52 protein-coding genes and 1 pseudogene (1 of these 53 running past the window's edge) are annotated in these 57,671 nt (G+C 49.5%); 36 read left to right on the top strand and 17 right to left on the bottom strand.

Annotated features, from left to right (window positions below):
- Positions 1-148 (top strand): annotated as a pseudogene (msrB, locus tag C7A19_RS13515) (peptide-methionine (R)-S-oxide reductase MsrB); its annotated part reaches 884 nt to the left of the window's first position; the annotation flags it as partial.
- Between the two features lie 74 nt (positions 149-222).
- Positions 223-867, top strand: a complete 645-nt coding sequence (pcp, locus tag C7A19_RS13510) for a pyroglutamyl-peptidase I (protein WP_116645115.1) — start codon at positions 223-225, stop codon at positions 865-867.
- A gap of 93 nt (positions 868-960) precedes the next feature.
- Here the strand turns inward: pcp and C7A19_RS13505 are convergent, their stop codons facing one another.
- The 3 genes from C7A19_RS13505 to C7A19_RS13495 form a co-directional block, all read right to left on the bottom strand.
- Positions 961-1,692: a gamma-glutamyl-gamma-aminobutyrate hydrolase family protein gene (locus tag C7A19_RS13505; protein WP_116645114.1), complete on the bottom strand. Its 732-nt coding sequence runs from the start codon at positions 1,690-1,692 to the stop codon at positions 961-963.
- 65 nt (positions 1,693-1,757) lie between these two features.
- On the bottom strand, positions 1,758-2,498 hold the full coding sequence (locus tag C7A19_RS13500) for a lipoate--protein ligase (RefSeq protein WP_077521772.1): 741 nt from the start codon (positions 2,496-2,498) through the stop codon (positions 1,758-1,760).
- Between the two features lie 34 nt (positions 2,499-2,532).
- A complete protein-coding gene (locus tag C7A19_RS13495) occupies positions 2,533-2,916 on the bottom strand; it encodes a cytochrome b562 (protein ID WP_077521770.1) in 384 nt (127 codons plus the stop codon).
- Positions 2,917-3,082: 166 nt separating this feature from the next.
- Between C7A19_RS13495 and C7A19_RS13490 the strand changes: the two genes are divergently transcribed.
- Positions 3,083-3,850: a siderophore-interacting protein gene (locus tag C7A19_RS13490; RefSeq protein WP_077521768.1), complete on the top strand. Its 768-nt coding sequence runs from the start codon at positions 3,083-3,085 to the stop codon at positions 3,848-3,850.
- A 52-nt stretch (positions 3,851-3,902) separates the two neighbouring features.
- Here C7A19_RS13490 and C7A19_RS13485 read toward each other — a convergent pair whose 3' ends face one another.
- Positions 3,903-4,715: a helix-turn-helix transcriptional regulator gene (locus C7A19_RS13485; RefSeq protein ID WP_158020541.1), complete on the bottom strand. Its 813-nt coding sequence runs from the start codon at positions 4,713-4,715 to the stop codon at positions 3,903-3,905.
- A 272-nt stretch (positions 4,716-4,987) separates the two neighbouring features.
- Between C7A19_RS13485 and C7A19_RS13480 the strand changes: the two genes are divergently transcribed.
- On the top strand, positions 4,988-6,427 hold the full coding sequence (locus C7A19_RS13480) for an MFS transporter (protein ID WP_116645113.1): 1,440 nt from the start codon (positions 4,988-4,990) through the stop codon (positions 6,425-6,427).
- A gap of 69 nt (positions 6,428-6,496) precedes the next feature.
- Here C7A19_RS13480 and C7A19_RS13475 read toward each other — a convergent pair whose 3' ends face one another.
- The 4 genes from C7A19_RS13475 to ppiC all read right to left on the bottom strand — a co-directional run bounded on the left by C7A19_RS13475 (position 6,497) and on the right by ppiC (position 12,077).
- Entirely contained in the window at positions 6,497-8,659 is a 2,163-nt protein-coding gene (locus tag C7A19_RS13475) for a S9 family peptidase (RefSeq protein ID WP_116645112.1), read from the bottom strand.
- 254 nt (positions 8,660-8,913) lie between these two features.
- Positions 8,914-10,263 (bottom strand): alpha-amylase family protein, encoded by a 1,350-nt coding sequence (locus C7A19_RS13470; RefSeq protein ID WP_116645121.1) that lies wholly within the window; start codon positions 10,261-10,263, stop codon positions 8,914-8,916.
- Between the two features lie 244 nt (positions 10,264-10,507).
- Positions 10,508-11,644: a GGDEF domain-containing protein gene (locus tag C7A19_RS13465; protein ID WP_116645111.1), complete on the bottom strand. Its 1,137-nt coding sequence runs from the start codon at positions 11,642-11,644 to the stop codon at positions 10,508-10,510.
- 151 nt (positions 11,645-11,795) lie between these two features.
- Positions 11,796-12,077, bottom strand: coding sequence for a peptidylprolyl isomerase PpiC (gene ppiC / locus C7A19_RS13460; protein ID WP_116645110.1), 282 nt, complete (start codon positions 12,075-12,077; stop codon positions 11,796-11,798).
- 576 nt (positions 12,078-12,653) lie between these two features.
- Here ppiC and dctP point away from each other — a divergent pair.
- From dctP to C7A19_RS13440, 4 genes are read left to right on the top strand one after another with little or no spacing between them, the layout of a single operon-like run.
- Positions 12,654-13,679, top strand: coding sequence for a TRAP transporter substrate-binding protein DctP (dctP, locus tag C7A19_RS13455; RefSeq protein WP_198533047.1), 1,026 nt, complete (start codon positions 12,654-12,656; stop codon positions 13,677-13,679).
- A gap of 57 nt (positions 13,680-13,736) precedes the next feature.
- A complete protein-coding gene (locus tag C7A19_RS13450; protein ID WP_069362868.1) occupies positions 13,737-14,312 on the top strand; it encodes a TRAP transporter small permease in 576 nt (191 codons plus the stop codon).
- 16 nt (positions 14,313-14,328) lie between these two features.
- Positions 14,329-15,612 carry a TRAP transporter large permease gene (locus C7A19_RS13445; RefSeq protein WP_069362867.1) on the top strand — a complete coding sequence of 428 codons (1,284 nt, stop codon included), beginning with the start codon at positions 14,329-14,331 and terminating at the stop codon, positions 15,610-15,612.
- A gap of 21 nt (positions 15,613-15,633) precedes the next feature.
- Positions 15,634-16,074, top strand: coding sequence for a universal stress protein (locus tag C7A19_RS13440; protein WP_069362866.1), 441 nt, complete (start codon positions 15,634-15,636; stop codon positions 16,072-16,074).
- 110 nt (positions 16,075-16,184) lie between these two features.
- Here the strand turns inward: C7A19_RS13440 and nhaD are convergent, their stop codons facing one another.
- Entirely contained in the window at positions 16,185-17,615 is a 1,431-nt protein-coding gene (gene nhaD / locus C7A19_RS13435) for a sodium:proton antiporter NhaD (protein ID WP_069362865.1), read from the bottom strand.
- Between the two features lie 506 nt (positions 17,616-18,121).
- On the opposite strand from nhaD, the gene C7A19_RS13430 reads away from it, so the two are divergent.
- The 4 genes from C7A19_RS13430 to C7A19_RS13415 all read left to right on the top strand — a co-directional run bounded on the left by C7A19_RS13430 (position 18,122) and on the right by C7A19_RS13415 (position 21,856).
- A complete protein-coding gene (locus C7A19_RS13430) occupies positions 18,122-19,090 on the top strand; it encodes an ABC transporter substrate-binding protein (protein ID WP_077651574.1) in 969 nt (322 codons plus the stop codon).
- A gap of 24 nt (positions 19,091-19,114) precedes the next feature.
- On the top strand, positions 19,115-20,026 hold the full coding sequence (locus C7A19_RS13425; protein WP_116645109.1) for an ABC transporter permease: 912 nt from the start codon (positions 19,115-19,117) through the stop codon (positions 20,024-20,026).
- Positions 20,023-20,817, top strand: coding sequence for an ABC transporter ATP-binding protein (locus C7A19_RS13420; protein WP_069362862.1), 795 nt, complete (start codon positions 20,023-20,025; stop codon positions 20,815-20,817). Before C7A19_RS13425 ends, C7A19_RS13420 begins: the two co-directional genes overlap by 4 nt.
- A gap of 136 nt (positions 20,818-20,953) precedes the next feature.
- The gene (locus tag C7A19_RS13415; RefSeq protein WP_116645108.1) at positions 20,954-21,856 is read left to right on the top strand and encodes an EamA family transporter; all 903 of its coding nucleotides are present in this window, start codon (positions 20,954-20,956) and stop codon (positions 21,854-21,856) included.
- Here the strand turns inward: C7A19_RS13415 and viaA are convergent.
- The 3 genes from viaA to C7A19_RS13400 all read right to left on the bottom strand — a co-directional run bounded on the left by viaA (position 21,840) and on the right by C7A19_RS13400 (position 26,053).
- Positions 21,840-23,318, bottom strand: a complete 1,479-nt coding sequence (viaA, locus tag C7A19_RS13410) for an ATPase RavA stimulator ViaA (protein WP_116645107.1) — start codon at positions 23,316-23,318, stop codon at positions 21,840-21,842. The two genes, C7A19_RS13415 and viaA, sit on opposite strands and share 17 nt — an antisense overlap.
- Positions 23,305-24,972: an AAA family ATPase gene (locus C7A19_RS13405; protein ID WP_235614314.1), complete on the bottom strand. Its 1,668-nt coding sequence runs from the start codon at positions 24,970-24,972 to the stop codon at positions 23,305-23,307. The genes viaA and C7A19_RS13405 overlap by 14 nt, the downstream gene beginning before the upstream one ends.
- Before the next feature lie 250 nt (positions 24,973-25,222).
- Positions 25,223-26,053 carry a rhodanese-like domain-containing protein gene (locus C7A19_RS13400; protein ID WP_116645106.1) on the bottom strand — a complete coding sequence of 277 codons (831 nt, stop codon included), beginning with the start codon at positions 26,051-26,053 and terminating at the stop codon, positions 25,223-25,225.
- A gap of 138 nt (positions 26,054-26,191) precedes the next feature.
- Between C7A19_RS13400 and C7A19_RS13395 the strand changes: the two genes are divergently transcribed.
- Positions 26,192-27,175: a lipid A deacylase LpxR family protein gene (locus C7A19_RS13395; protein ID WP_077484919.1), complete on the top strand. Its 984-nt coding sequence runs from the start codon at positions 26,192-26,194 to the stop codon at positions 27,173-27,175.
- Positions 27,176-27,198: 23 nt separating this feature from the next.
- On the opposite strand, the gene C7A19_RS13390 is transcribed toward C7A19_RS13395, so the two are convergent.
- Positions 27,199-28,068, bottom strand: a complete 870-nt coding sequence (locus C7A19_RS13390) for an EamA family transporter (RefSeq protein WP_235614313.1) — start codon at positions 28,066-28,068, stop codon at positions 27,199-27,201.
- Between the two features lie 159 nt (positions 28,069-28,227).
- Here C7A19_RS13390 and C7A19_RS13385 point away from each other — a divergent pair, with 159 nt between their 5' ends.
- The 5 genes from C7A19_RS13385 (at position 28,228) to C7A19_RS13365 (ending at position 33,962) form a co-directional block, all read left to right on the top strand.
- Positions 28,228-28,767 carry an isochorismatase family protein gene (locus tag C7A19_RS13385; RefSeq protein WP_077521740.1) on the top strand — a complete coding sequence of 180 codons (540 nt, stop codon included), beginning with the start codon at positions 28,228-28,230 and terminating at the stop codon, positions 28,765-28,767.
- 166 nt (positions 28,768-28,933) lie between these two features.
- Positions 28,934-29,929 carry an ABC transporter substrate-binding protein gene (locus C7A19_RS13380; protein ID WP_069362855.1) on the top strand — a complete coding sequence of 332 codons (996 nt, stop codon included), beginning with the start codon at positions 28,934-28,936 and terminating at the stop codon, positions 29,927-29,929.
- Between the two features lie 67 nt (positions 29,930-29,996).
- The gene (locus C7A19_RS13375) at positions 29,997-30,893 is read left to right on the top strand and encodes a proline/glycine betaine ABC transporter permease (protein WP_069362854.1); all 897 of its coding nucleotides are present in this window, start codon (positions 29,997-29,999) and stop codon (positions 30,891-30,893) included.
- Positions 30,886-32,124, top strand: a complete 1,239-nt coding sequence (locus C7A19_RS13370) for a glycine betaine/L-proline ABC transporter ATP-binding protein (RefSeq protein WP_077521738.1) — start codon at positions 30,886-30,888, stop codon at positions 32,122-32,124. Before C7A19_RS13375 ends, C7A19_RS13370 begins: the two co-directional genes overlap by 8 nt.
- Positions 32,125-32,363: 239 nt before the next feature.
- Positions 32,364-33,962 (top strand): methyl-accepting chemotaxis protein, encoded by a 1,599-nt coding sequence (locus C7A19_RS13365; protein WP_116645105.1) that lies wholly within the window; start codon positions 32,364-32,366, stop codon positions 33,960-33,962.
- A gap of 66 nt (positions 33,963-34,028) precedes the next feature.
- Here the strand turns inward: C7A19_RS13365 and metC are convergent, their stop codons facing one another.
- The gene (metC, locus tag C7A19_RS13360) at positions 34,029-35,222 is read right to left on the bottom strand and encodes a cystathionine beta-lyase (protein WP_116645104.1); all 1,194 of its coding nucleotides are present in this window, start codon (positions 35,220-35,222) and stop codon (positions 34,029-34,031) included.
- 259 nt (positions 35,223-35,481) lie between these two features.
- On the opposite strand from metC, the gene C7A19_RS15695 reads away from it, so the two are divergent.
- Positions 35,482-35,655, top strand: a complete 174-nt coding sequence (locus tag C7A19_RS15695) for a hypothetical protein (RefSeq protein ID WP_198534577.1) — start codon at positions 35,482-35,484, stop codon at positions 35,653-35,655.
- Positions 35,652-35,864: a hypothetical protein gene (locus C7A19_RS15550; protein ID WP_131825419.1), complete on the top strand. Its 213-nt coding sequence runs from the start codon at positions 35,652-35,654 to the stop codon at positions 35,862-35,864. The genes C7A19_RS15695 and C7A19_RS15550 overlap by 4 nt, the downstream gene beginning before the upstream one ends.
- 97 nt (positions 35,865-35,961) lie before the next feature.
- Here the strand turns inward: C7A19_RS15550 and C7A19_RS13355 are convergent, their stop codons facing one another.
- Both C7A19_RS13355 and C7A19_RS13350 read right to left on the bottom strand, forming a co-directional pair.
- The gene (locus tag C7A19_RS13355; RefSeq protein ID WP_069362850.1) at positions 35,962-36,441 is read right to left on the bottom strand and encodes an NfeD family protein; all 480 of its coding nucleotides are present in this window, start codon (positions 36,439-36,441) and stop codon (positions 35,962-35,964) included.
- A gap of 6 nt (positions 36,442-36,447) precedes the next feature.
- The gene (locus tag C7A19_RS13350) at positions 36,448-37,398 is read right to left on the bottom strand and encodes a slipin family protein (protein ID WP_046075979.1); all 951 of its coding nucleotides are present in this window, start codon (positions 37,396-37,398) and stop codon (positions 36,448-36,450) included.
- A 581-nt stretch (positions 37,399-37,979) separates the two neighbouring features.
- On the opposite strand from C7A19_RS13350, the gene C7A19_RS13345 reads away from it, so the two are divergent.
- The 11 genes from C7A19_RS13345 (at position 37,980) to C7A19_RS13295 (ending at position 50,507) form a co-directional block, all read left to right on the top strand.
- Positions 37,980-38,186: a cold-shock protein gene (locus tag C7A19_RS13345; RefSeq protein ID WP_025744354.1), complete on the top strand. Its 207-nt coding sequence runs from the start codon at positions 37,980-37,982 to the stop codon at positions 38,184-38,186.
- A 184-nt stretch (positions 38,187-38,370) separates the two neighbouring features.
- Positions 38,371-39,369: a bacteriohemerythrin gene (locus tag C7A19_RS13340; RefSeq protein WP_077484934.1), complete on the top strand. Its 999-nt coding sequence runs from the start codon at positions 38,371-38,373 to the stop codon at positions 39,367-39,369.
- Between the two features lie 318 nt (positions 39,370-39,687).
- Positions 39,688-40,245 (top strand): diaminobutyrate acetyltransferase, encoded by a 558-nt coding sequence (gene ectA / locus C7A19_RS13335; RefSeq protein ID WP_077459636.1) that lies wholly within the window; start codon positions 39,688-39,690, stop codon positions 40,243-40,245.
- A gap of 11 nt (positions 40,246-40,256) precedes the next feature.
- Positions 40,257-41,534 carry a diaminobutyrate--2-oxoglutarate transaminase gene (gene ectB, locus C7A19_RS13330; RefSeq protein ID WP_069362848.1) on the top strand — a complete coding sequence of 426 codons (1,278 nt, stop codon included), beginning with the start codon at positions 40,257-40,259 and terminating at the stop codon, positions 41,532-41,534.
- 50 nt (positions 41,535-41,584) lie between these two features.
- The gene (locus C7A19_RS13325) at positions 41,585-41,974 is read left to right on the top strand and encodes an ectoine synthase (protein ID WP_046075984.1); all 390 of its coding nucleotides are present in this window, start codon (positions 41,585-41,587) and stop codon (positions 41,972-41,974) included.
- 77 nt (positions 41,975-42,051) lie between these two features.
- Positions 42,052-43,479 (top strand): aspartate kinase, encoded by a 1,428-nt coding sequence (locus C7A19_RS13320; RefSeq protein WP_069362847.1) that lies wholly within the window; start codon positions 42,052-42,054, stop codon positions 43,477-43,479.
- Between the two features lie 183 nt (positions 43,480-43,662).
- The gene (locus tag C7A19_RS13315) at positions 43,663-44,295 is read left to right on the top strand and encodes a LysE family translocator (protein WP_116645103.1); all 633 of its coding nucleotides are present in this window, start codon (positions 43,663-43,665) and stop codon (positions 44,293-44,295) included.
- A gap of 158 nt (positions 44,296-44,453) precedes the next feature.
- A complete protein-coding gene (locus C7A19_RS13310) occupies positions 44,454-45,716 on the top strand; it encodes a GGDEF domain-containing protein (protein ID WP_069362845.1) in 1,263 nt (420 codons plus the stop codon).
- Positions 45,717-45,748: 32 nt separating this feature from the next.
- A complete protein-coding gene (locus C7A19_RS13305) occupies positions 45,749-47,278 on the top strand; it encodes a bifunctional GNAT family N-acetyltransferase/carbon-nitrogen hydrolase family protein (RefSeq protein WP_077521730.1) in 1,530 nt (509 codons plus the stop codon).
- Positions 47,279-47,424: 146 nt separating this feature from the next.
- Entirely contained in the window at positions 47,425-49,653 is a 2,229-nt protein-coding gene (locus C7A19_RS13300; RefSeq protein ID WP_116645102.1) for a methyl-accepting chemotaxis protein, read from the top strand.
- Between the two features lie 134 nt (positions 49,654-49,787).
- Positions 49,788-50,507: a YebC/PmpR family DNA-binding transcriptional regulator gene (locus C7A19_RS13295; protein WP_116645101.1), complete on the top strand. Its 720-nt coding sequence runs from the start codon at positions 49,788-49,790 to the stop codon at positions 50,505-50,507.
- A 34-nt stretch (positions 50,508-50,541) separates the two neighbouring features.
- Here the strand turns inward: C7A19_RS13295 and C7A19_RS13290 are convergent, their stop codons facing one another.
- Entirely contained in the window at positions 50,542-51,132 is a 591-nt protein-coding gene (locus C7A19_RS13290; RefSeq protein WP_077521727.1) for a TetR/AcrR family transcriptional regulator, read from the bottom strand.
- A 235-nt stretch (positions 51,133-51,367) separates the two neighbouring features.
- Here C7A19_RS13290 and C7A19_RS13285 point away from each other — a divergent pair, with 235 nt between their 5' ends.
- From C7A19_RS13285 to C7A19_RS13265, 5 genes are all read left to right on the top strand, one after another.
- Positions 51,368-52,102, top strand: a complete 735-nt coding sequence (locus C7A19_RS13285) for a transporter substrate-binding domain-containing protein (protein WP_069362840.1) — start codon at positions 51,368-51,370, stop codon at positions 52,100-52,102.
- Between the two features lie 97 nt (positions 52,103-52,199).
- Complete coding sequence (locus C7A19_RS13280; protein ID WP_069362839.1) at positions 52,200-52,700, top strand: hypothetical protein; 501 nt, start codon at positions 52,200-52,202, stop codon at positions 52,698-52,700.
- A gap of 117 nt (positions 52,701-52,817) precedes the next feature.
- A complete protein-coding gene (locus C7A19_RS13275) occupies positions 52,818-53,669 on the top strand; it encodes a DUF2974 domain-containing protein (protein ID WP_116645100.1) in 852 nt (283 codons plus the stop codon).
- Positions 53,670-53,856: 187 nt separating this feature from the next.
- Positions 53,857-55,728, top strand: coding sequence for a PhoX family phosphatase (locus tag C7A19_RS13270; RefSeq protein WP_235614312.1), 1,872 nt, complete (start codon positions 53,857-53,859; stop codon positions 55,726-55,728).
- Between the two features lie 262 nt (positions 55,729-55,990).
- A partial coding sequence (locus tag C7A19_RS13265) for a VCBS domain-containing protein (RefSeq protein WP_201264095.1) occupies positions 55,991-57,671 on the top strand: 1,681 nt, incomplete at its 3' end.

The raw sequence follows: 57,671 nt of genomic DNA, 5'->3' as shown, positions 1-57,671 counted from the left end.
CGCCGATTCGCACCTTGGCCATGTGTTTGAGGATGGTCCCGCACCCACCGGCTTGCGCTATTGCATGAACTCAGCCGCGATGCGCTTTGTACCGGTCGATAAAATGGCCGAGGCGGGTTATGAGGATTATCTTTATCTGTTTGAATAACGCAACCAGTGCGTGATTGGCTTGTAAACCTGCGGTAGAGTAAAGCTCTACCGCTTTTTTACGCGAGGCATTGGATGCACACGATATTGATCACTGGATTTGAACCCTTCGGCGGCGAGAGTGACAACCCGTCTTGGCAAGTGGCAAAAGCATTAGAAGGCTGGCAGCCTAATGAGGAGTGCATCGTTAAAGCCGTGCGGCTGCCCTGCACTTTTGAAGACAGCTTATCGACGTTACACAGCGCGTTGGAATCGCTCAGTCCGGTGATGGTGATTGCCCTTGGCCAAGCCGGTGGCCGCGCCGAGATAAGTTTTGAGAAGGTGGCGATCAATTATCAGGACGCGCCCATTCCCGACAACGCCGGTAAGCAGCCGCATGGTACGCCGGTGGTGTCATCTGGGCCCAATGCCTATTTTTCTACCTTGCCTCTCAACCGTTTAGTGAACGCGTTAAACGAAGCCCATCATCCTGCCAGTATTTCTTATACCGCCGGCACCTTTGTGTGTAATCACGTGTTTTATGGCTTGATGCATGCGCTGGCTCATCATACTGAGGTACGCGCCGGCTTTATTCATATTCCCTACAGCCCAGCACAAGCGTGCAAACACCGCGCCCCGAGCATGCCGGTGGCTGATGTGGTGGCAGCAATGAAGATAGCCATCGAGTTGAGTTTATTGGATGATGATGTCACCGCCGTGTGTGAAGGAATGTTGCACTAACGCGCGGTAGATGGCGCTCAGACGATGACGCTCAAACAAGGGCGCTTAGTAGGTGGAGCACAGTGGCGGATACCGTGCTCCTAACCTAATCGCTTAAAACAGCCACTCAGTGACGAGAGCGTTGTCAGTCAGCACGCTATCGAGAAAGGCAAACAAGTGCGCATTCATCGGTGCCGTATCAAAGGCACGAATGGAGGCAGGGTCTTGAATAAAGCGCTTGTTAGCGGCCTCGCCCTCTGGATAGGCGGCTTGCAGTAAGCCTTCAACCGCCAGCGACGTCAACTCAAGGTGGCATTGAAAGCCATACACCCGTGGTCCGTACTTCACGATCTGGCGCGGACAGCCTTCGCTGCTAGCCAATACACGACTATTGGGTGTCAGCCCCGGCATATCATTGTGCCAATGACCCACAATTTCTTGCGGCGCGAAGTGCGGAATGTGCTCGTCGATGTGGCCATCTTCGCTTAATTGGATGGGGAAGTAGCCAATCTCGGGTTCAGGACTTGCCTGATACGGCGCGCCCAAGGCTTCACCAATCAGTTGCGCGCCGAGGCAAATCCCTAATACCGCACTCCCTTGCTCGATACACTGCTTAATCAACGCTTGCTCGCGCTGACTATCAAAATGCGGACACTCTGACTGTGGCGTATCTGGACTTTGCGGCCCACCGAGTACCACCAGCAGATCAATGCCTTCACCGCTTTCTGGCAATGGCTCGCCCCGATACAAATGACTGGTGGTTACATGATAGGCTCGCTCGTCACACCAATCTAAAATGGCACCTGGGCCTTCAAACGCCTCGTGAATAACAAGATGGACGCGCATTCCTCACTCCTTGGGATTTGTTTTACGCACGATTGCGGCTAAGCATACTATATTGAGCGTCGGCCTCAAGCCTTGCCCACCTCGAGTGGCGGGCGCGCCACAAACGCTTGAGTCAGCAACTGAAACAGCTGCTCAGTTCCCGGCAGTTCATCTAGGTGCGCGGCTAATGGAGTATGCACCTCGGCCTCAATGCGATCGGCGTAACCACAAAGCTGATTACACAGCGATACAGGGGCAACAATATGTTGGCAATCCGCATCAATCAGCAAACACGCTTGCGCCAGCATCACCGTTTGTTTGGCATCGCCTGTGCCCGCACCTAAACGCAGGATACGCTGGGCAGTTCCCACCACTTTTTTGCCGTAAATATTGAGGTTGTAGTCACCATCACAATACGAACCGGGCGTGTCGCCCACCGTCGTTGCAATGCCTAACTGATGGAAAAAAGACTGTAAAATGGTGCAAAAATACTGGTAAGCCGTCTGGATATGATACGGCGTGTTAGCCGGCCACACCGTCAGATAAGACACGTTAATCATGCCGGGCAGTTGCGGCACCGGCGCGCCGCCAGTCCGTCGGCTTTGCACTTGCCACCCTAACGACGATAATGCGCGGCGTAATTCAGGCGTTTGGGGCCATTTTTGGCCCGCTGGCAGTACCAAGGTTTGCGCATCTGGCTGCCAAAGCAGTAATGCCTCATTGAGTTCGCCCTGCTCTACTCGGTGGATCAGCGCCTGCTCTTTCTCAAATGCAGATGCTACCGACAGCGAGGGATAGCGCAGAATCGTTTTTTGAGTCACCGTCATGCCCTCGCTGTCGTCTCGTTCACTAATTGCGCGATTAACCGAATAAACGCTGCCAAATGCTTGGGTTGCGTTTGTCGTGGTACTCTTCACGCAAGGCATCGATTTGGCGCATGCCTTGTTTTGCTTGGTCGAGGTCACCTTGGCTCAGCGCCGTCTCAATCTCATCCAGGGTCACCGCCAGTTTATCGAACCCTTCCATAAAGGTATCCGCTTTTTCTGGTGGGTAGCTGCCGGCTTTGGCTTGCGCGACCAAGGTTTCTAATTTCGCGACCGGTGCTTGCATGGCTTCAATGCTTTGTGCACTGGCGGCTTCTTTGAAGGTCATTTTCATTTCTTTCATGATCGGCTTAAGCTCAGAGGCTGAAACGTTCAACGACAGCAGCACCGCCATCGCCCCCGTGAGTATGACTTTCTTCATTTTTGCTCCATGTGATTGTTTTTTAGTAATAATAATGCGCCAGTATCTTACTCACTTCTCGGGGTATTGCCTAGCATAGAAGCGTAAAACAATGTAAAGCACTTACACATTCCGCATCCAGATGGTATGATTAATTGTAAATGATAATGATTTTAAGTTAGATAATATGAAACAGCCAAACTATCACCTCGCTCACGTTATCGATACCCAAACCGTCACACCCAATATGCAACGCTTGACCTTACAAAGCGACGCATTCGCGAACTTCCCCGCTGACTGTGAAGGCGGCTATATCAAGTTACTGTTTGATAAAGCGGGACGCACTGATCTCAGTAGCGTAGCTGAGGGCGAGCGCCCCGTGATGCGCACCTACACCATTCGCCGCTTTACGCCTGATCAGCAGCAAATTGAAGTGGATATGGTTCGCCACCAAATCGAACGAACCGACTGTGGCTTTGCCGCGCGCTGGGCGCTAAATGCCCAAGTGGGTGATACCATTAACATTGCCGGCCCTGGAACGATTGCGCCGATTAATCGCGACGCGGATTGGTTCTTTATGGTTGCCGACATGACCGCGTTGCCGGCACTATCAGCCAAGATCAAAACCCTACCTCGCGATGCCAAAGGCTATGCGGTGATCCAGCTCGATACCGCGGAAGATGCCCAACCACTCGACGCCCCCGCAGGCATGGAGATTATTTGGCTAACCACCCCGACATTGGCCGAAACGGTAAAAGCACAGCCTTGGTTAGCCGGGCAAGTGTCCGTGTGGTGTGCCTGTGAATTTGAAAGCATGCGCGCAATGCGCCAATATTTCCGCAATGACCATGACGTTGAGCGTGAATTTATCTACATCAGCAGCTATTGGAAAAATGGCGTGACCGAAGAAGGCCACAAGGTGATCAAGCGTGAAGATGCGGAGAGACAATGTTAAATCGAGACCCTCACCTTTAACTAAGGTCTTTTAAAAAGACTGGTAAAACACGCTACTTGTTCATTTTAGGCGTACTATCGTCATTTTTATCTTGATATAAAAATGCTTTAGGTGGCTTACCAACCAAAGACGTTACCATATAAGAAAACGCACTATGAGTCGCATAGCCCAGCTCTTGGGCTATGATACCCGTTGGCACTCTCATCGCCGCCATATCGATAGCCTTCGACAAAAGAGCTTGATGTTTCCACTGCCTAAACGTCATTTGTAATTCCTGTCTAAATAGCCTCGCAACCGTGCTCTCACTTGCGCCTACTTGACCCGCGAGGGCAGAAAGTGTTGTCGTTTGTAACGGTGACTGAAGAAATAAGTCGCATAAATGTCGCAACCGTTTATCTTCTGGCATAGGTAGGCCAAGAGCGACTTTTTTAGCTTGCCTCACTTCTGAGCTTATGAGTGTGCACATTGCACTGTATGTCTGCTCGCCGATCTTTTCGGTCGTCTGAGTTGCAATACGCTTGACTAATTCACTGAGCAAAGTACTGACCTGAAAACAGCGACAGACTCCCCACTCTTTACGCCATGTTTCGCCGTGAAAGTAACAATTAGTTTGGAACATATAGACAGAGAATATTTCTGCCTTTTCAAGTAATGAAGAGTCATGGGCAACACCAGGAGGGATCCAGACTGCATGTTGCGGCGGCACCAAGTACGCAACCTGCGGGGTTTTGACCTGCACGACGCCGGTATCAGAGAACACTATCTGTCCCCAGGGATGGTGATGGAGCGCGACTTCCGCACGCTCAACGACCTGTTTGGCGATAGCCCGGATCGGCGTTTGTTCATTCAAATTCAGATGCGTCATGGGCTCCATGGACGGATCACGGTGGATTGACTGATTCTCGATAGTTTTTGCCATATATGCGAAATTCACTCAGCTCCATTCCTAGTATAAATAGTTAACTCGACAATGTTGATATGGCGAGTCATCGAGCTCCAACCATGAAAGCAAAACACACTTTTCTATTATAAACAATTATATGAGTGAGACATGAGTCAGTTATCTATTTCAACTTCAGAGAATAAGACGAGCCCAAGGCGATACAGCACAACGACTGTTAGCAATGGAGGCTTAACATGAAAAACGCAAACAATAGTGAAAACACTATGTTCAGCAAAGCGCAGCGTTGGGTCATCGTCAGCTTGATCTTCGGGGTTTGTTTACCACTGATAGATGCCACGATTCTGGGGGTGGCCCTGCCGGACCTGTCCACCCGCCTCTCAGCGTCCGTCACCCAAATACAGTGGGTTTCTGTGCTGTATACCCTGGCTGCTGCCGTGACGGTGACGGTGTGTGCCTGGGCAACCCGGCAGTGGGGAGCGAAAGCATTCTGGATCACCGGACTGGTGGTTTTCACTGTAGGCTCTGGATTGTGTTCAGTCTCGCCAACAATCAACTGGCTGCTGGTGAGCCGCGCTGTACAGGGAGTCGGGGCCGGGATCCTAATGACCGTGATGCAAACCGTTTTGGTCCAAACCGTGGGTAAACCATTGCTGAAAACAGCGATGGCGACGATGGCGATACCGACAGTCCTGGCCCCGATCGCCGGGCCGCTTCTGGCGGGGTACCTCCTTCATAGTGGCGACTGGAGAATGATTTTCTATATCAACCTGCCAATTGGATTGGTGGGCATTGTGCTGGGTTGGGTGATGATTACTAATGATGACGTTCAGCAAGTGCGGCAGCCTAGCGACGCGCCCTCACAGGCGAACAACCGGTTTGACGGACTTGGATTTATGTTACTCGCGCCGGCACTGGTCTTGTTGATGTACAGCCTGTCGTCTTTGTCTGATCTCGGCCACCAGGGAGGGGGGCATTGGCTTGAAACTGGAGGAGCATCTTTTATCGGTGCCAGTTTGTTGCTCCTGTTTGTGCGGCATACACGAAAACGAAGCCAGCAGCCGCTCATCCGGTTAAAAGTTTTTAGCGTGGGATCCTTTAGTGCCTCAATGGGTTTGCTATTTCTCTCGAGTATCAGTTTTTACGGTGGGCTATTTGCGCTGCCCCTGATGTTTATTCAGGGATTTGGACACAGTGAATGGCTGGCCAGTGTGTGGGTCGGCGCGCATGGCCTTGGGGCGTTGGTTTCCCGTCCCCACCTAAAAAACCTGTGTGAGCGACTTGGCGTCGGGAATACCACGTTGCTGGGCTGCAGCCTTGCTGTTATGGGAACCGTGCCGTTTCTATGGCCGGGCATTCAGGGAAGCGATCCCCTCATCGCGTTGACCATGGTTCTACGTGGTGCAGGCATTGGGTTGTTGACCTTATTGGGGATGTCGCATGCTTATCATGACTTGGAGCCAACACAAACCCCGGATGCCAGTGCGTTATCACGGCTCCTAACCTTGCTGGGTGCCTCTGTCGGACCGGCGATGGTCGCGATACTGTATGTGCAGGGCGCACACTCGGCATCATTTCAACCGGTACTGATGGGATTAACCCTAGTCACGTTATTATGTGCAATACCATCAGTACGGCTCATGAAAGAGGAACTAAAAACCAAAGCTACATCATAAACTGCCACACGCCAATCATTATGGTTGAGGCTCATACCTCAACCATAAGTCAGTACACTCTAAGGCAAGCTATTGTTCATCCTGCTTGTCGAGCAAGTCGAAGAAGAAGGCATATTCCAATGCATCTTCTTTAATCCGCTTAAAGCGCCCCGATGCGCCGCCGTGGCCGGCTTCCATGTCGGTTTTAAACACCAGCGTATGGTTGTCGGTTTTGAGCTCACGCAGTTTCGCGACCCATTTCATTGGCTCAAAGTACTGCACTTGTGAGTCATGCAAGCCTGTGGTGACCAACAAGTTGGGGTAGTCTTGCGCGCTGACATTGTCGTACGGTGAATAACTGAGCATGTACTCATAGTAGGTTTTGTCATTCGGGTTACCCCACTCGTCATACTCGTTGGTGGTCAGTGGAATCGACTCATCCAGCATGGTGGTAACGATATCCACAAACGGCACATGCGCCGCCACCCCTAAATACAACTCTGGCGCTTGGTTGATGATCGCCCCCATTAACAAGCCACCGGCTGAGCCGCCGACCGCAAACACCTTGTCTTTATCGCCGTAGCCTTGCGCAGTCAGCGCTTTGGTCACATCAATAAAGTCGTTAAAGGTATTCTTTTTGGTAAGCTTTTTACCATCGTCATACCAAGGACGACCTAGCATTTCAGAGCCGCGAATATGGGCAATCGCAAACACAAAACCGCGATCCAACAAGCTTAAACGCGTGGTAGAGAAAGTGGGCTCCATAGTGGCGCCGTAGGAGCCGTAACCGTATTGATAGAGCGGATTGGTACCATCTTTTTTGAAGCGGTCTTTACGATACACCAAAGACACAGGGACTTTCGCACCATCACGTGCGGTGATCATCACACGCTCTGACTGGTAGTTGTCCGGATTGAAATCGCCCAGCACTTGGTTTTGTTTGAGCATTTCACGCTCGCCCGACGCCAAGTCAAACTCGTAATAGGTGCCCGGTGTGGTCAAGCTGGTGTAATACACACGCACCGCAGAATTGTCCATTTCCGCATTGCCGGTCAGGTAGGACGCATAAGCTGAGTCGTTAAACGTAAGCTGATATTCCTCCCCAGTGGTGAGGTTACGCACCGTGGTACGCGGCAAGCCATTTTCGCGCTGCTCGTACACCAAGTGGTTGTCGAACAAGGTGAAATCAACCAACTGCACTTTATCATTGGGCGCGATCACATCTTGCCATTGGCTGCGATCGTCACGCTCGCTTTGATGAACCTTCATCAAGCGGAAGTTCACCGCTTGGTAGTTGGTATAGATGTAATACCACTCACCACGCTTCGCCACGTCATATTCTATGCCGGTTTCTCGCGGATAAAACGCTTGAGCGGTGGCATTCGGATCATTGGCATCCACGAGCGATACGCCGCTGGTTTCAGTGCTAGAGTGCCAAATAAAGATTTGCTCACCGTCTTTGCTTTTGCTCAAGCCGGTGTAGTAGCTGGTATCCGTTTCTTCGTAAATTAAATCATCAGCGGATTGCGGCGTGCCCAGACGGTGGCGATAAACCTGATACCCCAGCAAGGTTTGCGGATCTTTTTTGATGTAGTAGAAGGCTTGGTTGTCGTTCTGCCACACAATACTGCTCGAGGCGCCTTCAATTTTATCATCGAGATACTCACCGGTGGTGAGGTCTTTGACTTGAATGGTATAAACGCGGCGGCTGAGGGTATCTTCCCCATAGGCTAATAGGTTTTCGTTTGGGCTGACGCTCAGTTGGCCAATGCTGTAAAACTCATGCCCTTTCGCGAGCGCGTTAACATCCAAAATCACCGTTTTGTCGGTGCCGGCAAAGTCTTTCGCACGCACGTAAGTGCGGTATTCATTCTCGCCTTCCACTTCGCTGGAATAGAAATAACTGCCTTTTTTGACGGGAACCGAGGCATCGTCTTTGACGATACGCCCTTTTATTTCATCGAATAGTTTGGCCTGCATTGGCTCAGTGTGCGCGAGCACCTGATCGGCATAGGCGTTTTCTTGATTAAGATGAGCGATCACATCGGGATCTTGGCGTGCATCATCACGCATCCAATAGTAGTTATCCACGCGCGTGTCGCCGTGAATGGTCATTTCATGAGGGATTTTTTTCGCGACAGGCGCACTCAGTTCGCCTGGGCTGGAAGCTTTCACGTGTGACTCTCCTTGAAAACTGCACCCTGAGAGCAAAGACACCGCCAGTGCTCCGGTGAGTAAAATGTGTCGGGACATACTTTTCCTTCAGGTTTATTTAGCCATAACAGTAATTTAACAAACAAGCATCTCTTTACTGACCTGAGGGCATCAAGCAAGTTCCAATAAACAATCTTCTTTTTATCGTTCGTAAAATGACTCTCATTCTAATGCGTCCGGGGTACAAACATCATTGTTTTTAGCTTTAAACGGCAAATTACCGTGTTTTAGCCGTGTGGGGTTAAATCATCGACACACTTCGTAGACGTAAAGAATGGCCGCTCGCAACAGCATTACGCCGGCACGAGCATCATTGCCGATTGGGCGGCGACATCAATGCCCTGCTCGCTCGAGACCGTGACGCCCGTTAGCATATCGCGCCAATCATTTTCCAGCGTCACTGAGAGTGATTGCGGCTCCAGGGATTTATTTAACACCAATATGCCTGCCTCTCCCCGTTGAATCACCAACCAGTCATCGGTCGCCTCCAAGACACGCATGGGCTCACCATGGGTCAAATTATGGAAGGCGATCATTTGCACCATCTTTGGATCTTTCCACGCATTTTGCCAGCGTGGTTGGCCGTCTCCCCCTTTGATACCACTGGTATCAAGATCGGTATAAATCAGTGGCACGCCACCATCACGCCCCAAGATATACGCGTAAGCCAGCCACTCGCTCGCTTCGTCCATCACCAAATCCAAGAAAACCTCATTGTTGGGAATGTCATGGGTAATGGCAAACGTGATTGCACGCCCTTTCGATAAGGCTTGGCCGAAGCAATAAGGGTCAATCAATGATTTGAGGCTGCCTTGGTTGGAAAACGCCTGATAAAGCGTTGAGAACAGCGGAAAGTCGTAGGCACCTAAACATGTTTCTTGTAAATAGGGAGCCAGAAAGAGTTCATATTCTTCTTTGCTTGCGCCACCGTCGGTGATGATTTCACCAAAAATATGCGCATCATGGGTAATATCATCGGTCCACACGCGTTTGAGGTGTTCTAAGGTCATATGCTTGGCCGCATCAATCCGAAACCCTTTGACACCAATTGCTTTCAACGCCTTAAGGTAAGCACGTTGCTGCGCGATCACATGATCACACACTCGCAGTGTTGGTAACCCTGGATCGCTGGGCCCACCGCTAATACGCCCGTTTTGTACTTGCCAGGTGTCCTTCCAATCTTGTATGCCAAACGCATCAACGAAGTCCTGCTCAGTAAACAGTGGCTGAGATAAATCACCGAACAATGTCAGTTCGCGATAGCGCTCTTCATGTGCTTGATAGGTTGCCATCACCGTTTGGCTGGGATAATTCAAGTCAGTGCGAGCGTGCGCTTCATTGGCCATATGATTGAAAACCACATCGACGTACGTAAACACACCAACATGGTTTAACGCTGCCACCATGGCTTTGAAATCCGTTGTGTTTCCGAGCGCATTTTCAATGACACGATAATCTTGCGGCTGGTACCTAAGCCACCAACGTTCATCTTGCTCGCTTTTCATCGGAGGGGACACCAGCACCGAGCCATATCCTAACGCCCTAATCTCCGCCGCGCGCCGGGCAATATCCGCGTACTTCCAATCAAAAGCATGCAAGATAACGTTGGCTCTTGATGATTGGGTCTCTTGTAAACCGTTCATATCTTCCTTATCGCGTTCGCGCATCACCGTGTTTCCGTTGTAGATGGGCTTATTCAATGATCAAAATTATAAACGCTATATACGTGCCGCCCTCCTCCTTTGTCCGCTTGTGTAAGGATGATAAGTAAGGCGTAGTGGGTGTCTAGCTAAGGGGCAGGCACGCTCGTCACCCAGTGTACCGGACTTCATAGCGGTTAGGGGAAAGCAGCGTTGGGCCTTCAAGTGGGTTAGCTACCCGCTTTGGCTAAGGAATAGAGCGTAGGGGGAACACTTTGAACGTGTTTTTTCCTCCATGCTTAGCCTGATAAAGCGCATCATCAGCTTGGGCTAACAAGCAATCAATATCGAGCGCTTCGGTGGTGGTGGTCATCCCGATGCTGGCAGAGAGGGTCATTTCAAGCGCTGAGCCGCTGTTTTGAACCGCGCGGAGCAGTTCTGCCGATAACTGTTGCGCACTAGCACTATCACAGTAAGGCACCACGACCGCAAACTCTTCTCCCCCCAAGCGTCCGACAATCCCATTATCATCAACGACTTGCTCAAAAGTCTCAGCACAATGTATCAGTACTTTGTCGCCGACCGAGTGGCCAAATGAGTCATTGATGGCTTTAAAGTCATCCAAATCAATCATCAACACACTGATTGGAAAAGCGGCGGTCTCAACACGCCGTTTCGCTCTCGCCAAAAAGGCGCGGCGATTAAACAGTCCGGTTAAGCTATCTCGAGTCGCTTCGCGTTGGAGCTTCTCGTGCACGCGCTCCAGCTTATACAGAAAGATAATCAGGGTGTTAATCACGCTATAGGCGATGCCCGATAGAATCAGCCCTGCTTGTATTAGCGAGGTGCCCAGCAGTTGCGTAAATAGATCAGGATAGAGATGGGCAAATATCGCTCTGCCGACATAAGCAGCACTGAATCCCCCCATCACCATCATCAGCCAACGCTTTAAACGCTGGCCGCCGGTGTTCGTACTACTCACAATGGTTTGTGTCATCAGCCATAACTGCATACTGACGATCAAGCTCGCGTAAACCACGCGACTCCCGATGTCATCAAGGTGCGATGCCATAAATATCACGGACAGGATAACAGGTAGCATCAACTGCCAACGCGGTACGTCGCGCGCAAAAATTTGTCCCAGCGCCCAATGGCTAAACGAAAAGGCCACTATCACGCAAGCATTATAAAAAACGATCCCGATGTAAGGATGAAGGTGCGGGCGGGCAAATAAGAATAGGTTGCTAAAACCATGGATAAACAGGGACACCGCCCACCCATTGATACCAGGTTCTTTACGATTTTGTACCAACAAAAAACCCGCTAGCAGCCATTGGATTGCAGTCAGCGTAATGAGCAGTGTCGGTGCATCAAGTTTAAACATCAGCGATACGTTAATTAGGGCGCACTTCGATTTTACCACTTTATCCGTGGCCGTTTACCGGTAATCAATGTGCGCGGCTTCAATTTATGGCGATTAATCTTTATGACAGTTTCGGCGTGCTTGCGCTATTCACCGATCGTGAGCGATAGGATTAGTTGCGATACAAGACTTTAATGATATGCCAGCCGAATTTGGTTTTTATCGGCCCAAGCGGGCGCAATAACTCGCCACTGAAAACGGCTTTATCGAAAGGCGGTGCCATGTCACCGCGGCGAAATTCGCCTAGATCACCGCCTCGCTTACCCGACGGGCATTGCGAGTGCTTCTTCGCGAGCGTTTGAAAATTTGCCCCTTTTTTAAGCTGATCAAGCAAAGAGGTTGCTTGCGACTTATCCTTCAACAGTATATGAAGGGCTGCTGCTTTCTTGGCCATCGAGCTATCTCATCAAATTAAAGCCGCTCAGTATACCGGATTTCTGTTACTGGATAACAGCCATAATAAGGCGACCACAATCGATGCAGAGGGAGTGAGTCTAGGCGAGGGGGACGTTGCGCGAAAAGCCGGCGAAAATTCATTAGGGGTGGAAGGATAAAATAGATAAAAATCCCCCTTTCCGGCCTTTTCGCTGCCAGCTCTATTCAGTTCCGTCATAACCAAGTGCGTTTAATTTCTTTCCGCCACCATGGCTAAAAAATCTCTTAAAACGCTGATTTGATCGCATTTTGATGCAAAAAAACAGATTGGAGAAAGCAGCGTTTATCATCACAAAAAGCATCAAAAAGAGATCTAAGTCACACTGCTGGCACATTGATATTCATCTGACTTTAATATTTACACCTCTGATGGTTAAGCTGTCTGTATTATCTGCTATTTGTTTAAAAACATCGGCAGATGCTTTTACGGGTATAGGAGAGACAGGCACGTACTGCCACCTCACTCGATGAGAAACAGATCTCAATCACACTCTCGTTAACCACGAGTGAAAGCTAATCCACATATCGGAGGGACATGATGTCCATTTACAGCCACCTTAAGCAATTGACTGCAATTTCATGCGTTGCCGCCGCACTAGGCTTCTCAGCCATGGCCAATGCCGACACTTGGCGTTATGCCCACGAGGAGTACGAAGGTGACGTGCAAGACGTCTATGCACACAAGTTCAAGGAGTATATTGAGGACAACTCTGAGCATACGCTGCAGATTTATCGTTTCGGTGAACTCGGCGAATCCGACGACATCATGGAACAAACGCAGGCAGGTATCCTTCAGTTTGTTAACCAATCACCTGGCTTTACCGGTTCGTTGATCCCAGAAGCACAAATCTTTTTTATCCCTTACCTGATGCCGACGGATATGGAAACCGTGATTGAGTTCTTCCGTCAGAGTAAAGCGGTGAATGAAGACTTCCCAGAGTTGTATGAAGAGCAAGGTCTTGAGCTGCTCAAAATGTATCCTGAAGGCGAGATGGTGATGACGGCGGACGAGCCTGTGACTGAGCCTGCCGATCTTCAAGGTAAGAAAATTCGCGTCATGACTAACCCACTGCTTTCATCGACGTATGAAGCCTTTGGTGCAACGCCAACGCCATTGCCATGGGGTGAAGTATACGGTGCACTCCAAACCAATATGATTCAAGGTCAAGAAAACCCAATTTTCTGGATTGAGTCAGGCGGTTTGTATGAAGTATCACCTAACCTAATCTTTACGCACCACGGCTGGTTTACCACCGCCTCAATGGCAAATAAGGACTTCTTTGACGGCTTGTCGTCCGACGAGCAAGCGATGATCCGCGATGCCGCTGACTATGCATTTAACCAAACCGTTGAACACATCCGCGGCTTGGCTGATGAATCACTCGAGAAAATCAAATCGTCGAGTGATGAAGTCACTGTGACTCGCTTGACTGATGCGCAAATCGAGAAGTTTAAAGCACGTGCGCCACAGGTAGAGGAAACCTTCTACGAAATGACTGGCGAAAGCGGCAAAGCCCTTCTTAACCAGTTTAAGAAAGACTTGGACGCTGTTACTAACTAGTCGCTAATCACTCAGGCACCGTGTCACACGGTGCCTGTTTTACCTGAGGAATGCGTAATGACCGATTCCGACTCTCTCACGTACCACTCCGAGCTTCCTGGCCTTCTTGGCAAATTGGATACCCTGATTTGTAAAATCGAATCCTTCATGTTGGCCGCTGGTGTGCTCCTAATGGCCCTGAATACCTGTGTTAACGTTATTGCACGCTTTGGTTTTGGGCAGGGCTTGTTTTTTTCTGGCGAAATCAATCGTATTTTAATTGTTTTAATCACCTTTGCAGGGATTGGCTACGCGGCGAGACATGGTCGCCACATTCGTATGTCTGCTCTGTATGACACCCTGCCTTTCAAAGGCAGAAAAATCTTAATGACAAGCATCGCGCTGATCACAGGCCTTATCATGCTGGTGTTGGCGTATTTTTCTTATCAATACATTGTCTCCGTTTATGACCGCGGTCGTATCTTGCCAGCACTTGGCTTCGAGATTTGGTGGATTTATATCTGGGTACCACTGGGCTTTATCGTCACCGGCATTCAGTACGGGTTGACTGTCTATAAAAATCTCACCTCGCCCGATGTTTACCTCTCCGCTGGCGTCCTCGATGGTTACGCTGAGACAGAAAGTGAAGTTTAAATAGGCACCTACCACTATGGCCATGACGTTAATGTTCATCATGATTGTCTTGCTTGTGCTTGGCTTTCCAATGATGGTCCCTTTGATTACTGCCGCGCTAACCGGTTTTTACATGATGTTTGGCGGCGTGGGTCAAATGGACACGTTTATTCAGCAAGTGCTGGGAGGCATCCGCCCTGCCTCACTGATTGCTGTTCCTATGTTTATTCTCGCCGCCGACATTATGACGCGGGGGCAATCCGCCAACCGATTGATTGATATGGTCATGACCTTTATTGGTCATATTCGCGGCGGGTTGGCGATCAGTACCGCCACCTCGTGTACCCTGTTTGGTGCCGTGTCTGGCTCAACACAGGCAACCGTGGTGGCCGTTGGCTCGGCATTGCGTCCAAAGCTGCTTCGAGCCGGTTATAGCGACTCTTTTTCGCTCGCGTTAATCATCAACTCCAGTGATATCGCCTTTTTGATTCCTCCCAGCATCGGGATGATCATTTACGGGGTGATCTCAGAAACCTCTATCGCCGAACTGTTTATCGCTGGGATCGGCCCTGGATTGATGATCCTGACCTTTTTCTCGCTCTACTGCTTGTATTACGCCACTGTCCACAAAGTGCCGACTGAGCCTAAAGCGAGCTGGAGTGAGCGGATTACCGCCACCCGAAAAGCCTTGTGGCCACTGATGTTCCCACTGATCATCGTCGGCGGGATTTATGGCGGTGTCTTTAGTCCCACAGAAGCGGCCGCGGTGTGTGTGCTTTATGCGATGATCTTGGAATTTGGTGTCTTTCGCTCACTTAGCAGCAAAGATGTGTTCACCATCGCACGCTCAACAGGCTTAATTACGGCTGTAGTCTTTATTCTGGTGGGCGTGGGCAACGGTTTTTCTTGGATCATTTCTTTCGCGCAAATCCCGCAAACTATTCTCGAGGCAGTCGGGATAAGTGAAATGGGTCCGATGGGCGTGCTGGCCTCTATTTCCATTGCCTTTTTTGTCGCCTGTATGTTCGTTGATCCGATTGTGGTGATCCTGGTGCTCACGCCTATATTTGCACCTGCGATAGAAGCCACTAGTCTTGATCCTGTGCACGTCGGGATTGTGATCACCTTGCAAGTGGCGATCGGCTCAGCAACGCCTCCGTTTGGCTGTGATATTTTCACCGCTATTGCGATTTTCAAAAAACCCTATTGGGAAGTTATCCGAGGAACGGGGCCATTTATCGCCATGCTGCTTCTATCAGCCGCGCTGTTGGTGATGTTCCCGCAGATTGCGTTATTCCTACGTGATATCGCGTTTGGGTAACTAAACAACAGGAGTAATTGGATGTTTAAACGAATATTGGTTGCCGTCGATGGCTCATATTCTGCGTTAAATGCGTTAGATAAAGCGATTGAGTTGCAACAACTCACTCATGCTGAACTTTACTTATTGTGTGTGTTTAAACATCACAGTTTGTTTGAGGCGTCACTATCGATGGTTCGCCCCGATCGGTTGCAAATCCCAGATCAGACCCTGAGCGAGTACGCGCGCAACATCGTTGAGCAAGCCAAACAACATGCGCTAGAGAACGGTGGCGAGAGTGTGCGCGGGTTTGTCAAAGGCGGGCGCCCGTCCAAAACCATTATTAAGTTTGCGAAAAACAAAGAGGTAGATTTGATTGTGATGGGTGCGCATGGCACCCACTCAGACAAAGACGGGATGTTTCTTGGCAGTGTCTCCCATCGTGTGGCGGGGCGGGCACATTGCCCTACGATGGTAGTTTAACCGCCTGTGATGGCGTTTTTCACACGTTGTCGTTCACACCCAGTCATCACAATAAGAAAAAGGCCAGCATCGAAAGATGCTGGCCTTTTTTTTCAATATTTCCAGCGCTTTTATTGCATGTGGAAATAATGACTATTCAGTACCAGGTGGACACCGATAGAGGCCAAGTAACCGAGCATAATCACCGGTGCCCATTTTAGGTGGCCAAAAAAGGTGTATTTGCCGTGGGCTTGCCCCATCAGCGCGACACCGGCCGCAGAGCCAAGGGACAACAAGCTCCCCCCCACACCCGCTGTTAACGTCACCAATAGCCAGTTACCGTGGGACATCTCAGGGCTCATGGTTAATACCGCAAACATGACCGGAATGTTATCCACGACCGCAGATAAAACCCCTACCAGTGTATTCGCCCAAATAGGATTCCACTCGAGATACATCACATTCGAGACTAACGATAAGTACCCAATCAAGCTAAGGCCGCCAACACACATCACTACCCCGTAGAAGAAGAGTAAGGTGTCCCACTCGGCGTGGGAAATGCGGCGGAAGACATCAAAGGGTACCACTGACCCCAGTCGACGCAATGCCGCTTCGTCATTCTTCGCCTCAGCGATAGCACGTTTACGCGCTAACGATCGCGGAAGCGTGCGGCGCAGATAAAAACCAAAAAACTGCAGATAAGCCAACCCCATCATCATCCCCATCACCGGCGGGAAATGGATAAAACCATGGAAAGCAACCGCCGTAGCGATAGTGAGCAAGAACAAGACCATGATGCGGCGCGCGCCCCGCTTTAGCTCAACATGCTCTTGCATCACATCCGGCTGCGTCCGCGGGATAAAGAGCGACATGATAAAGGCAGGGATCACGTAGTTGACCACAGACGGAATAAACAAAGCGCCGAATTCGGCAAAGGTGACTTTGCCCGCCTGCCATACCATCAAGGTGGTGATATCGCCGAAGGGGCTAAACGCACCGCCGGCGTTTGCCGCCACAACAATGTTGATACAAGCCAGATTAATAAACCGAGGGTTATCACCACCAATTTTGAGCACAATGGTACACATTAACAGTGCAGTGGTAAGGTTATCCGCCACTGGCGAGATAAAGAACGATAGGATCCCAGTAATCCAAAACAGGCTTCTCAAATCGTAGCCTTTACTCAAAATCCACGCTTTCAAGCCATCGAATAAACGCCGTTCTTCCATCGCCGAGATGTAGGTCATGGCCACCAACAAGAACAGCAATAGCTCGGCATACTCCAACAGATTGTGCTCTAGCGCGGCATGCGCCGGTGCCATATTGCCCCATTGCGAGTAGGCAAAACCAATGAGCAGCCAAATCAAGCCCGCCGCCAGCAAAACAGGCTTCGATTTTCGCAAATGAAGCTTTTCCTCTAGCATCACTAAGCTGTAGGCAACCGCAAAAATTGCCAAAGACGCATAGCCCACCCAGGACTGAGTTAAATCCAGCCCTTGTCCTGTTGTAGCGGCAAAAGCCGTTGGCGATACCATCGCCAACGCCGCAACCAAACGCTTCATCCTTGAGCCTCCAAATGTTGTTTCCTTACTTCTGATATGACAATTAAGTCGTGTTAATCAGCCTGTTTCCGACTGTTTATTGACCGACCACCCACCATAGAGACACATCGCGTCGCCTCGGCGCAGTGACACCTTTCTCACCATTAAAAGACAGTTTAAAAAGCGTGCTCTGTGGCAATCGTGCAATGTATCAATTATTTATTTTGCACGGATAGAACACCACAGAACAAAAACGAACATAATATTAACAAATATGGCGTTAACGTCTATTACTAAGCACGTTTCAACCGTAAAAAAGAGGTGACATGGGTTACTGTCAAGATTAATAATATCAACTTACTCGTTGGTAATCGCTGTCATAGTCGGCAAAAATCGACTAGATTTAAACAAAAAGTGAATGATTTTAGTCATCCTCATTGAAAAAACCAAAAAATAACACTTAAACAACATCGCAAACGCATCATTGCTATCTTGCTGGGATGCACAGTTCAAAGAAGGGAGTCACTATGAAAGCATCTAAACTCGCGGCCGTTATCTGCGCGGCTGCGTTGTCAGTGGGAACGACCACTTCCACCCTGGCTGAAACGGCGCGTGTCGCCGTCTCTCAGATTGTGGAGCACCCTGCGCTTGACGCCGCCCGCAATGGTCTATTGGATGGCCTGATTGCCAAAGGTTATACTCAGGGCGAGAATCTCGATTTTAAATATCAAACGGCGCAAGGTAACCCCGCGATTGCGGTACAAATTGCTCGCCAGTATGTCGGCGAACAGCCGGATGTCCTTGTCGGGATTGCGACCCCCTCTGCACAAGCGCTCGCGGCCGCTACCCGCGATGTACCAGTGATTTTCACCGCCGTGACCGATCCTGTCGGCGCAAAGCTGGTCAAAAACATGGATGCCCCCAGCGGCAATGTGACAGGTCTTTCTGATCTTTCCCCTGTGGCACAACACGTCGCACTGGCCAAAGAACTTTTACCCAACCTTTCCTCTATTGGCGTGGTGTATAACCCAGGCGAAGCAAACGCCGTCACCTTAGTTGAGCTGCTAAAAGAAGTCGCTGAGCAACATGGGATTAAAGTGATCGAAGGGACAGCACTAAAAAGTGCTGACGTCCAGTCAGCCGCACAGGTCGTGGCGACACAGTCTGATGTGATTTATGCCCCAACAGACAACACAGTCGCTAGCGCTATTGATGGCTTAGTCGCCGCTGCTAACGCAGCAGACACACCAGTTATCGGTGGCTCGACGTCTTATATTCCCAACGGCGCAGTAGCGGCATTAGGCTTTGATTACTACTCGGTTGGGGTACAAACCGCAGATTATGTTGCCGCGGTGTTGGAAGGCAAACCGATTTCATCATTGCCAGCCAAAGTGGCGGAAGGATCAGACCTTGCTGTCAATCGCGCAGCGGCTAAGAAACTCGGCCTTGAGGTGCCTGCTTCTCTCTTAGATCGCGCCTCACGCATCGTAGACTAGTTTGTATCAGTCTTGGAGTAGTAAATGACTGCAATTGCGTTCTTCGGCACCTTAGAGGTTGGGCTGATCTATGGCTTGGTCGCTCTCGGGGTCTATCTGACATTCCGTGTTTTGGATTTTCCCGATCTGACCGTTGACGGCAGCTTCCCAATGGGCGCTGCCGTGGCAGCAACCATGATCGTTGCCGGCTATAACCCATGGTTAGCAACGGCCGTGGCCATTTTGGCCGGTGGATTGACAGGGCTCGTCACCGCCTTTTTGACCGTAAAATGCGGCATCCTCAATTTGCTCTCGAGTATTTTGACCATGATTGCCGCTTTCTCTATCAACATCCGCATCATGGGGCGCCCCAATATCGCCTTACTCGGGGAAGAAACCATCCTCACACCATTTGAATCACTGGGGATTGCTCCAGCGTATCTTCGCCCCTTAGTGGTGGGTGTCTTGGTGATTATTAGTGGCCTCCTCGTGATCCGCTTATTAGCCAGTGATTTCGGCCTTGGGCTACGCGCCACTGGCGTCAATGCACGCATGGTAAAGGCGCAAGGTGGAAGTACCGCGATGTATACCTACTTTGGCCTGGCGTTATCCAACGCCTTTGTCGGCTTTGCCGGGGCGTTATTTGCACAAACCAATAGCTTTGCTGATGTCACCTCTGGCGTCGGCACCATTGTGGTGGGGCTCGCCGCGGTGATATTGGGACAAACGCTGATCCCTGGGCGTAAAGTCTGGGTGGCCGTTATCGCGGTTATTTTAGGCTCTATCCTCTATCGTCTCGCCGTCGCATTCGCCTTATCGAGTGGTATGTTTGGCTTACAAGCCTCTGATCTCAACTTGGTGACCGCGATACTGGTTGCCGTCGCATTGATTGCACCCAAAATGCGCCAGCAATATCAAAAGTCGAAACGTGCCAAGCAGGCGGAGGTGTCAGGATGATCACGCTTAACAACATTCAAGTCACCTTTAATCCTGGGACCGTGCTGGAGAACCGCGCGTTACGAGGCGTTAATCTCACGATTCCTGAAAAAGAGTTCGTCACCATTATTGGCTCCAATGGCGCGGGGAAATCAACTTTGCTCGGGGCAGTGACGGGGGAAACCCCGATGATTGGTGGTCAGGTTATGATTGACGACATCGATGTGACGAAAAAAGCCGTTCACCAACGAGCCACCCTCGCCGCTCGGGTGTTTCAAGATCCACTTGCAGGCACCTGTGCCTCATTAACCATTGAAGAAAACTTAGCCCTGGCCTTTCGGCGCGGAAAAGGGCGTGGCTGGACACGTGCGCTGGGCAGTAAACGGCGTCAATTATTCCAAGAGCGCATTGCGATTTTGGGGTTAGGGCTAGAAGATAGGCTCGGTGACAGCATCGGCCTGCTTTCAGGAGGCCAACGCCAGGCGGTCAGTTTGGTGATGGCCACTCTATCAGACAGTAAGCTCTTATTGCTTGATGAACATACTGCCGCCCTGGATCCACGTATGGCGGCGTTCGTGATTGATTTGACCAAAACCATCGTCAATGAGTTTAACCTCACGGCGATGATGGTCACTCACTCAATGAAAGATGCCTTGGCCTGTGGCGATCGCACCGTGATGTTACACCAAGGCAATATCGTCCTCGACGTACACGGGGATGAACGCAAGAATATGGATGTCCCACATCTCCTGGAAATGTTCAACAAAGTGCGTGGCGAAACCCTTGCCGACGACAGCTTGCTGCTCGGCTGACACAGTCTTTCACTTCAAGGACAACAGACGGCGCTTATTCCCGAATAAGCGCCCAATTTTCTATTCTGGTTGCCAGATTTTTCGTGATAGCCAGTCTTCCATGCTAGGGTAGCGGTATCTTAGTAAGGGACTGGCTATGAACATTAAAAGCGTTCTGCTCGCTTTATTGGTGGTGCTGATCTGGGGCGTCAACTTTTCCGTCATTAAAGTTGGGCTGGAAACCCTCCCACCCATTTTGTTTTCAGGATTACGATTTTTTATCGTCGCCTTGCCGGCGGTATTTTTTATTCCGCGTCCTAAGGTAAAACTTTGGCAACTATTCGCGGTGGGACTGAGTCTGGGCGTGATTAAATTTAGTTTGTTGTTTATTGCCATGCAGGACGATGCCTCAGCGGGTATCGCCTCGTTGCTATTACAATCACAAGTGATTTTTACCATTGCGTTAAGCGCCCTGCTCCTTAAAGAACATATTACCTTGCCGCAACGCATCGGACTTGCTGTTGCCTTTATCGGCTTTGGGCTCTTCTTCGTCACGTCAACGGGGAGCGCAACACTCACAGGGGTGGCGATGATTGTTGCCGCTGGCTTTTTCTGGGCCATCGCCAACATGGCGATGAAACAAATGCCAGGCGTCAACCTGATGCACTTTATGGTTTGGGTCAGCTTAATCCCACCGCTGCCACTGTTTGCCCTTTCGTACTGGTTTGAGAGTCATCAACCTCTTGCGCTATTACAAGCGACACCGTTATCCGGATGGATATCAATTGCTTATGTGGGTTACTTGTCTACACTGGTAGCGTTCGCTATCTGGGGATGGTTACTCAACCAGCACACCTCGGCCTCGGTCACCCCGTTTGCGCTATTAATCCCGATTGTCGGTATGGCGGCCGCATCGATCGGGTTGGGAGAATCCTTATCGCTGATTGAGTGGATTGGGGCGGCCTTGATTGTTACTGGCTTGAGCCTGTCAGTATTGGGTCGGCGCATTGGCCGCTGGTTGGGACTAAAAACCCGTGCCAGACCTACTTCTGCGCTGTAAGTGATTTACTCGGCCACCACTGATTAAGCAACCTGCCACCCAACGACGGCTGATACCGCCAGCAATAATCAAACATAGCCATTAGGCTGGGATTGCCATATTTGGACAGGCTGACGGCATGAAAGCGATTGTGGTTGGCTTTCAGTGTCTCAACCTTGTTGCTCATCGCATCCGATTGCTTAGGCGCGATAAAATCTGACACCACCACTAGATCGGCGTTTTGATAGCGATCGCTTTCCATCAGATTGAGCGCTTTATCAATGACTGGCGTCATATCTGTGCCGCCATGAAAACGGTAGGAGAGAAAGCTCATCGCTTCTTGCAAACCACGCTCACCGGTTAACTCGTAGCTAATATGGTCAGTGGAAAACAGCATCACGTAGCAGTCTCGGTGCTCGGTGGCGGCAATTCGCATCAGCACGTACGCGAGGGCTTTAGCACACTGCTCTGGAAAACCACTCATTGAGCCTGAGGCATCCACGGCAATGATAAACGGCCCTTTCTTTTGTTCCGGCTTAGATTGACTCGGCGCCTGTGTCTCGACTTTTTTACGACGATAAGCCTTACCGGAAAACTGATAATTGAGGAGCTGTTTGTCGACCAGTTGCTTGTAAAACACCACTTCAAGCGCTGGATCCGCGAGCAACACTGCTTCATTGGGCAACAAGCGATCAACCCGATCACTTTGGCAAATCCCCGTGATATCGTCCGGCACATCCACCTGACGCTCTGGTTTGGTTTTCAGGGTTTCAGTGGGCTGTTGGCTGGGCCCAGAAAGATTCACCTGATTGGCCATGCGCCCGAGTTGTTCCGCAATAGCTTGAAGCTCCGGATTTTTCTCTAGAAACGTAATAAACCGTTTAAGCAAGGTGACGTCTTGCTGCGAAAGAGAGCTTGCCGCCATATCCCACAGCCGCCCCACTTTGCTGATATCGCCCGACTGATCGACACCATCCATTTGCTGATAGGTGGCTATGCGCCGATACAAGTCTTCAAGTAGCTTTTGTTTTTGCGCCTCAACACTGTCGGACTGATTTTTTTGTATTTCCGCTTTTAAATGCGCATGCCATTTGTTGCAAAAGTACGACTGAAACATCGGGTCGGCGTGCTGAGCTTGATGGGCGGCGAGCTTTTCCGCCTGCGGATAGAACGAAGAGACCGATTTTAACTGACTCAGTAAGGTATCAATCTCTTTTTCAAACGCGCGCGCGGTTTTTTCGGTGGCCTGCTCGTAGTATTGAATTTCTTGCTTCAGGGAGGCTGACAACCCTTGCTGCACCAGCTTGCGTTTTGTTTGCCCTCGCCAGCGGTGAAGCTGTTTTTTTACGGCTCGCTTAATCGCAGGGCTTCGTTCCGTCAACACCAGCAACTGGGGGTGAGACATCAACTCTGTCATCGCCGCATCCAGTAACCCAGACTCGGCGAGCATCAACCCCATGTTCAGGCTCTCAGCACTCAGCATGGCTCGCCCCTGAGAAGAACTCACCTAAGCGCGCTAAACGATTAACTTGGCGCTCTAGGTTATCGATCTGCGTTTTAACCTCATGTTCAACATCCACCAAACTCGCTGATGCGATTTCCAGCAGATCCGGTTGCGCAAATAAATGCGGTAACCCAGCATTGAGTTGACTGCGCGCGCGACGAATTAAAAACTGTGCGTGTTGCAATTGCTCAAGCGCCTGATCGGTTTGTTGCTTCCAATCTGCTAGCTGCGATTCGCTGGGATCGTTAACCCCCACCAAGGCCATCGGCACCGGCCGATTAGCGATATCTTTAATGACCAAGGCGTGCTGCGCATCCCACTCTAACGTGAGCCGGCACAGGTGATTGTTTTTATTCACATAGCCATATAAGTCTGTGCTGCCTGTTTTTAACTTTTTCTCAATGTCGGACGCATCGAGATATACCCAGCGACTGTCACCTTTTTCTTGCTCTGACACCGATGGGTTGGCCCGAAGTAGGACTAAACGCACCAAGTCTCGACTTTGGTTGACCGTGAAGCGAGGCGACTGACTCACGTCAATCATTGCTTTGCGCGTGAGTCCAGCGGTGGCCGTCTCTTGTCTATAGGTCAGCGCCTCAGCCGTATCTTGCTCAATCTCTTCTAACGCCACTTTGACGTCATCGATCAAAGCGAGTACTTCTTGTTGATCGAACAGCACCTCTTTGGCAAATGCCTGCATCACGGTTTGCACCACATCGCGCGATTCTGGGCTATGCCATAGACAGTCTTCCAGTAACAATAAGTCCAGTGGAGCGACTTCGTCACGACCATTGAAAAAAGCGGCCGCTTTTAGCAAACGCACTGCTTTTTTCCACCGGCGATCCGACACATAAAGCTCACTTGGATCGAACTGTGATTGCTCACTGCCGGCATTTTCTACCCGTTGTTTTAGGGTGTAGAGTTTTTCGAATATCGCATCGGGCAGATCCAGTGTGGGAATAATGGTCTGCCAATGCTGATATTCTTGATGGCTAATTTTCAACTTATCGGCCACCGTTGCTTCATCCTGGCTGGGCTCGGTAAGCATCAGTTTGAAGTTTTTCTTCTCTTGGATCCGATTGACGAACACTCGTAGCAACATGCGATCGTACAAGGCATCGAGCCCACTGTCCGGCTCGGGTAATTCGTTGGACGCAGTCACCAATAAACGCATAGGAACAGGATAAACATGCTCGCCATTTTTGAAGGTGCGTTCGTTGACCACGGTCAGCAAGGTGTTGAGGATCGCCGGCCCTGCTTTCCATATTTCGTCCAAGAAGACCACGTCGGCATTGGGCAAATAGCCATCGGTCAAGCGTACATATTTACCTTCATCTTTCAGCGCCTGAATCGAGAGCGGGCCAAATACTTCTTCCGGCGTGGAAAATCGAGTCATCAAGTATTCAAAAAACTGGCTGTTATCAAATGCCTCAATCAATCGTTTAGCGATATAACTTTTCGCAATCCCGGGTGGACCCAGTAAGAAGATACTTTCACCGGCAAGCGCGGCCAACAAACACATCTTGATAGTATGTTCGCGTTCGTACACGCCGCTAGAAAGCGCATTGATGAGGCTGGCTATACGTTCAGGTAGCAAAGCTCGTTGACTGACGGTGGCAAGGTTTTGAGACAAGTGATACTCCGATTTTCATCGCTATATGGGGTATGTTTGTGCTTGATAACCTCGAAGCGCTTGTTGGTTTAATCATGGCAAGCCAAGCGCTATTTACCATTAACCGGCCGACTAACCGCACAAAAAACACACTACTATGTAAAATAATATTAATTAATGTATCGATATATCATTAGCACACTTGTCAGATAGTGACATAGATCACTCTCAAGTCAATCTTGTGACACACCTCCTTGTCGTTGCTTGCGGATTAACCTGCTTTGACAACGGGCCAGTGTGAGTGCCCGCCCCACTCGGTCCATGAGCCATCGTAAACCGCCACAGGGTAGGCGAAATAGTGCTCAGCGACAGCGGCCAAGATGCACGCGGTAACCCCCGAGCCACAGCTCGCCACGTTGACCCGCGTATCGCTTAAGTGAGGTAACAAGATCGTTCGTGCTTCACCCTCACTGATCACAAAGCCACGTGGGTCAGTCAAGTTGGCAAAAGGGAGGTTGGTTGCGCCTGGCATATGGCCGCTACGCACACCCTCTCTCGGTTCAGGGACGTCGCCATAAAAGCGCGTTTCAGGACGCACATCAATCACATTCATCACGGCGAGTTTGTCTGCCAAGGTGGCACCATCCATATAGCGGTAGGGTTTAAACTGCGTCTGATAGGTCGCTTCGACACGTGGCTGCGGCGGGGTGTTATCAATCAGCCCCTCTGAGACCATCCATGCAGGTAGCCCACCATTCAGGATAAACACATCTTGATGACCCATCACCTTGCACATCCACCATGCCCGCGCGGCAGAAAACAATCCTTGGGTATCATACACCACCAAGGTATCTTGCGACGCAATGCCTAGTGCGCCCATCTGATGGGCAAAGCTGTCCTCATCAGGCAGCATATGGGGCAAGCTCGAGGCAGAATCCTTAATACGACCGTCGAAGTCGAAATACACGGCGCCCGGAATCCGCCGTTGTTGCCACTCTTGAAAGCCGTCTCTCGATACATCTGGCATAAACCAACTGGCATCGACAGGGATCACGGTATCAAGGCGTTGGGCCAGCCACTCGGCAGTTACAAACACTGACATGTTGACAGTTCCTTTTCATCGTTGATTGACGGCTTACCACCCTTTCACAAGATATTGACCTTTCTCATCTGGTGTCAGCCTGCGTTTTTACTCATACTGAGAGCCTCGCATTGAAGATGCAACTCAATGAGGATGTGAATGACACCGTCTCGCGTGATCAGTGGCACTATTTTACTGTTTCCCACTTTGCTACTTGCGCCAAGTGCAGCCTTGGCGGCTGGCTTTGGATTAACGATTGAAAACGACAGCCCATTGGGGGTCGACAACCAATACACCAGCGGCGTTTATGCCCACTGGCATGCGGATTGGTCTGATGATTTGCGCACCACATCGGTTAAGCCGATTCGTTGGTTTGCCGAGCAACTTCCGCTCAATGAAGCAGCAAGACAAGGCTGGAGTGTGGATATTGGGCAAATGATGTGGACGCCCAATGATATCGAATTGAAAAAACCTCAACCCGGGGAACGTCCTTATGCAGGGTTGATATTTATCGAACCCGGTCTCTACCAGCAGACGCCAGAACGGGTCGATAAGTGGTCACTAATGCTTGGTATGGTTGGCCCCGCCTCACAAACCGAAGAAGGACAGTCTTACGTTCATGACCTCATCGACTCGCCCGACCCAAAAGGCTGGGACTATCAAGTGGAAAATACCCCAGTGGCGCAGCTTGCCTATGAACGCCACCAGCTTTTACACCGTAGCGAGCATCAAGAATGGGGTGTGACAGGCCGAGCGGATATCGGCAACTTCCGTAGTGAGTTGTCAGCAGGCCTTAGCTACCGAGTGGGACTGGATCTTGCTAACACCTACGGTGGCATTAGCTTCGAGCCTGGCCGGCACCTCGATAGCCGCTTGTTTGAAGCCAGTGAAAAAGGCGCCTTCTTGTATACCGCTATCCAAGGACGCTATCGTGCCAATGACATCACCATCAATGGCGATAAACCGCCAGAAAATGCAGATATCGACATGACCCACTGGCAAGCCAGTGCCGCAGCGGGCGTGGCGTTTTATCAACCCCGCTGGGGCACGGATATCAGCGTCGTACTGCATACCAAGGATTATGAGCAAGCGATCGATAACACTTATAGTTACGTGTCCTGGACCGTGCACTATCGCTATTAGTAATAGTGCGATTCCCTCTCCCACTATCGTGAGGGAGCCGCCGCCGTTTTCGCACTGCGCGATAGCGTTAACTTATCGGAGAATTTCATCCACAATAGAGACGCGAGAATCATCACAATACCCAACCACTGAAGCGGTTGTAGCGTCTCGTCAATCCAGAGTACCCCTAGGGTCACGGCCGTGAGCGGATTAAGGAACATGATAATCGATTGGCGATTAGGCCCTAGCACGGTAATAGAGCGGATATAGGCCCAATAACCGACAGCCGTATTGAGCACAATCACCCATATTAAACCTGGCACCGCGTGCAGAGTTGGCGCTTGTGGTGGCCCCGCTAGGCTCCAGGCAAAGGGGATTAACATCGCACCACCCAATACCAACTGCCACGCGGTCAAACCAAAGATATCTTTGGCTTCCCATCGCTTCATCCACAATGTTGACTGTGCGACAAAGAAGGTTGCTAGTAGCATGGCGCCCGCCCCTACCCAGTCTATGTTTGTGGACGGGTTAAGCAACAATCCCACCCCGACAAGCCCAAGTAATGCCAAGCTAAGCAGCTTAGGCTCTGGCCGTTTTCCCTCCGTTAACCACTGCAAGAGCATCAAAACGAGCGGTAAGGTGGCCCCTAACGTGCCCGCTACTGCGCCCGGTAGTCGATATGCCGCGACAAATAACAGTAAAAAGAAAGCAGCAATATTGAAAAAGCTCACTGCGAGCATTCTCGGCAAACTCAAGGGTAAACCACGGCGACTGATCAACAGCATTAAGATCCCGGCAGGCAGCGCCCGCCAGACCGCCATCCAGTAAGGGGAAAGATCCCCCAAGTACAATGCAACTGCCGAATAAGTACTTCCCCAAAAAATGGGGGCGAGAATCGCAATAAAATAATGCATCACCTGTCTCCATTTATCTTTATATGAAGATAGATTAGCCGACAAATTGATCAGCATCAAGTATCTTTATAAAAAGATAAATGGTTGTGGGCGAAGAACGCCAGCGTAATCATGTAGAGCTGCTATGCTTATTTATCGGTAAAACAGGGGGATACTAGAATGATTAACACCGAAAATGCCGTCGTTTTGTTGATTGATATGCAAGGCAAGTTGGCGCAAAAAGTAGTGGGAAGCGAGGAGTTACACCAAAACGTGGCTCAACTATTACGTGGGTGCCAACACTTCGATATACCTGTCGTTTGGGTAGAACAACTGCCTGAAAAGCTTGGCGCAACAACGTCAGTACTCGCCGACCTCATGCCAGACAACACACCGATAGCTAAGCATACATTTAGCGCTTTTGCCGAGCCGCAAGTTGAGCAGGTACTGAATTCACTTAACCGCAAACAAGTGATTTTATGTGGCATTGAGACACATGTTTGTGTGTATCAAACCGCCTGTGATCTACTTCGCCATCACTATCATGTGCACCTTGTCACCGATGCGACGTCATCCTGTCAGCCTGCTCACTACCAAAGTGGCATCACGATGATGCAACAGCATGGCGCCTGGGTCACCGTGGTCGAAGCCTTGTTGTTTGAATGGCAACAACACGCAGGGGGGCCAGACTTTAAAGCGTTTTTGTCACTCATCAAGTGATCACTCAGTAGATCTCTAATGATTTGTATCACGTAGTGGAGGGCGTTAGGCGCAAATATCGATTTAAGAAAACGAAAAATGAGACTTGTGCCGCATTATTATCCTAACAATTTAATTAGTGGTCTAATATTATTTGGAACGCATGTTTGAAAAGGAAAGGAAGCATATGTACAAACGATTACTCTCAGCCGCTATTCTCTCGCTCTCGGCATTACCGGCCAGCGCAGATGATCACGCCTGTGGCAAAGTCACCATCGCTGACATGAATTGGAACTCTGCCAGCCTGATTGCCAACATTGATCAGTTTATTTTAGAGCATGGCTACGGCTGCGATGCCGAGCTTGTGCCTGGTGATACCATGCCAACGGGCACCTCGATGATTGAAAAAGGTGAACCCGACATTGCGCCCGAGTTTTGGAGTAACTCGATGCGCGAAGGCCTACAACGCGGTATCGATGAAGGGCGAGTTCGCTACGCAGGTAGTGCATTTGTTGAAGGCGGCGAAGAAGGCTTTTGGATCCCGCGTTATATGGTCGAAAAGCATCCTGAACTGAAGACTATTTCAGGGATCAAAGCGAACGCTGATTTATTTCCCCACCCAGAAGATGCCTCAAAGTCTGCTTTTTATGGCTGCCCCGCGGGCTGGAGCTGCCAAATTACTTCAGAAAACCAATTTGAGGCTTTAGATCTGGCTGACAGCGGCTTTGAAATTGTCGATCCGGGCTCTGGTGCAGGCCTTGCCGGCTCAATCGCCAAAGCTTACGAACGCGAAGAAGCATGGTTCGGTTATTACTGGGCACCGACAGCGGTATTGGGTAAATATGATATGGTCAAGGTGGACTTTGAAACAGGCACAGACGTACAGCACTACAAAGACTGTATTACCGCCAATGATTGTATGGATCCGAAAGCGACCATGTATCCGGCGGCTGACGTTGACACCGTAGTAACAGAACGCTTTGCCACTCGCGCCCCCGAGGCGCTGACATATTTAAAACAACGTGGTTTCACCAATGACCAAATGAATGGTTTACTCGCCTGGATGGAGGACAATCAGGCCGATGGGGAATATGCGATGACCAACTTCCTCATTAACCATGAAGACATTTGGACACAATGGGTGCCCAGTGACGTCGCTGAAAAAGTAAAAGACGCTCTGTAACCTTGCAACAGTCAGCGTGGTACTGCCGCTGCGCTGACTCTCCTTTAGCAGTATAGGAACAATAACAATGGCTGATTCATGGCTAACGGAAGTGCCAGAAATGAGCAGGCGCGATCTGCTCGCTATTCGACAAACACTCGACGGCGCATATCGCAACTTCTCTCGCGAATATGGTGAAGGTATTGAAGCCTTCTTTGACCCCCTCCTCCACTTTCTTGTTTGGTTCGAAGACTTGCTCCTCGCCACACCTTGGTGGCTGGTAATTGCCGTACTGGCCGGTATCGCGTACCTCGCCAGTCGCTCTTGGAAGCTCCCAACAGCTGTGGTTGTTTCATTCACCCTGATTGCCTACTTAGGGATGTGGGAGGACACCATGAGCACCATGAGTATCATTTTGGTGTGTACACTGGTCGCGATTGGCGTGGGTGTGCCGATAGGCATTGCGATGTCCAAGTCCAATCGTACTCAGGCCATGGTCACGCCGTTACTGGATATTATGCAAACTATGCCCGCGTTTGTGTACTTAATCCCAGTGGTAATGCTATTAGGTATTGGCAAAATCCCCGGGGTTATCGCGGTGGTTATCTATGCCATCCCGCCAGTCATTCGTTTGACCAATCTGGGTATTCGGTTAGTCGACAAAGATGTGCTAGAAGCAGCAACCGCCTATGGCGCTAATGGTTTTCAACGTTTATTCCAGATCCAGCTCCCCTTGGCAATGCCAACCATCATGGCGGGCATTAACCAAACCATTATGATGGCCTTGGCGATGGTGGTCATTGCCTCGATGATTGGCGTTTCAGGCCTTGGACAACCTGTGCTTAAATCGATTACCAATCAATACTTTACCTTGGGCCTTCTCAACGGTCTCGCGATTGTGGTGATTGCGATTATTTTCGATCGTGTGTCTCAAAGCTACGCCAAACGTTCCCAGCAGCATCTCAAAGGAGGCGATCATGACTAAGCCAGTGCAGGACACCTTAATTGAGATCCAGGGCCTATATAAAGTGTTTGGCGACCACCCGCAAAAGGTCATGCCTGCGGTCAAAGCAGGAAAAAGTAAAGACGCCTTATTGCAAGAAACAGGGCACACCATTGGCCTCAGTGATATCAACCTATCTATTCGCCGCGGGGAGGTCTTTGTGATCATGGGCCTATCGGGCTCCGGCAAATCAACCTTGATTCGTCATTTCAATCGCTTGATAGATCCCACCGAAGGTGAAATCCGCGTGGAAGGCACCGATATCATGAAGCACTCGCAAAAAGAGTTGCAGGCGTTTCGACGCCATAAGATGTCCATGGTGTTTCAACGTTTTGGCCTACTCCCGCACCGCACAGTAAGAGAAAATGTTGGGTTTGGTTTGCGAATCCAAGGGGAAGGAAAAACGCAACGCGATCAAAAAGCGGATCAATGGTTGTCGACTGTGGGTCTTGACGGCTACGCCGATCAATATCCGGCACAATTATCTGGCGGGCAACAGCAACGTGTCGGCCTCGCGCGCGCCCTCTGCACCGATGCAGAAATTTTGCTGATGGATGAAGCATTTTCCGCGCTTGATCCGCTCATTCGCAGTGAGATGCAAGACCAGCTGATAGAACTGCAGGAAAAATTGCACAAGACCATTATTTTTATTACTCATGATCTTGATGAAGCCTTGCGGCTGGGCGACCGTATTGCCATTTTACGTGATGGTAAGCTCGTGCAAGTGGGTGAGCCGGTCGATATCTTGCTCCAACCGGCCGATGACTATGTCGAAGCCTTCGTAAAAGACGTTAACCGTGCTCGCGCATTAACGGTCGAAACCGTAATGCAGCCACAAATCTGCCGCATCAGTGCCAATACGATTGGCGATGCGATTCAGCAGATGCGTCAACAAAAAGCCAATTATGGCTATTACATCACAGAAGACGGCTATCAAGGCACATTAAGCCAAAAAAACCTCAGTGATAAAGATCCAAGCGGTGATATTGAGGCAAGCCTCCTTGAAGACGTACCGGCCATTGAGCAAGACTCGTTATTAGAAACCGTCATCCCAGATACATTGGAGTCCAAATGGCCGCTCCCCGTGTTTGATAATCAAGGCGAGCTTATAGGCCATCTATCCAGACAGACGGTCGCAAACATTCTCAGTGAAAGCACTCAGAAAGGGTCTGCGTTATCTGAGGATCAAAACTCACCGAAAAAGGCCAGCTAGCAACCAATACACCATCATTCGCTGTGAAAGCGCCCCTCCAGTCGGGCGCTTTTTTCTTGTCGTTACGTCTGCTTTGTACTTTTTTAGCCCTCTTCTGGGGCTGCACCTGCTCCACGTTCAAATAAATGAACGGTGATCTCACTCCCAAATCACATTATTGAGACACCTGTCATTCTAATGAAACAGTGGCTCCTTAATCTGCGGCGCATCATTAGATTAGGCAGTTGACAGGAAGTACCATGAGCGTAAGACAGCGGTTATTGATCGCCTTCACCCTCTTTCTCGCCTCGACCATCGGACTTGGTAGTCTCGCACTTTGGATATCGGCCCGCTCCGCAGATGCCTCAGCCGAATATGTAAATCATCAACTTCCCGAAGTATGGGCGCTTTTAGCTCTTGAGCGGGATCACCGCGATCTCGTCAATCTGTCGCAAAAAATCAAAGCACAAGTCTTGTTTTGGAACGAGATCACCCCTGAGTTTGAAAAACTTCAGCAGCGCTATCAACAGAGCTGGCAAGCGCTATCACAGTATCCGTCTTTGTCGGATTGGCGTGCCGAACAGCAAGAAGGTAAAAAGAAGTTTGACCAATACCTCACCAAGCTTGCTAAAACGGTCGACAGTAAAAGCTTTTACGATGCAGGGCGTCTTGTGGACTTTGATCTCTATCCTGCCGTTGACCCCATGTTAGCAGCCATCAACGAAAAGCTGACCGAGCGTCAAGATAATGCGAAAAACTCTGCCAGTGCGCTTATTACTTTTTTGCATCAGCAATCGAACATTGTCTATATCGGTTGTGGGATCACACTACTGCTGGCCTTGGGACTGATGACGTGGCTGCGAAAAACCGTGGTGGTGCGTCTGGATCATATTGCTACGTCCCTAACGGATATCGATAAGCGCTCCGATCTCTCCGTGCGTTTATTCGATAAGTATCAGGATGAAGTCAGTGCCGTCGCTCGCGCATCAAATAACTTGCTCGATAAGTTCAGTCACTTTGTTACCGATATACAATCGCGAACATCAGCGCTTGATCAACAGTCGGATACGTTAGACCAACAAAGTACCCAAGTGGCGACGATTAACCAGCAAACACGGCAAAACGTTAACGATGTCGCGCAATCGCTAACCGTTATGGAAAGCGCAACCACGGAAATTGCCAACGCCATTCATGATACCCGTGAATACATCGGCAAAGTCTCTCAAGACAACGATGAAATTCAAACACAAATGAGTGCGACAGAAGCCTCAATTGCCCATAGCGTCAAAGTGGTTGAAAACGTCTCGAGTACCATGGCAACGCTGAAACAAACCAGTAACCAAATCGCCGGCGTCATGGATGTGATTGAGGGCATTGCAGAACAAACCAACTTGCTCGCCCTCAATGCTGCGATTGAAGCCGCGCGCGCCGGTGAGCATGGGAGAGGCTTTGCCGTCGTCGCTGATGAAGTGAGAAGTTTGTCTCAACGCACAGCTCAATCAACTGGCGACATTCGAGGTTGGATCAATGATTTACTCGGCCAAGTCGATACCGCCAATACCCTGCTAACGGAAACACAGTCAGCCAGTGCTGACAATCAGCAAGCCAGTGTCCGACTGCAGAGCTATTTAGGCGAGATGCACACCACCTTCCAGGGGCTTGAACAGCTCAGTGCGGAAGTGGAAGCCGCTCTGGAATCTCAGCATAAAGAAATTGCTCACCTCACCCAGCAGCGTCGCGCGCTCAAACAAGGTAGCCAGTCACTCACCGATGCAATCGATACCACCAGTGATGTCAGTGGCCAGTTAAGCCATCAATCCAGCGCGTTGACACAGTTAACTGACCAATTTCAAACCTAACGGCCTGGTTTGATAACCGCTTCGCAGTGTATAGAGGACGCCCCTTTTTCACAGGGGCGATTTGGCTCAAGCATTATTAATGCGTGCGAAACCGGCCGCCAGATCGGCAATCAGATCGTCAACGTCCTCTAAGCCGATATGTAGCCTGACAAGCGTGCCGGAAAAATCCACCTTACCCACAGGGCGGATGCGATTGAGTTGCTCTGGCTGATTGGCCAACAATAACGACTCAAAGCCGCCCCATGAATAAGCCATACTGAAATGCTGCAAATGATCACAAAAAGCGTCTAATTGCGCATCAGACAAACGCTGCGCAAACACAAACGAAAAGAGGCCATTACTGCCTATAAAGTCTCGCGCGAAATAGCGGTGCCCGGGACAGTCGGCAAATGCAGGATGGAGCACGCTTGCCACTTCCGTTTGCTCATTCAACCAATTAGCCACCTGTAAGGCATTTTCCTGATGCTGGGCAAGTCGCACATCGAGCGTTCTTAATCCACGAGCGGCTTGGTAAGCAGTATCAGGATCGACCGTTTGCCCCATTAAATAGGCACGCTCACGCAAGGTTGGCCAGCAGCGGGCATTGGCAACCGCGGTACCTAGCATATTATCCGAATGACCAATAATATACTTGGTCCCGGACTGAATCGAAATATCTACGCCTTGCACTAACGGTTGATACAAGCGACCTGCTGCCCAAGTGTTATCCATCATGATGATCGCATCTGGCGCTCTTTCTCTTACCGCTTGAACGATTGCTGGCGTATCGTGCACTTCCATGGTGTAAGAGCCGGGTGACTCCAGAAACACAACCCGTGTATTTGGCGTGATACGTTGACCAATCTCCGCGCCCTCGAGAGGATCAAAATACTCAGTCTTCACCTGCATATCGGCTAGAATTTTCTGGCAAAAATCTTGGGTTGGTTCATACGCCGATCCTGAGACCAAAATATGGTCACCGGTTTTCACAAACGCGAGGATACTGTTTGCGATGGCCGCTGCACCACAGGGAAAGAGTGCACATCCCGCGCCTTGCTCAAGCTCGGTCATGGCATCTTGCAGCGCAAAATGGGTGGTGGTTCCTCGTCGACCATAGAACAAGGTTTGTTGGTGACGATTGACAATCGCGTGCTTCTTCTCAGCTAACGTATCGAAAACAATTGAAGAGGCACGTTGTACGACTGGGTTGACCCCACCAAGGGTATAGGCTTTACGGCGTCCAGCATGTATTAGCTGTGTACGACTGTATTTCTTTTCCATCGTTCACTCATCCTAGGTTGACTAACTTATAGCCTACGGGTTTACACAAAGGCAGTAAAGACATTTAGATGGCTAAAAATAGATTTTATGACATCGATTTGGCTATATGTCATAGCGCTCAGCACTAACTCATTCAGCCTATTGATATTCGCGATCCATATTGATTACAGTACTAAGTAGATCACAGTTTCGCTATTCTCTCCTGGCACCACTAAAGAAACGTATATACATTGTATATCTAAAAGATAGGCGTATTGGCATGGCAAAAAAAGAAAAAGCAAAGAAAGACAGCCAGTTACTAATAAGAATCAATAGCGAGCAACGCGATGCCTTCTTAGAGGCCTGCGACGAACTGGACACATCCGCAGCACGTGAAATACGCCGATTTATTAAACAGTTTTTAAAAGACCACGAAACGAATAAATCATCGTGATCACACTTGGGGTGGACATGCCGGCCCCGTCCACAGCATTGAAGCTGTACTGCAGTGGCAAACGCTTCGGCAAATCATCATTAAGGAGAGAAATCATGGCGAAAGCGTCGAAAAAAGATCTGAAAAAATCAATTAAGAAAACAAAAGCGAAAGTTGCGAAGCAGGAAAACAAGCTGAAGAAGCTTAAAAAGCAACTAAAAAAAGCCTAAATCACAGGCTGATACGCAATAAAAAGCTCGGCACTGTGACCGAGCTTTTTCATGTCATCAACAGCGATTGGTCGTGTTCGGGCACTGAACGTGTCTCTCACTCCGGCAATGCAGGCTCCACCGTAAATCGTCCAACATCAACGCCCACCACTTTGACCTGATCGCCAGCCAGCAATGTGCAATCACTGGCGGCCGAACTTAGTTGCAGTTGCCAAGTGACACCTGAGTATTTTACCGTCGATGTTTGCTCTCGGCTCAACGGCTCACTGAGCGTCAAGGTCAATCCGATAAAATCACTATGGCGATTATCCGGGCGTCGTCCGCCCCGTTGTAACTGTTTAAGTGGCCGCCACAGCATGGCAGTTAACAAGCCTGCACCTATCCCGGTGCTGCTAAATAACGCCGTCACCGTTTCTGGCACAACGCCGACCATCGCCAAGAGTCCCACCAAAATAGCAGCAACACCGGTTGCCAATAACACAATGGTCGATAAACCCAGTAGCCAGACTTCAACGGCTAACAGTAACAAGCCCACAATCACGGTTAATTCTGCAAGGTAGATACTCACACTAAACATCCTGTTTTACGCTTTGCTCTTATTGAGTGTATCAATAATTGTCATCGCTTCTGCAACCACATTCGCTGCGCCTGTCCCAGAGTCAGGCAGCAGTACCACTGAGGACTCTTTGGCAATCGCCTGTTTCGCCTTGATCGCTTTTTCTGCCAGCTCCAACTGGATGGCTTTTTGCCCTTCCTCTGTAATCGCTCGTGTCCCGACGATTTCAAGTGCTTCGGCTTGCGCTTCGGCAACCGCAATAATGGCTTGCGCTTCCCCTTCCGCTTGCAAGATTTGCTCTGACTTTTCCGCTTCCGCCGCTAAGACTCGGGCCTGCTTTTGACCTTCAGCAACGTTTATATCCGATTGACGCGCCCCTTCTGATTCAAGAATCACCGCACGCTTTTCTCGCTCAGCCTTCATTTGACGCTCCATGGCATCGAGAACAGAGCGAGGTGGATCGATATCCTTGATTTCGTAACGCAGCACCTGAACGCCCCATGGCTGAGCGGCCTCATTGATGGCAGAGACAATCGCGGTGTTTAGGCTTTCACGCTCTTCGAAGGTTTTATCCAGCTCCATTTTACCCACCTCACTACGCATGGTGGTTTGCGCAAGCTGAGTCACGGAGTACACATAATCGTCGACGCCATAACACGCTTTATACGGATCCAATACCTTGATGTATAAGACACCGTCAACAACCAGCGAAATATTATCGCGCGTGATCGCGGATTGACTGGGTACATCATACGCTTGTTCTTTTAACGTCCTGGTATAACCAATACGATCGATAAATGGCACGATGAAATTGAGACCCGCTTCCATCGTCTTGTAATACTTACCAAACCGCTCGACGACATACGCCGTATTTTGTGGCACAAACTTAATCGCACCGCGTAGCACCACGATCACTAAGACCGCCAGCACGACCCAGACGCCAATAAAACTCGACGTTTCTAAAAAAATCGTATCCATGGAGAAACCCTATCACTGCGAGTCACAATTATGACTGGCATAAACAAACCCAAACGCGCGCACAAACGTGTCTGCGGCGTTACTCGTCGTCTTTCATGATACGTTATTGTCAGCATAAAAAGACATCATCCAACGAGTGATTTGACACTCCTCGCAATCTAGATCGCTTTTCTACGATGTACTATACGCCGATATATCACAGTTATCTGGCCTTGCTCTCATTTTCACAATACACTCGCACAAAGTTGCCGCTTTCATCCGCAAAATAGATTTACCTCACATTCTTTTGGGTGTATTCTCGATAATGTTCAACCGTGTTGGTTGACGGACTGTTGGTCGTAGACATACCGAGTCGCAACCAATAGTAAACTGACGCGCAAATAACGCGTGGTCCTGTTGAGGCTGCCTAGCAGCTTCGATAATCGGAAATTTATGCAGCAATTGAATATAGATACATCGAAACACCCCACCGCTAGGCTGGAAAGTTAGTTGTCCTGAAGATATTCGCTACATTTGCCCATAGAGTCGATTAACGGCACTCGCGTCACTGCAACACCTAGTTAATATATTCAGGAGACACCATGTCCAAAGCTAATGGTTCCGTTAAGTGGTTTAACGAAGAGAAAGGTTTCGGTTTTATCCAGCAAGAGAACGGTCCAGACGTATTCGTTCACTTCCGTGCTATCGTTGGTGAAGGCTTCCGCACACTAGCAGAAGGCCAACAGGTTGAGTTCGATATCGAGCAAGGTCAGAAAGGCCCACAGGCTGCGAACGTCGTTCGCCTGTAAGCCAAACCAAATTTAAGAGAAAGGCGCCCAACTGGGCGCCTTTTTTGTCGCTATCATTTGTTGTTTGCTCTTACCCATCATTTTTAAGCAAAACCTCATCCAGGTCGCATTCCTTTCACACGTGCTATAGACGCTCTTACCACCATCTACTAGGCTGAAAACATAAACATTGTCAGGAGGACGTATGCTATCTCCGTGTTTAATTGTTGACGATCATGAAATGATTCGTGACACCATTGGAATGATGGCCCAAGCACTGGGTATTAAGTCGGTGATCACGGCAGAAGATGGCGCCGAAGCGATATCAAAGGCATACCATGAAGCTCCCAATCTGATCATTACCGACTTACAAATGGATCCCATTGACGGGTTGGAAATGTTACGACTGATGCGGAGCGGTCGCTATCATTTGCGTCATGATACACCCATCATCATTTTAACCGCTAACGCGTCTCAGGCAGTGATCAGCGAGTGCATTCGCTATGACGTCGATGCTTTTATGGTTAAGCCGGTGAAAAAACAAGATCTAGAAAACCGTGTCAAGCAGCTATCTAAGCAGACCAAAGCTAAAAAGCCCCCCACATTCTACTTTGAGATGTACCAGTCAGATCCTGCCAAATCAACGGAGTTTGAGCACAACGGCGCGATTGTTTTTACTGAGGAAGAGCAATACCAGATAGAGTGCATCACAGAGCCTGTCATTGATACACCATTGCCTCCTGAAGGCTCTTCAGAAAAAGAGCCACAAGTATCGGCCCCCATTAAACGAGAGCGTAAGTTTATACGTTGGCAAGAAAAGTATACAGTGGGCCATCAATCATTGGATGAGAGTAACAAGCAGCTGCTCTCTATCATCAACGATACGTATGAGGCCATTGCCTACCACCATGAGGACGAGACTAAGACGGATTTTGAGGCCCTTGCGCAACGCTTTCGTGACTACATTGACTCACACTTTCAGCTCGAGGAAGATATCCTCGAAGCGCGCGCCTACCCCAAATACAAAGCGCATGCTGCGATTCACCAACGCCTCGCCCGGCAAGCGCAATATGTGCTGCTACAGTGCCAAGCCGACCCAGAGCTATACCGCTCAGAGTTTTTTAAGTTTCTACGTTATTGGTGGATTCACCATGTGGTGCGTGAAGATACCCAATATCGTGATTTCTTACTACAGGGCCCCTAGCACACTAAGTCGCTAGCCCACCTCGGTGCCCACAGTGCTCTTTGCCTGTTGGCACCGAGACATACACCCAAGCTATCTGTTCCTAACCTATCGCCCCTGTTCCGCCACATATATGGGATGTGGGAACCTGCCCACACCTTTAGGCCAGTAAATGTTACTTCTCAAAACACTTACTTTCACAAAAAATTTAACAATAAATAAATTCATACATTTCATCAATTTAATTACAGATGACAAACCCAACACTAAAATCTGGGGTTGATAAACCAAATTCATCGCCTATTATATAAAACGAATTCGTTAGAGCACAAAACAATTATGTGGCGATCAAAAACGACAGACACGGCAGTACTGGAATCTGAAGTACGTGACCGTAAACAGACCCAGACCAACACGCAGTTTGTGTTTCGTAAGCCAGCTATCAAGGATGGCGGCAATATCTATCGATTAATCACACAGTGCCCACCGTTGGATGTGAATTCCGCTTATTGCAACTTCTTACAGGCGACGCACTTTAAAGAGACCTGTGTCGTTGCAGAGCGTGAGGGTGATGTACAAGGCTTTATCTCGGGCTACATTCGCCCTGAGCAGCCAGACACCTTTTTTGTCTGGCAGGTTGCCGTGTCACCCAAAGCACGTGGAGAAGGGCTTGCCCTGTCGATGATCGAAGCGCTGATGGCACGCAAAGTCTCAAGCAATATTCGCTTCATCGAAACCACGATCACAGAAGACAACGCCGGATCTTGGGCGCTGTTTAAAAAGGTAGACCGCCTCTACGGTACAGGTGGTCAGCGCTCTGTGTTCCTTGACGAACAAGAGCACTTCAACGGTGAACACGACACCGAATACCTTTTCCGAATTCCACTCAAAAAATAACAGGATGAGTTATGGATATCTTTAAATCGCAGGAGTCAAATGTTCAATGTTACGCCAACAACTTCCCGGTGGTGTTTGAAAGCGCTAAGGGTTGCTGGATCACAGGCGTCGACGGCAAGCGCTACCTCGATTTTCTCGCTGGCGCCGGCTCACTCAACTATGGGCATAACAACCCAACGTTGAAAAAAGCTCTGATCGAGTACATCGAGAAAGATGGCATTACACACGGCCTGGATATGTACACAGGTGCAAAAGCACGCTTTCTCGAAGTATTTAAAGAACACATCTTGGCACCGCGTGATTTGGACTATAAGTTCCAATTTACTGGCCCAACAGGCACTAACGCTGTTGAAGCAGCAATGAAGCTTGCTCGTAAAGTGACAGGCCGAGCAAATATTGTATCTTTCACCAACGGCTTCCACGGCTGTACATATGGTGCATTGGCAGTGACGGGTAATCATCATCACCGTGGTGGTGGCGGCATCCCTGTCAATAACGCGGTGACACGTCTTCCGTACGATGGCTATGCAGACGTTGATGGTTTAACTTTGTTCGAAACCATGCTGAATGACGCATCAAGTGGTCTAACAGGCGGCGATAAACCTGCTGCAGTGCTGCTTGAAGTCGTCCAAGGCGAAGGTGGCCTAAACGCAGCCTCTAATGAGTGGTTGCAGCGCCTGCAAGACATTTGTAAGGCACACGATATCTTAATGATTGTCGATGACATCCAGGCTGGTTGTGGCCGTACGGGGACGTTCTTCAGCTTTGAGCCATCAGGCATTAAGCCCGATATTGTGACCCTGTCCAAATCAATTGGTGGTTATGGTCTACCAATGGCCGTGGTGCTACTAAAACCTGAGCTGGATCAATGGGCACCGGGTGAACACAACGGTACATTCCGTGGTAACAACCACGCGTTTGTGACTGCAGCGGAAGCGATTGACACATACTGGCGTGATGATCAGTTCCAAACGCATATTCAAGCGCGTGCGGATCAGCTAAACAAGGTCTTGCAAGAGATGTTGCACGAGCATAGTGATCTGTTTGACACCATCAAAGGACGTGGCTTGATGCAGGGTATCGCTTGTCAAAACGGTGACATTTCTGACGACATCACTAGCCTATGTTTCGACAATGGCATGATTATCGAGACCGCGGGTCCAGATGATGAAGTGATCAAATTCTTCTCGCCACTGACAGTCAGTGAAGCAGAGATGGAAAAAGGCTTGCAGATCTTCGTTAAATCGGTCGAGCAGTACAAGAAAGAGAAGCTTAAAAAAGCATCGTAATCGCTAGGATAATAAACCTTGTTTAACGAAGAGACGTTGAAGGAATAAACATGATTGTCCGCACATTAGAAGAGTGCCAAAAAACCGAGCGCCGCGTAGTGGCAGAAAACTGGGAAAGCGTACGCATGTTGCTACGCGATGATAATATGGGATTTTCTTTCCATATTACCACCATCTATGCCAACACTGACACGCACATTCACTACCAGAACCACTTAGAGTCTGTGTATTGCATGTCGGGTGAAGGTGAAATTGAAACCACGGATGACGGTAAGGTTTATCCTATTAAACCTGGCACACTGTATATCCTAGACAAACATGACGAGCACCAGCTTCGCGCAAACAAAGGTGTTGATATGGTCATGGCCTGTGTTTTCAACCCACCGATTACTGGGCAGGAAACACACGATGAAAACGGTGTTTATCCATTAGTCGATTAACCGTCACGGGGCAGCCGGATGCTGCCCCTGTAAACCCAATCGACTCCCTAATTCATAAAAGCCCACAAGGAGCTCACATGAATCATACCGTTGAAAAGATCGGCGGTACGTCGATGTCAGCCTACGACGCTGTCATGGATAATATCTTTTTGTACCCGTCAAACCCGTACAACCGCATTTTTGTTGTTTCTGCTTACGCTGGCATCACGGATGCATTGCTAGAATGTAAGCGTTCGGGCAAGCCCGGCATTTATCGCCTTCTCGCCGCCAATAATCCAAAGTGGCGTGATGCGATGGACGAGCTAGAGCAACGTATGCTGCTTATTAATAGCAATATGTTCCCCGATCCTGTATACCGTGAACGTGCTGACAACTTTATCCGTCAACGCATGGAAAAAGCACATAGCTGTATCGAAGGTATACTCGAAACCTGTAACTATGGGCAGTTTTCTCTGGAAAGCTATCTCCCACAAGTTCGCGAGTTTCTCTCCTCTATCGGTGAGGCACACAGTGCGCACAACTCAACGCTACTGCTTGAGAGTGTGGGGATAAACTCACGATTTGTTGACCTCTCTGGCTGGGATAATCCCGATGAAGGCAAAGGCGACCTCAATACGGTGATTGCCAATGCCATGGAAGACATTGATTTCAGTACTGAGCTGCCCATCGTTACCGGCTACGTCTATTGTGATGAAGGTCTGATGAAGACCTATGACCGCGGTTACAGTGAAATGACATTCAGCCGTATTGCGGTGTTGACCAAAGCAAGCAGCGCGGTAATCCACAAAGAATATCACCTAAGCAGTGCCGACCCTCGCATTGTGGGTCCAGAACGTGTCCAGCCTATGGGTCTTAGTAACTACGATGTGGCTGACCAGCTGGCCAACTTAGGGATGGAAGCCATCCACCCTAATGCAGCCTCGGGGATGCGCGCCGTGGGTATCGAATTGGTCGTGAAAAACACCTTCGAGCCTGAACATGCGGGCACGGTGATCTCACACAAATATCGTCCAAAAGACAAAGAGATCGAGATCATTGCGGGTCGAGATAAGGTGCTAGCTCTCCATATCTTTGACCAATCAATGGTTGGGCATGTCGATCAGGTCAGCTATGACGTGATGGAAATCATTCGCGAAGAGAACGTGCAGCTCATCAGTAAAGAGATGAATGCCAACTCAATTACCTACTACTTAGACGGCAAAACAGCCAGTCAAGACAAGGTGATTAGTCGTGTTGAGAAGCTCTACCCGAAAGCGAAGATTACGGGTGAAATGGTCGCACTGATTTCTGTCATTGGTAGCCGCATCGACTCAAACCAAACCATGAGCAAGGGTATGCTGGCGTTGCTTGACGCAGAGATAAACCCTAAAGCGGCGCACTCATCTATGCGCGATGTGGATGTGCAATATGTAGTACTCGATAAGTTCTACCATGCGTCGATTTGTGCACTACATGCTTGTTTTATTGAAGAGCCTACGCCTAAGCCAACCATTCGGGCCGCTTAGTACTCTCGGTGCACATGACAAGCAAGAAACCCTACCCCCTTACTTAAGGGGGTTTTTTAGTTTTATAGGCTGCCCTAGAACCCCTATTTACGATTAAAAACCAACCTAATCGCCTATCCGTATTGATAAAGTCTAGTTAAAAGGTAAAATTCCGCACTTTATCTGGAAAGCGGTAGTGCCTTTATGATCGATCCCAATATGCTCCCCGTTTACTTAACCGCCGTTGTCGCGCTTCTGCTGGTGCCCGGACCGGATATGTTGCTAATCGTGAGCGCCAGTCTTAGCTATGGCAGACGGGTTGGTATGGCCGCGAGCTTGGGTAATGCAACATCAGGATTGATCCTGACCGGGTTAGCCGCAACCGGCGTGTCAGCCATGATTGCGATGTCACCAACGGCCCTCACCATTCTGCAGTACGTAGGAGCCGCGTATTTGCTAAAAATGAGTATAGATATGTGGCGTGCCTCTCCAACAGGCAGCGCCGAGCTCGCGCATCATCAAGGCATGGGCAAATATCTCTATAAACGCGCGGTGATGACCAACCTATTGAACCCAAAGGCACTACTGTTTTTTGTGTTGTTTTTACCGCAGTTTATTTCGCAGCAAATTCAAGCCTCGTCCAGCACGCAACTGCTAACGCTTGGGCTGCTCCTCAACCTATTAGGGCTCGTTTTTAATCTGCTTTTAGTGGCGATAGTCGGCAAGCTTGGCAATGCAATGCTCACCAATACCCGCGTCCAAATGTATCAGCATAAAATAATGGCGCTCGTTTTTGCGGCGCTCGCTGCCTGGCTTTTTGCTCAACAATCCTTGTAATCCATCCGACGACCTGAGTGAAAAACCAACGAACCAGACGTTGAGTGATAAAAATTCAGGCAGTTGTCTGATATATTATGCCTCTGTCAGTCGTATAACTGACATTGGCTCGTTGAAGGCGTTTTACGCCTTCACCTTTATCGGATGGATTCGGTCACGTGTTTAATCTTCACCTTCCCACACTTACCCTGGCTTACATCAGTGTGTTCTGGCTACTCACCATTGGCGTGTTGTTGATTGGGTGGCAATTTAATCAACACAAAGACATCAAGCTGTGGGGGCTGGCTTGTCTGCTGATCTCGACGGGCACGTCGGTGTATAACATTGGCAATGTCACTGAAACGTCGGGGCTCGTTTGGATAGGCACCACAGCCGCGATTTGCTCGCATATTCTGGTGTGGTTAGGAACGAAATCCTTCGTGGGCAAACCCTTGTCATGGCGGACGGCTTCGCTGGCCGCACTCTTAGGTGTAGGGGTTTATACACTCATTCTTGCCAATCATATTCCGCTTGCTCTCCGTATTACTTGGTATTGTGCGTTCTACGTGGCAATGCACCTTGCGGTTTTAATCCTCATTGTAGAGAGCCCAGAGAGAAAGCGGATAGGCTTTAAACTCTATGCGTCCGTGCTCCTTCTCTTATTAATACTTTATGGGCTTCGCGCCTACTTCGCCTTTGACACCCCGATGAAGAACACCGGCCTATCTCAACGCTATATTGCCGTGTATTACTTGATCTTAATGGCCGAGTTCGTCAAGTTTATGACCTTCATTTACCTTTGTTTTGAGCGACTAGAGCACACGCTTTGTCAGCTTGCGCTCCGTGATACCTTGACGCAGCTTCCGAATCGACGCGCCTTTGTGACGCAATCCGCACAGCGTCTTCTTTCTAATCAACCAAATGCTCTTATCCTGGCTGATTTGGATAACTTCAAAAGTATTAATGACGTCTATGGACATCTTGCTGGCGACCAAGTATTGGTCGCTTTCAGTCAGCACTTAGAGAGGATCACCCAACAAGAAGGCGCATTTTGCGCCCGAACGGGAGGTGAAGAATTTATTTTGCTACTCAGTGGTCAGTCTGTGCGTCGCGTACAAGACATTGCGCTACAACTGAAGCGCCAAATCGAGGCATGCCAAGTGACGACCGAATACGGCCATCACATCCAGTTTACGGTGAGTATCGGCGTCGGCATCAAGCGTCAGAAGCAATATGTCGCCATGAATCAGTTATTTGAGTGCGCGGATACCGCCTTATACGAAGCAAAAGCCCGTGGGCGAAACCGCATTGAATTCGCATTAACTGAACATGGTGATGCGCCGTCCAGCATATCACCAACATCCAATCAATCGCCCATCAGCCAGGAAACTGATAGCCCTTCTCTACCTAAACGTTATCTCGAGCGTCAATCTTTGTCATAATAGGCGTTCAGCCCGTACTAGGAGAACGTGTAATGGATGAGAACACCGCCACGCTACTGAATCTACGTGTCATTGAAGTCAGCGACTATCAGCCCTTAGCAGAGTTGATGGATCTCGTCTTCCCGGATGTCGGCGGTGCTTGGCCTAAGAGCACGATCATGCAACTGGTCACCGCTTTCCCGGATGGCCAGATATGCATTGAAGATAATGGGAAAATCGTCGCCGCCGCGTTAACGCTTAAAGTATCCTACAACCGCTTTTCGCTGCCGCATACCTATGCCGACATCATTACGGATGATGGGGTGGTGTTCCACAACGCAAAAGGGGATGCACTGTATGGCCTCGACGTGTTTGTACACCCTGATTATCGTGGCCATCGTCTTGGCCGCCGACTTTACGAAGCGAGAAAGGATCTGTGTCAGGCGCTTAATTTAAAAGCGATCCTTGCTGGCGGTCGTATACCGGGTTATCACAAACACAATGATGTTTCAGTGACGGATTATATTAATAAAGTCAGAAGAAAAGAGGTTCACGACCCCATTCTCTCGTTTCAGCTGTCTAATGACTTTGATGTTAAGCGTTTGATGAATCGCTATTTACCCGAAGACGATAAGTCTGCGGGTTATGCCACACTGTTGGAGTGGGATAACTTCTTCTATGAAGAAGATGCATCCTCTGTGCATGATATTGAAAAAACCATCGTCCGCCTCGGGGTCGTGCAATGGCAGATGCGTCATGTGCTCTCAGTGGATGATCTTTTGAATCAGGCCGAATTCTTCGTCTCATCCTTAGCCAACTATCAGTCAGATTTCGCGCTATTTCCCGAGTTCTTCTGCGCGCCATTAATGGGGCTTGCACCTGATAAGCGCTCCGTCGAGGCTATCCGCTTTCTCAGTGAATTTACCCAAGCAATTAAGCAACGGTTTTCGCAATTGGCCGTCACCTACAACATCAATATTATCGCTGGCAGTATGCCCGTGTTGGAAAATGGCAAACTGTATAACGTCTCCTACTTAATGCATCGCGACGGTAGTATTGATGAGCAATACAAAATCCATATTACGCCGCACGAACAACGTGACTGGGTCATCGATGGCGGGGATACGGTCAAAGTCATTGAAACCGATGCGGGCCGAGTGGGTATTCTCACCTGCTATGACGCCGAGTTTCCTGAGTTAGGGCGTATACTTGCCGAGCAAGGTGTACAGATCCTATTCGTGCCCTTTTGGACCGATACCAAAAACGGTTATTTACGTGTGCGCCTTTGTGCCCAAGCTCGCGCGATTGAAAACGAGTGCTATGTCGCGATTGGCGGTAGCGTGGGCAACCTTCCTCGGGTAGATAATGTCGACATCCAGTACGCTGAGTCTGCGGTATTTTCACCCTCGGATGTCTATTTCCCGCACGATGCAACACTTGCGGAAGCGAATGCTAATACCGAGATGATGATTTTCGCTGACGTCGATTTGGACAAGCTCAAAATGCTGCATGAACGAGGCTCGGTGACGAACTTGAAACACCGTAGGCCCAAGCTCTATGCTAGCCATTTAAGCCAAGAGTAGCCTTAATCCAGCCTCGCCGAGTGCGGGGCTTTAATTTGTAAACAGGAGACAAAAAAGACTAGATTCCCATACACATTTACCAAAAGCTTCTATCCTTACTCAACAAACTGCTTATTTTTTATCCAGTGCGATATTGAGGTGAGATCATGAAGCTCAAATATAAAATGTTAGTTAGCTTATTGGGTGTGGGTTGCCTCCCCGCGTTAATGATTAGTTTGCTTTCTCTTCATACCGCCTCGTCGTCACTCGAGCATCAAACGTTTAGTCAGCTAGAAGCGTTGAGAGAGGTAAAACAATCAGCGGTCACACGCTACTTTCAAACGGCTGAAGGCCAGATAATTACTACCGCTGAAACCCCTTCCGTGTCCAACACCATGGCCAGCATGATTGATGCCATGGAGACACTTCCCTCTCATACCGCCCAGGCAAGCTCACAACTCACCCGCTATTATCAGCGTCACCTCATTGATCCACTTGATGAGATCAGCACAGAGACACTACCCAGCGCACAAGATCTGGTGAGCAATCTAACGCCACAAACGGTGGCGCTACAAAAAGCCTACTTAATCGACAACCCTAACCCCGTGGGAGAAAAAGGCGCATATCAAACCAGTGGCCAATTGTCTCAGTACGATCAAGCGCATCAAACCATCCATCCCTACTTACGCGATGTTCAAGAAAAGTTTGGTTACTACGACATCTTTATGATCGAAGCAAACCAAGGCCACATCCTTTACTCGGCCGCTAAAGAGCTTGATTTCGGCACGTCGCTAACAACGGGCCTGTTTAGTACGTCCGGCCTAGCTGACGCTTTCCGTCAAGCGAAAACGTTAGCAGATGGCGATACCGTGATTATTGATTTCTCACCCTACACCGCCTCAAACAACGCGCCAGCAGGGTTTATGGCATCGCCGATTTATCACAACGGTAGCGTCATTGGTGTGCTCGCCTATCAATTCCCGATAGATAAGCTCAGTGCGATTATGGCAGAGCGAGATGGACTGGGAAACACAGGCGAAACCTATCTCATCGGACCAGATAACTTGATGCGCTCAGACTCCTTCTTAGATGCCGAGCATCGGTCGGTTTTCGCCTCCTTTATGCAACCTGCGCAAGGCAGCGTTGAAACACTGGCCGTTGAGCGAGCGATGCAAGGCGAAACCGGTATCGATGTCATTAATGATTACAACGGTAATCCCGTTCTCTCTGCCTACGCCCCGCTGACGGTCAGTGGACTCAGCTGGGCAATCATTGCGGAAATGGACGTTAAAGAGGCGTTCGCAGCACTCAACGAACTGCAAGGACTCATTATCACCGTGTTGGTGATTGCGGTGACTGCGATCGTAGTCACTGCTATTCTATTGACGCGTTCGATTACCCGCCCAATAGGTGGCGAACCGGCTGAGATGGCCAAGATAGTACAAACAATTGCCGACGGTGATCTGAGAGTGCGCTTTGACGCAAGCCCTAAAGCAACGGGGATTTATCGCTCCATACGTGCGATGGCAACCAACCTCACGACCATGGTGTGCGATATTATCGGTGCCACTAACCAACAAGCGGCTGCGGCTGAGCAGTTATCCTCCTCGAGCGTGCAAACACTCACTAACTTTGAAGCCCAAAACGCCCGGACAGAGCAAGTGGCGGCAGCGATGGAAGAAATGACAGCGACTGCCAATCAAATTTCCTCCAGTTCCGCCTCGACAGCGGATGCTACCGAAAAGGCGCGTTCACTTATCCATAACGGTGACCAACAAGTGACCGAGTCTGTCGATGCGATGCAAGATCTTGTCACGCGTCTCAATCACGCCAAAGAGCAAACGGATGCGCTCGGGCAAAGCGCTGAAGATATCTCCAGCATATTGCAAACGATTGGCCAAATTGCTGATCAAACCAACCTGTTAGCATTGAATGCAGCCATTGAAGCGGCACGCGCGGGCGAACAAGGTCGCGGCTTTGCGGTCGTCGCCGACGAAGTGCGCACACTGTCGCAAAGCACACAACAAGCGACCAGTGAGATCACGCAGATGATTGATAATCTTCAGCATAACTCCAGCACCACAACACAAGCTATCTCAGAGAGTGCGACAACCGCCAACTATGTCTCAGAACGCGCAGAAACAAGCTTATCGTCGCTCAAGCAAGCGGTGAATGCGGTGGATGAAATTGCAGACATGGCGATGCAAATGGCCAGTGCCTCAGAGGAGCAATCTCTCGTGGCGACGGAGATTAACCAAAACTTGGAAGAGATCAACACCATGACAGGTGAAAACCGTCAAGCAATGGATCAAATCACTCAAGCGACACACAATCTCAGCGAACTCTCTCATACACTAAAAGGCCACACGCAAAAATTTCAGTGCAAACAAGCCTAATCGAGCGGCATCATTTTCTCTGAGTACCCATCGCACTGACTTTGTTCAAGGTCAGTGCATTGACTGGTACAAAGGATCACTCTCTTGATAGAATCAACCCGTTTCTGCGTAAGCGTTATTAAGAGAGATTCCGAATGGGACGAAGTTTTGAAGTTCGTAAAGCGTCAATGGCGAAAACCCAGGGCGCGAAAATTAAGGTGTATTCAAAGTACGGTAAAGAGATTTACGTCTGTGCTAAAAATGGTGGCTCGGATCCTGAGAGCAATCTATCACTGCGTCGTTTGATTGAGAAAGCCAAAAAAGACCAGGTGCCTGGCCACGTGATCGACAAAGCGCTCGATAAAGCCAATGGCACAGGTGGCGAAAACTATGAAGTGGCGCGTTACGAAGGCTTTGGGCCAGGTAGCTGCGCGGTGATAGTGGATTGCTTAACGGATAATAACAGCCGTACTTATATGGACGTACGCCAGTGCTTTGTGAAAAACGATGCGAAAATTGGCACGCCCGGTGCAGTGTCTCATATGTTTGAGCACCAAGCTGTTTTCCAGTTTAAAGGCGAGGATGAAGAAGGCACGCTTGAGGCCTTGGTGATGGCTGATGTGGATGTGTCAGACATCGAAGCAGACGAAGGAGTGATTACCGTTTTTGCCCCTCATACAAAGTTTTTCAAAGTGAAAAATGCGCTAAGTGACTTTCTTGGCGATACGCCGATTGATCTTGAAGAGATCACCTTTGTGCCTCAAATCGACACTCAGGTCAGCGGCGACGATGTTGAACGTTTTGAAAAGTTCCTCGATATGCTTAACGACTGCGACGACGTGCAAAATGTCTACCACAACGCAGAGCTAATCTAAACACAATGACTATGCGCCATGTCATCATGGCGCCTTATCGCTCACCCAGTTGCGTGAGTAACATTTGCGAAAATAACGCCCAATTTTGACGAAACTGATCGTCCCCCTGCAAGACATAACTTTGCAATCCCGCTCCAAGGAAAAACGCATCCACGACACGAATCGCCGTATCAATTTGATGCTGCGGGATTTTTCCCTGATAGAAGTACTCAATTGCGCGTGTATATTCCGCTAACCCATGTTGAGAAAAACGCTGAATAGCGACCCTAAACTGTTCATCAAATAAGGCTTGGGTGGTAAAGCTATACATCGCTTTCATCGCATAGGGCTCACATTGCATGGTGAGATACAAGGTATCCCCTGTCACTTCGAGATAACTCTCAAAATCATCAAAATTGGCAGGCTCGGCCACGGCAAGAAACATAGAGATTAATTCATCAACCGCTGCATATTTGACGGCATCAAGGTTGTCAAAATGATGATACAACGCCCCTTTACTGATCCCGGCTTTCTTCCCTAATTTTGTTGCCGTTAACGCAGCAAGCCCCTCATTTCCAACGATTTCTAGCGTAGTCGAAAGAATATGTTGGCGCATAGCACGCGACGCAATTTCGTTTTTGTTCATCGTTTTTTGATCAAAAGTGAAAGTTCAGATGAAAAAATAAAACATACCGAATGTTCATTCAATTTTTTTTGGGTAAAATGTGACCGATAACCGAATGATTCCTCAACACCAAGGCGTCGGAAGAAAAAAGGCATGAAAGTGGGTGTTGTAAAATAACAGAATAAGGTTCAAAGACAGGTTTAAACGCAATGGCTACAATGAAGAGAGGTAGAAATGGTAAGGGGTGAAGTCAGTGATGAAAGGACTATGGGCGTTACTGTTAACATTAGCGGTTACATGGCCGGTGAGCGCTAAGACCACGTATGTGGTTGGCGTACAGAGTTTTTCACAGTATTACCCGTATTCAGCCTATTCTAATCGCAACTATTCTGGCTTTAACCGAGAGCTTTTGGATATGTTTGCCAATGAATATCACTACCGTTTCGTTTATAAAGCGCTACCGTTAAGACGGCTCGATCGTCGATTTGTTGAGGGCGCCTTTGATCTAAAATATCCCGACAGTCCAGATTGGGGGCAAAAAATTAAAAAGAAAGCCAGTGTCACATACAGTGATTCTGTGGTGAGCTATACGAATGGCGTCATGGTCATTGACCAATATTATGGCCGGCCTTTGAATGAATTCCGTTTACTCGGTACCGTTACTGGCTTCACACCTCATCCTTATCAATCTCGCATCAACGCAGGGAAAATACGTGTTGATGAAAGCTACCAATATGATTCGCTGTTAATGAAAGTCATCAGTGGTCGCGTTGATGGAGGCTATACCAATATTGACGTCGCACAGTTTTATCTTGACCAAATGGGGCTAAAAAAAGGCTCCGTCAAATTTGATGATGCCCTCCCACATGTGAAAGGAACACACCACCTTTCGACAATTCACTATCCAAAACTAATTAAAGAATTTAACCAATTTTTAGCCGATAATCATGCCAAGGTCACTGAGCTGAAAGCGCGTTATGGGCTTGAGTAATGAAGGTTTATTGCTTCCTTTCTGTCCGTAGTACTGTATACTCGACGCGCCATTTCAGGCAGGATGAGTCGGTTGAATCAGTTAGAGAAGAGTTGCTTTGAGTAATCAGCTTATCAGTCTAGATTTGTTTTATGCGATTGAGCACCTTATGCCCGGGAAGCGCACTGCCGCGTTATTCCGTCGGTCAATTAAACACCTCCCCGTGACCACATTGGCGCTTACCCACTACGACTCCGCTGCAGGGCTTCAGCTCGCATTATTCCGTCATTGCCGCAATTATGTGGCCTTTACACAAGGCAAGCCCATTTCGCCTGATTTTGATTTCTCTGGGACTGCCGAGCAAATTTTGGCGGCTGAATCAGTGATGAAGGCCTTTATTCGTGGTGCCTACTGGTGGGTGGACTATCACATGAGCCTGTATCGTGACGATTGGAGCCAAGAGCAGTCTCAACGTTGGTTAAGAGACTTACGTTTGCTGGTACAAGTCATTATCGGTGTCGGGAATTGCACCAATGCGGAATTTTTGATCACGCACCGAGGGCCAATCCAAGCCCTGACTTACGATACACATCTCGAGCCTTTTCTTACTAATTATTAGTCATGCCTTGGCCACGCCCAGAGATCTGAGCTATTGATTGATAATCACACACTGCTTTCGCTATTTCGTCACGTTTATTCGCTAGCCTAGGCCCATGACGATGACACAAGGTTCACCATGAAGCGACTAAAGCGGTATCAATACGAGCGGTATGCCATTTTATGCCGCGCCTCTTATCCTGCCTATTTTAATCACACGCAGTACGGCTTCAGTCCGAGTGGGCGACGCGATATTTACGATCGCTGGGGGCGTTGTATTATTCGCGTGCTATGGCGAGATGATAACGATGTGGTGGTGGTATTTCGCGGCTCGCAAACCTTGTGGGACTGGCTGGTAAATTGTGCCTGTGGTCCCAAGCGTATTCGCATGGCTAACGCTTATTGTTGCGTACACTGGGGGTTTCACTACTTACTGACACAAAAAAGTTTGCCATGGCAACAGCACAAACGTCGTTACCAAGCAATGACCACCAGCCAGTTTGCTGATGTCGCACATGCCGCGGATATGGCTTCCTTAGACGGTAATACGGTGCTCGATAAACTCTGCTCCGCCCTTTCGCCTTTGGTCCAGGCCAACAAAAAAGTCTCTTTTATTGGCCACTCGTCAGGCGGGGCGATGGCGGTCCTTGCCGCGGCGATGCTTCCAACACCAATGAGCAGTGCCATTAAACGCATCGTCACCTTTGGTCAACCCGCTGCCGGTATGTGGCGCTTTAAGCAGCACTATCCTTTTCACACCAAAACCTACCGTATCTGTTGTGATGTCGACATTATTACCTTCTTACCCGGTATTCCTTTGCTGTATTGGCATGTCGGTCGGCTTCTATGGCTACATGAAAACAAAATCTATACCGACACGTCGTCACTGATTCGCGTGCTGCGGGTTTTATTTAGCTGGCTCGCACGCCCCATCGCTTATCACTACATGGATAAATACATCCGACGCAAAGATTACTTTGACCAACACTAATTTGTCTGTACCAACCAATACGTGATCTTGATACCAGCTTCCTTCACTGTCCCAAGACTGTCACCCAGTAGTCACCGCGTTTTCATATTGCCTCGCCACACTTTCGACCGACTTTGCGATGTACTTTCTAGCGCATCGCTATCACCTAAATCATAAATACGATAACGAACAGAAAGGAAGAATTGTCGTGAGCAAGCATATTGACCAACGTCCGCTGGACGCAGAACCCGAATTCAATCGCTTTATTGATGCCGCCGTCAGTCGTCGCCGCTTTTTACAAGGCGCGGGCGCAGCCAGTACAGTCGCTTTTTTTGCCGCTAACCCTGTCGCAAAGGCCGTGGCTGGCAGCATGAGCAAAAGTGAACTGCTTGGGTTTGAAGCCATCCCCACCTCAACCGCTGATACGGTCAGCGTCCCTGCGGGTTATAAGGCAGATGTACTTGTGTCTTGGGGAGACCCTATTTTTGCCAATGCCCCTTCGTTTTCTCAACAAAACAACGCCGATGCGCAAGCGCAGCAGTTTGGCGACAATAATGATGGCATGACATTTTTCCCGCTCGCCAATGATCGCGCCTTGCTCGCGGTCAATAACGAGTACATCAACGATGAGTATTTGTTTACGCACGGTGGAGAAAACATCTCAGCCGATGATGCGCGTAAATCACAAGCAGCGCACGGTGTCTCCTTGGTTGAGCTCAAAAAAGTCGATGGTCGTTGGGTAGTGAATCCACAAGGCCGCTTAAACCGCCGTATTACCGCGTATACAGAAATGGCAATGACAGGTCCTGCTGCCAGCCACTCATTGCTTAAAACCGCGGCTGACCCCTCGGGTCAGAAGATCCTCGGCACCTTTAACAATTGTGCCAACGGCGAAACGCCTTGGGGCACCTATCTCACCTGCGAAGAGAACTTTAACGGCTATTTTGCCAGCGAAAAAACCGTTACCTTAGGCAAAACCTATCAGCGCTACGGCATCAGCGATAGTGATTGGGGATACGACTGGTATAAACACGACGAGCGCTTTGATGTCGCCAAGCATCCCAATGAGCCCCACCGCTTTGGCTGGGTGGTCGAAATTGATCCTATGGATCCCAACTCAACCCCGAAAAAGCGCAGTGCGCTGGGTCGATTTAAGCACGAAAATGCCGCGCTAACCGTGAATGATGATGGTCATGTCGTTGTGTATATGGGCGATGATGAACGTGGCGAGCACCTGTATAAGTTTGTCTCTGAAGGAAAATACGATCCGAGTAAAGGTAGCGCTAATCGCGATTTGCTCGAAAATGGCACCTTATATGTCGCCAAATTTACTGGCAGCGACGACGAGCTAAAAGGCCAAGGAGAGTGGTTAGAGCTCACCTTTGGTAAAAATGGCCTAACGCCAGAGAACGGCTTTCCTGATCAAGCTAGCGTGCTCATTTTTGCCCGCGAAGCCGCGACGCAAGTGGGGGCGACCACCATGGACCGCCCAGAGTGGGTCGCCGTGCACGCCGACAACAAACATGTTTTCTGCACCCTCACCAATAACAAACACCGCGGCGTGAAAGACAGCCAGCCATTAAATGCGGCCAACCCACGCACCAAAAACCCGTATGGTCATATTATTCGCTGGGCACCGACCCAAGGCGACCATACTCAGGCGACCTTTGAGTGGGACATCTTCGTGATGGCCGGCCACCCCGAGAAGCAATCTGGATTAATGGCAGGTACCGATAACATCAACAAAGACAATATGTTTAACAGCCCGGATGGTATCGGCTTTGATCGCGCAGGACGTCTTTGGATCCAAACCGACGGCGATTATTCCAACGAGGGCGACTTTGCTGGCATGGGCAATAACCAAATGCTCTGTGCCGACACGCAAACGGGGGAAATTCGTCGCTTCCTCACCGGGCCTACATCGTGCGAGATCACAGGACTGACCTTTACGCCCGACTCACGCACTATGTTTGTGGGCGTGCAACATCCAGGCGCGCACTTCCCTGCAGGCGGTGACGCCATTCCTCGCTCTTCGGTTATCATGATCACCAAAGACGACGGTGGCGTGATCGGGACCTAACAGCCCTCCGCGGCGATACACTCCCGTTCGCGCGCTATTTAACCAACACCACTCAGCCCTTGTCTCGACAAGGGCTTTTTAAGCACGACTCGAGTATAACCAAACCCGCAAATTTTGCACTTCTCTGCAAACTATCAACTATATTTACAGAGGGTATATGTATCGATAATGCGCCAAACTGCACCTAACAAGTTGATAAAAGAATGTAACTCATTCAAAAACAACGCGTTGGCACAATGCAGTTACCGAAGGAGCCGACAGCATGGCGACAGAGACACAAGTCACCGAGACACAAGGAACGGTTGCTGCCGTTCAGCCTGATGGCCAAGTACGTCAAATAGAGGCTAATCAAACGGTTTCGACAGGAGAGCTACTCGCCGCGGTCGGCAACGAGCCAGCTTCAGTGCGCCTTGAAAATGTTGCCAATGCGAACCTCGCGTTGTCCGCCTTGCTTGTCGGCGAAGGCGAAGACGATACGCTGGCACAAGATTTACCTGAGGATGTGCTTGAAATCATTGAAACCATCCAACAAGGTGACGATCCCAGTGCTATTGAGGATGCTGCTACCGCCGCTGGTGCGGCAGCCTCTGGGTCTGCGATCACCGCCATGGCGATTATTGAAGCGAACGGCCGTATTGGCGAGATCGTTGCAGGCTTTCAAACCGAGGGGCTTGCCAGCTCAGGATTTGGCATTAGCGACGAACAGCTTTTTGCTCTAACCGCACTTAGATTGGCAAGTGCTGACGCTGTATTTCCTACCGCAGCCACCAATGAAACACCGAGTGCCGAATCACTCACTTTCAGTACCGATGAGGATCAGCCATTAGTGCTGACACCGAATCAAATACTACAGCAAATCAACGATCCCGATGGTGACACCCTCACCATTGCTTCCATCACCAGTGGCAATCCAGATGTCGATATCGATGAAGATGAGTCTGGTAATATCGTCATCACACCGCCGCCTAATTTCAATGGCGACCTTGACCTCACGGTTATCGTTTCTGATGGTCAAGCAGAAACGCCGTCCGATATCACGGTTACCGTGAATCCAGTCAACGATGCGCCTACGCTGCAATTTTCTGCCACCACGGTCACCGAGGAAGCAGTCGCGGCTGGCGATACCGTTGGCACCGTGTCTGCCAATGACATAGAAGGCGATGTCCTCACTCTGTCGTTGACCAATGGCGGCCAAAACTATGTCGAATTGCAGGGCAATAATGTCGTTCTCACTCAGGCAGGCGTAGATGCAATCAATAACGATGCACTGGATATCGCCTCGCTGACATTCACCATCACCGCCTCAGACGGCGAAACAAGTACCTCTCAAACCTTCACCTCAGCCGTGGAACGTATTGACGATCCCGCATCCATCACAGGTGACACATCAGGCACGCTCTCAGAGGGTGAAATCGATGGCTCTGACGGAAGTTTGATAGCCAGAGATGCCATTTCCGGGGCCTTGTCAATTTCCGACCCCGACGATAATCCCACGTGGATCGATAGCACGCAATCCGGCCAGTATGGTGAGTTCATCTTCACCAATGGCAACTGGACTTACTCCGCGGATAGCGATGCTGTGCAGTCTCTTAGTGAAGGCGATATCGTTTCGGAAAACTTCACTGTGACCGCATCAGACGGCAGCACCCAGGTCATCGCGATAACGATCACAGGCACCAATGATGATCCTGTGATTAGTGGCCAAACTCGCGGCAATGTCATCGAAGACACCACATTAGCAACAACGGGATCCCTCAGTATTTCGGATGCAGATGACAACAATGCACCGAGCTTTTCCGATGGCAATGTGTCGGGTCAGTATGGTGAGTTATCATTGGTGAATGGTACCTGGACTTATACGCTCGACAATAACAGTAGCGTTATCCAAGGCTTAGACGCCGGCGATCAGGTCACGGATACCATCACCCTCACCGCCAGCGATA

It is taken from the genome of Salinivibrio sp. HTSP (genome assembly GCF_003390965.1).
GTDB lineage: Bacteria > Pseudomonadota > Gammaproteobacteria > Enterobacterales > Vibrionaceae > Salinivibrio > Salinivibrio kushneri.
The sequence above is the reverse complement of the archived record's forward strand: the minus strand, read 5'-3'. Positions and strand labels throughout refer to the sequence as shown.

Excerpts from the sequence above, each read along its gene's own strand:
- C7A19_RS13350 (WP_046075979.1), bottom strand. The coding sequence starts at position 37,398 with ATGGATACGATTTTTTTAGAAACGTCGAGTTTTATTGGCGTCTGGGTC.
- C7A19_RS13370 (WP_077521738.1), top strand. The coding sequence starts at position 30,886 with ATGACTAAGCCAGTGCAGGACACCTTAATTGAGATCCAGGGCCTATAT.
- C7A19_RS13425 (WP_116645109.1), top strand. The coding sequence starts at position 19,115 with ATGACTGCAATTGCGTTCTTCGGCACCTTAGAGGTTGGGCTGATCTAT.
- metC (WP_116645104.1), bottom strand. The coding sequence starts at position 35,222 with ATGGAAAAGAAATACAGTCGTACACAGCTAATACATGCTGGACGCCGT.
- C7A19_RS13290 (WP_077521727.1), bottom strand. The coding sequence starts at position 51,132 with ATGAACAAAAACGAAATTGCGTCGCGTGCTATGCGCCAACATATTCTT.
- C7A19_RS13480 (WP_116645113.1), top strand. The coding sequence starts at position 4,988 with ATGAAAAACGCAAACAATAGTGAAAACACTATGTTCAGCAAAGCGCAG.
- C7A19_RS13345 (WP_025744354.1), top strand. The coding sequence starts at position 37,980 with ATGTCCAAAGCTAATGGTTCCGTTAAGTGGTTTAACGAAGAGAAAGGT.
- C7A19_RS13380 (WP_069362855.1), top strand. The coding sequence starts at position 28,934 with ATGTACAAACGATTACTCTCAGCCGCTATTCTCTCGCTCTCGGCATTA.
- C7A19_RS13315 (WP_116645103.1), top strand. The coding sequence starts at position 43,663 with ATGATCGATCCCAATATGCTCCCCGTTTACTTAACCGCCGTTGTCGCG.
- ectA (WP_077459636.1), top strand. The coding sequence starts at position 39,688 with ATGTGGCGATCAAAAACGACAGACACGGCAGTACTGGAATCTGAAGTA.
- viaA (WP_116645107.1), bottom strand. The coding sequence starts at position 23,318 with ATGCTGAGTGCTGAGAGCCTGAACATGGGGTTGATGCTCGCCGAGTCT.
- C7A19_RS13390 (WP_235614313.1), bottom strand. The coding sequence starts at position 28,068 with ATGCATTATTTTATTGCGATTCTCGCCCCCATTTTTTGGGGAAGTACT.
- C7A19_RS13475 (WP_116645112.1), bottom strand. The coding sequence starts at position 8,659 with ATGTCCCGACACATTTTACTCACCGGAGCACTGGCGGTGTCTTTGCTC.
- C7A19_RS13325 (WP_046075984.1), top strand. The coding sequence starts at position 41,585 with ATGATTGTCCGCACATTAGAAGAGTGCCAAAAAACCGAGCGCCGCGTA.
- C7A19_RS13420 (WP_069362862.1), top strand. The coding sequence starts at position 20,023 with ATGATCACGCTTAACAACATTCAAGTCACCTTTAATCCTGGGACCGTG.
- C7A19_RS13300 (WP_116645102.1), top strand. The coding sequence starts at position 47,425 with ATGAAGCTCAAATATAAAATGTTAGTTAGCTTATTGGGTGTGGGTTGC.
- nhaD (WP_069362865.1), bottom strand. The coding sequence starts at position 17,615 with ATGAAGCGTTTGGTTGCGGCGTTGGCGATGGTATCGCCAACGGCTTTT.
- C7A19_RS13285 (WP_069362840.1), top strand. The coding sequence starts at position 51,368 with ATGAAAGGACTATGGGCGTTACTGTTAACATTAGCGGTTACATGGCCG.
- C7A19_RS13490 (WP_077521768.1), top strand. The coding sequence starts at position 3,083 with ATGAAACAGCCAAACTATCACCTCGCTCACGTTATCGATACCCAAACC.
- dctP (WP_198533047.1), top strand. The coding sequence starts at position 12,654 with ATGATGTCCATTTACAGCCACCTTAAGCAATTGACTGCAATTTCATGC.
- C7A19_RS13465 (WP_116645111.1), bottom strand. The coding sequence starts at position 11,644 with ATGTTTAAACTTGATGCACCGACACTGCTCATTACGCTGACTGCAATC.
- C7A19_RS13500 (WP_077521772.1), bottom strand. The coding sequence starts at position 2,498 with ATGACGGTGACTCAAAAAACGATTCTGCGCTATCCCTCGCTGTCGGTA.
- C7A19_RS13495 (WP_077521770.1), bottom strand. The coding sequence starts at position 2,916 with ATGAAGAAAGTCATACTCACGGGGGCGATGGCGGTGCTGCTGTCGTTG.
- C7A19_RS13470 (WP_116645121.1), bottom strand. The coding sequence starts at position 10,263 with ATGAACGGTTTACAAGAGACCCAATCATCAAGAGCCAACGTTATCTTG.
- C7A19_RS13305 (WP_077521730.1), top strand. The coding sequence starts at position 45,749 with ATGGATGAGAACACCGCCACGCTACTGAATCTACGTGTCATTGAAGTC.
- pcp (WP_116645115.1), top strand. The coding sequence starts at position 223 with ATGCACACGATATTGATCACTGGATTTGAACCCTTCGGCGGCGAGAGT.
- C7A19_RS15695 (WP_198534577.1), top strand. The coding sequence starts at position 35,482 with ATGGCAAAAAAAGAAAAAGCAAAGAAAGACAGCCAGTTACTAATAAGA.
- ppiC (WP_116645110.1), bottom strand. The coding sequence starts at position 12,077 with ATGGCCAAGAAAGCAGCAGCCCTTCATATACTGTTGAAGGATAAGTCG.
- C7A19_RS13365 (WP_116645105.1), top strand. The coding sequence starts at position 32,364 with ATGAGCGTAAGACAGCGGTTATTGATCGCCTTCACCCTCTTTCTCGCC.
- C7A19_RS13485 (WP_158020541.1), bottom strand. The coding sequence starts at position 4,715 with ATGACGCATCTGAATTTGAATGAACAAACGCCGATCCGGGCTATCGCC.
- C7A19_RS13450 (WP_069362868.1), top strand. The coding sequence starts at position 13,737 with ATGACCGATTCCGACTCTCTCACGTACCACTCCGAGCTTCCTGGCCTT.
- C7A19_RS13440 (WP_069362866.1), top strand. The coding sequence starts at position 15,634 with ATGTTTAAACGAATATTGGTTGCCGTCGATGGCTCATATTCTGCGTTA.
- C7A19_RS13275 (WP_116645100.1), top strand. The coding sequence starts at position 52,818 with ATGAAGCGACTAAAGCGGTATCAATACGAGCGGTATGCCATTTTATGC.
- C7A19_RS13415 (WP_116645108.1), top strand. The coding sequence starts at position 20,954 with ATGAACATTAAAAGCGTTCTGCTCGCTTTATTGGTGGTGCTGATCTGG.
- C7A19_RS13430 (WP_077651574.1), top strand. The coding sequence starts at position 18,122 with ATGAAAGCATCTAAACTCGCGGCCGTTATCTGCGCGGCTGCGTTGTCA.
- C7A19_RS13505 (WP_116645114.1), bottom strand. The coding sequence starts at position 1,692 with ATGCGCGTCCATCTTGTTATTCACGAGGCGTTTGAAGGCCCAGGTGCC.
- C7A19_RS13340 (WP_077484934.1), top strand. The coding sequence starts at position 38,371 with ATGCTATCTCCGTGTTTAATTGTTGACGATCATGAAATGATTCGTGAC.
- C7A19_RS13385 (WP_077521740.1), top strand. The coding sequence starts at position 28,228 with ATGATTAACACCGAAAATGCCGTCGTTTTGTTGATTGATATGCAAGGC.
- C7A19_RS13395 (WP_077484919.1), top strand. The coding sequence starts at position 26,192 with ATGACACCGTCTCGCGTGATCAGTGGCACTATTTTACTGTTTCCCACT.
- C7A19_RS13320 (WP_069362847.1), top strand. The coding sequence starts at position 42,052 with ATGAATCATACCGTTGAAAAGATCGGCGGTACGTCGATGTCAGCCTAC.
- C7A19_RS13295 (WP_116645101.1), top strand. The coding sequence starts at position 49,788 with ATGGGACGAAGTTTTGAAGTTCGTAAAGCGTCAATGGCGAAAACCCAG.
- ectB (WP_069362848.1), top strand. The coding sequence starts at position 40,257 with ATGGATATCTTTAAATCGCAGGAGTCAAATGTTCAATGTTACGCCAAC.
- C7A19_RS13400 (WP_116645106.1), bottom strand. The coding sequence starts at position 26,053 with ATGTCAGTGTTTGTAACTGCCGAGTGGCTGGCCCAACGCCTTGATACC.
- C7A19_RS13375 (WP_069362854.1), top strand. The coding sequence starts at position 29,997 with ATGGCTGATTCATGGCTAACGGAAGTGCCAGAAATGAGCAGGCGCGAT.
- C7A19_RS13355 (WP_069362850.1), bottom strand. The coding sequence starts at position 36,441 with ATGTTTAGTGTGAGTATCTACCTTGCAGAATTAACCGTGATTGTGGGC.
- C7A19_RS13445 (WP_069362867.1), top strand. The coding sequence starts at position 14,329 with ATGGCCATGACGTTAATGTTCATCATGATTGTCTTGCTTGTGCTTGGC.